Source organism: Roseibium aggregatum (genome assembly GCF_017309185.1).
In the GTDB taxonomy this organism is placed as follows: domain Bacteria; phylum Pseudomonadota; class Alphaproteobacteria; order Rhizobiales; family Stappiaceae; genus Roseibium; species Roseibium aggregatum_B.
This window is the reverse complement of sequence record NZ_JAEKJZ010000006.1, coordinates 1-57471: the sequence shown is the minus strand read 5'-3', so window position 1 is coordinate 57471 and position 57471 is coordinate 1. Positions and strand designations below refer to the sequence as shown.

Annotated in this window: 52 protein-coding genes (1 of these 52 only partly in view); 29 read left to right on the top strand and 23 right to left on the bottom strand. The window is 62.0% G+C overall.

The window, feature by feature from the left end:
• On the top strand, positions 1–312 hold the 3' portion of the coding sequence (locus JF539_RS22150; RefSeq protein WP_207142933.1) for an OmpA family protein. Its footprint begins 270 nt before the window's first position; only the last 312 of its 582 coding nucleotides appear in the window; the start codon falls outside the window, past its left edge; it ends in the stop codon at positions 310–312.
• A 169-nt stretch (positions 313–481) separates the two neighbouring features.
• Positions 482–1270 carry a DODA-type extradiol aromatic ring-opening family dioxygenase gene (locus tag JF539_RS22145; RefSeq protein WP_207142932.1) on the top strand — a complete coding sequence of 263 codons (789 nt, stop codon included), beginning with the start codon at positions 482–484 and terminating at the stop codon, positions 1268–1270.
• Between the two features lie 16 nt (positions 1271–1286).
• Here the strand turns inward: JF539_RS22145 and coaBC are convergent, their stop codons facing one another.
• Both coaBC and JF539_RS22135 read right to left on the bottom strand, forming a co-directional pair.
• Positions 1287–2516, bottom strand: coding sequence for a bifunctional phosphopantothenoylcysteine decarboxylase/phosphopantothenate--cysteine ligase CoaBC (gene coaBC / locus JF539_RS22140; RefSeq protein ID WP_207142931.1), 1230 nt, complete (start codon positions 2514–2516; stop codon positions 1287–1289).
• A 33-nt stretch (positions 2517–2549) separates the two neighbouring features.
• Positions 2550–3758, bottom strand: coding sequence for a penicillin-binding protein activator (locus JF539_RS22135; RefSeq protein ID WP_207142930.1), 1209 nt, complete (start codon positions 3756–3758; stop codon positions 2550–2552).
• Positions 3759–3963: 205 nt separating this feature from the next.
• Here JF539_RS22135 and rsmI point away from each other — a divergent pair, with 205 nt between their 5' ends.
• The 3 genes from rsmI (at position 3964) to gshB (ending at position 6674) form a co-directional block, all read left to right on the top strand.
• On the top strand, positions 3964–4878 hold the full coding sequence (rsmI, locus tag JF539_RS22130) for a 16S rRNA (cytidine(1402)-2'-O)-methyltransferase (protein ID WP_209017506.1): 915 nt from the start codon (positions 3964–3966) through the stop codon (positions 4876–4878).
• A complete protein-coding gene (locus JF539_RS22125) occupies positions 4878–5270 on the top strand; it encodes a YraN family protein (protein WP_207142928.1) in 393 nt (130 codons plus the stop codon). The genes rsmI and JF539_RS22125 overlap by 1 nt, the downstream gene beginning before the upstream one ends.
• 453 nt (positions 5271–5723) lie before the next feature.
• Entirely contained in the window at positions 5724–6674 is a 951-nt protein-coding gene (gene gshB, locus JF539_RS22120; protein WP_207142927.1) for a glutathione synthase, read from the top strand.
• 25 nt (positions 6675–6699) lie between these two features.
• On the opposite strand, the gene JF539_RS22115 is transcribed toward gshB, so the two are convergent.
• Together JF539_RS22115 and hppD are read right to left on the bottom strand one after the other, a co-directional pair.
• Positions 6700–7119 (bottom strand): hypothetical protein, encoded by a 420-nt coding sequence (locus JF539_RS22115; RefSeq protein ID WP_207142926.1) that lies wholly within the window; start codon positions 7117–7119, stop codon positions 6700–6702.
• Positions 7120–7587: 468 nt separating this feature from the next.
• Positions 7588–8700, bottom strand: a complete 1113-nt coding sequence (gene hppD / locus JF539_RS22110; RefSeq protein ID WP_207142925.1) for a 4-hydroxyphenylpyruvate dioxygenase — start codon at positions 8698–8700, stop codon at positions 7588–7590.
• A gap of 124 nt (positions 8701–8824) precedes the next feature.
• Between hppD and JF539_RS22105 the strand changes: the two genes are divergently transcribed.
• Positions 8825–9295: an Lrp/AsnC family transcriptional regulator gene (locus JF539_RS22105; protein WP_207142924.1), complete on the top strand. Its 471-nt coding sequence runs from the start codon at positions 8825–8827 to the stop codon at positions 9293–9295.
• 30 nt (positions 9296–9325) lie between these two features.
• Here the strand turns inward: JF539_RS22105 and JF539_RS22100 are convergent, their stop codons facing one another.
• Positions 9326–9886, bottom strand: coding sequence for a hypothetical protein (locus JF539_RS22100; protein ID WP_207142923.1), 561 nt, complete (start codon positions 9884–9886; stop codon positions 9326–9328).
• 146 nt (positions 9887–10032) lie between these two features.
• Here JF539_RS22100 and JF539_RS22095 point away from each other — a divergent pair, with 146 nt between their 5' ends.
• Positions 10033–10752: a tellurite resistance TerB family protein gene (locus tag JF539_RS22095; RefSeq protein WP_207142922.1), complete on the top strand. Its 720-nt coding sequence runs from the start codon at positions 10033–10035 to the stop codon at positions 10750–10752.
• A 449-nt stretch (positions 10753–11201) separates the two neighbouring features.
• Here the strand turns inward: JF539_RS22095 and JF539_RS22090 are convergent, their stop codons facing one another.
• Positions 11202–12311: a citrate synthase/methylcitrate synthase gene (locus JF539_RS22090; protein WP_236042616.1), complete on the bottom strand. Its 1110-nt coding sequence runs from the start codon at positions 12309–12311 to the stop codon at positions 11202–11204.
• A 78-nt stretch (positions 12312–12389) separates the two neighbouring features.
• On the opposite strand from JF539_RS22090, the gene JF539_RS22085 reads away from it, so the two are divergent.
• From JF539_RS22085 to JF539_RS22075, 3 genes are all read left to right on the top strand, one after another.
• Positions 12390–13559, top strand: coding sequence for a citrate/2-methylcitrate synthase (locus tag JF539_RS22085; protein WP_207142920.1), 1170 nt, complete (start codon positions 12390–12392; stop codon positions 13557–13559).
• Positions 13560–13769: 210 nt separating this feature from the next.
• Entirely contained in the window at positions 13770–14864 is a 1095-nt protein-coding gene (rsgA, locus tag JF539_RS22080) for a ribosome small subunit-dependent GTPase A (protein WP_207142919.1), read from the top strand.
• Between the two features lie 136 nt (positions 14865–15000).
• Positions 15001–15894: an AEC family transporter gene (locus JF539_RS22075; protein ID WP_209017505.1), complete on the top strand. Its 894-nt coding sequence runs from the start codon at positions 15001–15003 to the stop codon at positions 15892–15894.
• 264 nt (positions 15895–16158) lie between these two features.
• Here the strand turns inward: JF539_RS22075 and JF539_RS22070 are convergent, their stop codons facing one another.
• The 5 genes from JF539_RS22070 to JF539_RS22050 all read right to left on the bottom strand — a co-directional run bounded on the left by JF539_RS22070 (position 16159) and on the right by JF539_RS22050 (position 20083).
• Positions 16159–16623 (bottom strand): GNAT family N-acetyltransferase, encoded by a 465-nt coding sequence (locus JF539_RS22070; protein ID WP_207142918.1) that lies wholly within the window; start codon positions 16621–16623, stop codon positions 16159–16161.
• 5 nt (positions 16624–16628) lie between these two features.
• Positions 16629–17471: an isocitrate lyase/PEP mutase family protein gene (locus JF539_RS22065; protein ID WP_207142917.1), complete on the bottom strand. Its 843-nt coding sequence runs from the start codon at positions 17469–17471 to the stop codon at positions 16629–16631.
• 395 nt (positions 17472–17866) lie between these two features.
• Positions 17867–18328, bottom strand: coding sequence for a DUF1203 domain-containing protein (locus tag JF539_RS22060; RefSeq protein WP_207142916.1), 462 nt, complete (start codon positions 18326–18328; stop codon positions 17867–17869).
• 75 nt (positions 18329–18403) lie between these two features.
• Entirely contained in the window at positions 18404–19597 is a 1194-nt protein-coding gene (locus tag JF539_RS22055; RefSeq protein ID WP_207142915.1) for a hypothetical protein, read from the bottom strand.
• Between the two features lie 69 nt (positions 19598–19666).
• The gene (locus tag JF539_RS22050) at positions 19667–20083 is read right to left on the bottom strand and encodes a GNAT family N-acetyltransferase (RefSeq protein WP_207142914.1); all 417 of its coding nucleotides are present in this window, start codon (positions 20081–20083) and stop codon (positions 19667–19669) included.
• Positions 20084–20419: 336 nt separating this feature from the next.
• On the opposite strand from JF539_RS22050, the gene JF539_RS22045 reads away from it, so the two are divergent.
• The 11 genes from JF539_RS22045 (at position 20420) to JF539_RS21995 (ending at position 33617) form a co-directional block, all read left to right on the top strand.
• Positions 20420–22033: a GMC family oxidoreductase gene (locus tag JF539_RS22045; protein WP_207142913.1), complete on the top strand. Its 1614-nt coding sequence runs from the start codon at positions 20420–20422 to the stop codon at positions 22031–22033.
• Positions 22034–22380: 347 nt separating this feature from the next.
• Positions 22381–23163 carry a molybdate ABC transporter substrate-binding protein gene (gene modA / locus JF539_RS22040; RefSeq protein WP_207142912.1) on the top strand — a complete coding sequence of 261 codons (783 nt, stop codon included), beginning with the start codon at positions 22381–22383 and terminating at the stop codon, positions 23161–23163.
• A gap of 25 nt (positions 23164–23188) precedes the next feature.
• The gene (modB, locus tag JF539_RS22035; protein WP_207142911.1) at positions 23189–23896 is read left to right on the top strand and encodes a molybdate ABC transporter permease subunit; all 708 of its coding nucleotides are present in this window, start codon (positions 23189–23191) and stop codon (positions 23894–23896) included.
• Positions 23883–24998 (top strand): molybdenum ABC transporter ATP-binding protein, encoded by a 1116-nt coding sequence (gene modC / locus JF539_RS22030; RefSeq protein ID WP_209017504.1) that lies wholly within the window; start codon positions 23883–23885, stop codon positions 24996–24998. The genes modB and modC overlap by 14 nt, the downstream gene beginning before the upstream one ends.
• A gap of 51 nt (positions 24999–25049) precedes the next feature.
• Positions 25050–26837, top strand: a complete 1788-nt coding sequence (locus tag JF539_RS22025) for a sensor histidine kinase (protein ID WP_207142909.1) — start codon at positions 25050–25052, stop codon at positions 26835–26837.
• 11 nt (positions 26838–26848) lie between these two features.
• Positions 26849–28183, top strand: a complete 1335-nt coding sequence (locus JF539_RS22020; protein ID WP_207142908.1) for a sigma-54-dependent transcriptional regulator — start codon at positions 26849–26851, stop codon at positions 28181–28183.
• Between the two features lie 275 nt (positions 28184–28458).
• Positions 28459–28890 (top strand): carboxymuconolactone decarboxylase family protein, encoded by a 432-nt coding sequence (locus JF539_RS22015; RefSeq protein ID WP_207142907.1) that lies wholly within the window; start codon positions 28459–28461, stop codon positions 28888–28890.
• A 12-nt stretch (positions 28891–28902) separates the two neighbouring features.
• The gene (gene sigJ, locus JF539_RS22010; RefSeq protein WP_207142906.1) at positions 28903–29838 is read left to right on the top strand and encodes an RNA polymerase sigma factor SigJ; all 936 of its coding nucleotides are present in this window, start codon (positions 28903–28905) and stop codon (positions 29836–29838) included.
• A 343-nt stretch (positions 29839–30181) separates the two neighbouring features.
• A complete protein-coding gene (locus tag JF539_RS22005) occupies positions 30182–31189 on the top strand; it encodes a DctP family TRAP transporter solute-binding subunit (protein ID WP_207142905.1) in 1008 nt (335 codons plus the stop codon).
• 187 nt (positions 31190–31376) lie between these two features.
• Entirely contained in the window at positions 31377–32009 is a 633-nt protein-coding gene (locus tag JF539_RS22000) for a TRAP transporter small permease (RefSeq protein WP_207142904.1), read from the top strand.
• Between the two features lie 6 nt (positions 32010–32015).
• Complete coding sequence (locus JF539_RS21995) at positions 32016–33617, top strand: TRAP transporter large permease (RefSeq protein WP_207142903.1); 1602 nt, start codon at positions 32016–32018, stop codon at positions 33615–33617.
• A 126-nt stretch (positions 33618–33743) separates the two neighbouring features.
• Here the strand turns inward: JF539_RS21995 and JF539_RS21990 are convergent, their stop codons facing one another.
• The 9 genes from JF539_RS21990 to JF539_RS21950 all read right to left on the bottom strand — a co-directional run bounded on the left by JF539_RS21990 (position 33744) and on the right by JF539_RS21950 (position 46661).
• Positions 33744–34025, bottom strand: a complete 282-nt coding sequence (locus tag JF539_RS21990; protein ID WP_207142902.1) for an SCP2 sterol-binding domain-containing protein — start codon at positions 34023–34025, stop codon at positions 33744–33746.
• 84 nt (positions 34026–34109) lie between these two features.
• Positions 34110–35909 carry an IlvD/Edd family dehydratase gene (locus JF539_RS21985; RefSeq protein ID WP_207142901.1) on the bottom strand — a complete coding sequence of 600 codons (1800 nt, stop codon included), beginning with the start codon at positions 35907–35909 and terminating at the stop codon, positions 34110–34112.
• Positions 35910–36024: 115 nt separating this feature from the next.
• Positions 36025–37590: an HAD family hydrolase gene (locus JF539_RS21980; protein ID WP_209017503.1), complete on the bottom strand. Its 1566-nt coding sequence runs from the start codon at positions 37588–37590 to the stop codon at positions 36025–36027.
• 658 nt (positions 37591–38248) lie between these two features.
• A complete protein-coding gene (locus JF539_RS21975) occupies positions 38249–39970 on the bottom strand; it encodes a dipeptide ABC transporter ATP-binding protein (protein ID WP_207142900.1) in 1722 nt (573 codons plus the stop codon).
• Between the two features lie 7 nt (positions 39971–39977).
• On the bottom strand, positions 39978–40955 hold the full coding sequence (locus tag JF539_RS21970; protein ID WP_207142899.1) for an ABC transporter permease: 978 nt from the start codon (positions 40953–40955) through the stop codon (positions 39978–39980).
• A 15-nt stretch (positions 40956–40970) separates the two neighbouring features.
• Entirely contained in the window at positions 40971–41945 is a 975-nt protein-coding gene (locus JF539_RS21965; protein WP_207142898.1) for an ABC transporter permease, read from the bottom strand.
• Between the two features lie 81 nt (positions 41946–42026).
• Positions 42027–43607 carry an ABC transporter substrate-binding protein gene (locus JF539_RS21960; RefSeq protein WP_207142897.1) on the bottom strand — a complete coding sequence of 527 codons (1581 nt, stop codon included), beginning with the start codon at positions 43605–43607 and terminating at the stop codon, positions 42027–42029.
• 124 nt (positions 43608–43731) lie between these two features.
• Positions 43732–44904 (bottom strand): acetylornithine deacetylase, encoded by a 1173-nt coding sequence (gene argE, locus JF539_RS21955; protein WP_328809291.1) that lies wholly within the window; start codon positions 44902–44904, stop codon positions 43732–43734.
• Between the two features lie 38 nt (positions 44905–44942).
• Positions 44943–46661: an adenylate/guanylate cyclase domain-containing protein gene (locus tag JF539_RS21950; RefSeq protein ID WP_209017501.1), complete on the bottom strand. Its 1719-nt coding sequence runs from the start codon at positions 46659–46661 to the stop codon at positions 44943–44945.
• A gap of 364 nt (positions 46662–47025) precedes the next feature.
• Here JF539_RS21950 and JF539_RS21945 point away from each other — a divergent pair, with 364 nt between their 5' ends.
• Positions 47026–47385 (top strand): ArsC family reductase, encoded by a 360-nt coding sequence (locus tag JF539_RS21945; RefSeq protein WP_207142895.1) that lies wholly within the window; start codon positions 47026–47028, stop codon positions 47383–47385.
• 36 nt (positions 47386–47421) lie between these two features.
• On the opposite strand, the gene JF539_RS21940 is transcribed toward JF539_RS21945, so the two are convergent.
• A complete protein-coding gene (locus tag JF539_RS21940; RefSeq protein WP_207142894.1) occupies positions 47422–47838 on the bottom strand; it encodes a YcbK family protein in 417 nt (138 codons plus the stop codon).
• A gap of 378 nt (positions 47839–48216) precedes the next feature.
• Here JF539_RS21940 and purU point away from each other — a divergent pair, with 378 nt between their 5' ends.
• Positions 48217–49074 carry a formyltetrahydrofolate deformylase gene (gene purU / locus JF539_RS21935; protein ID WP_207142893.1) on the top strand — a complete coding sequence of 286 codons (858 nt, stop codon included), beginning with the start codon at positions 48217–48219 and terminating at the stop codon, positions 49072–49074.
• A gap of 37 nt (positions 49075–49111) precedes the next feature.
• Here the strand turns inward: purU and JF539_RS21930 are convergent, their stop codons facing one another.
• Both JF539_RS21930 and JF539_RS21925 read right to left on the bottom strand, forming a co-directional pair.
• Positions 49112–50041 carry a LysR family transcriptional regulator gene (locus JF539_RS21930; protein ID WP_207142892.1) on the bottom strand — a complete coding sequence of 310 codons (930 nt, stop codon included), beginning with the start codon at positions 50039–50041 and terminating at the stop codon, positions 49112–49114.
• 389 nt (positions 50042–50430) lie between these two features.
• Complete coding sequence (locus JF539_RS21925) at positions 50431–51027, bottom strand: LysE family translocator (RefSeq protein WP_207142891.1); 597 nt, start codon at positions 51025–51027, stop codon at positions 50431–50433.
• A 97-nt stretch (positions 51028–51124) separates the two neighbouring features.
• Here JF539_RS21925 and JF539_RS21920 point away from each other — a divergent pair, with 97 nt between their 5' ends.
• The 6 genes from JF539_RS21920 (at position 51125) to JF539_RS21895 (ending at position 57252) form a co-directional block, all read left to right on the top strand.
• The gene (locus tag JF539_RS21920; protein WP_209017500.1) at positions 51125–52534 is read left to right on the top strand and encodes a PLP-dependent aminotransferase family protein; all 1410 of its coding nucleotides are present in this window, start codon (positions 51125–51127) and stop codon (positions 52532–52534) included.
• A gap of 98 nt (positions 52535–52632) precedes the next feature.
• Positions 52633–53409: an energy-coupling factor ABC transporter ATP-binding protein gene (locus JF539_RS21915; protein ID WP_207142890.1), complete on the top strand. Its 777-nt coding sequence runs from the start codon at positions 52633–52635 to the stop codon at positions 53407–53409.
• Positions 53406–54080, top strand: a complete 675-nt coding sequence (locus tag JF539_RS21910; protein ID WP_207142889.1) for an energy-coupling factor transporter transmembrane component T family protein — start codon at positions 53406–53408, stop codon at positions 54078–54080. Before JF539_RS21915 ends, JF539_RS21910 begins: the two co-directional genes overlap by 4 nt.
• Positions 54077–54622: a biotin transporter BioY gene (locus JF539_RS21905; protein ID WP_207142888.1), complete on the top strand. Its 546-nt coding sequence runs from the start codon at positions 54077–54079 to the stop codon at positions 54620–54622. Before JF539_RS21910 ends, JF539_RS21905 begins: the two co-directional genes overlap by 4 nt.
• A gap of 24 nt (positions 54623–54646) precedes the next feature.
• Positions 54647–56098 (top strand): AMP-binding protein, encoded by a 1452-nt coding sequence (locus JF539_RS21900; RefSeq protein ID WP_207142887.1) that lies wholly within the window; start codon positions 54647–54649, stop codon positions 56096–56098.
• Entirely contained in the window at positions 56095–57252 is a 1158-nt protein-coding gene (locus tag JF539_RS21895) for a thiolase family protein (RefSeq protein ID WP_207142886.1), read from the top strand. Before JF539_RS21900 ends, JF539_RS21895 begins: the two co-directional genes overlap by 4 nt.
• Positions 57253–57471 lie beyond the last annotated feature (219 nt).

Below are 57471 nucleotides of genomic sequence, written 5' to 3'. Positions count from 1 at the left end.
GATTCCGCGCGTATCCGGCCGGAATCCTACGAGACAGTCGGACTGATCGCGGACGCGCTGCACACACCCTATCTGCAGGGACAGACGTTCTTCATCGTCGGCCACACGGACGCGAAAGGTGCCCGCGACTATAATCTGGAGCTGTCCCGCAAGCGGGCGCAGGCGGTTCGCGAGGCGCTGGTGACCACATTCCGGGTGCCGGGCGAGTACCTCTTCGCGGTCGGTCTCGGCGAGGAGCAGTTGCGCGATCCCGCCAATCCGGATGCGGCCGTGAACCGCCGGGTTCAGCTGATCAATCTGGGTTACAAGTAAAATCGGTGACGTCTGCCGCCCCCGGACAGTTGTCAGGCTCCGGGGGCGGAACACGACTTGGTGATTGTTTGACGAGACCGAACAGCCCTTCTTAAAGAATTGGGCTAATGATCCGGCGCCGTGCGATTATCTTCAAGGTCACACATTCAAGATCAATGGAGTGACCCCCATGCCGGAAGTTCGGTCCAGCATTTCCCCTGTCTTTTTGGCCCATGGCGCACCGACCCTTGCGCTCGAGGATACCGCCGCCAGCCGCTTCCTGAAAAGCTTCGCCGCCGGTCAGCCAAAGCCGGAGGCCATCCTGGTCCTGTCCGCGCACTGGGAAACGGACGGGCTCAAGCTCTCCGCACCCGGTCCGCTGCGCACCTATCATGATTTTTACGGTTTTCCGAAACCGCTCTATGAGATCTCCTATCCGGCCAGGGCGGAAGAAAAAAGGGTCGACGAGACCGCGCGGCTTCTTGAGGAAAACGGCTACGATGTCGAGCTGGACAGCGAATGGGGCCTCGATCACGGCGCCTGGGTGCCCTTGTCCCTGGCCTTCCCGAGTGCCGACATTCCGGTCACCGCGCTGTCCCTGCCGAACGGCAGCACGCCGTCGTCCCTGTATGCGCTCGGAAAAGCCTTGTCACCGCTCAAGGAAAAAGGCGTGCTCATCGTTGGCTCCGGCAGCACGACGCACAATCTGCGCGCGATCAGGCCACAGGGGACGGCACCGGAAGACTGGGCTGTCCGGTTCGACAATTGGGTCGACCGGGGCCTGCAGACCGGTACGTCCGACTACTTCAGGGATCTGAACGACGCTCCGGATTTCCGGCTCAACCATCCGACGGAGGAACACCTTCTGCCGCTGTTCTTCGCCTTCGGTGCCGGCGGTCCGGACGCGCACCCCGAGCTTCTCCACCGCAGCTATGAATACGGCTCTCTCAGCATGAGCTATTTCCGCTTCGCGGCGTGAGGACGGCTTGGCCTGTCTATGAGGACCTGGCCAACGCTTCCGCCGCCCGCGCGATGATCCTGCGCGCCACATCCGTCTTGCCCATTTCAGGCCAGTCCTCGACGCCGTCCCGGGTCACCAGCCGGACGGTGTTGGCGTCGCCGCCCATGATACCGGTCTCCGGGCTGACATCGTTGGCGACGATCCAATCGGCGTTTTTTCGCTCCAGCTTGGATCGGGCGTTGTCTATGAGGTTCTGCGTCTCGGCGGCGAAGCCGATCAGCAGGCCGGGACGCAGGCTGTCGTGATGGCCGACGGTGGCCAGAATATCCGGGTTCTCGGCCAGCTCCAGCGCCGGTGGTTTGCCGCTGCCGTCCTTCTTGATTTTCTGAGCGCCCTGCGCGGCCACGCGCCAGTCGGCGACGGCGGCGGCCATGATGGCGATATCCGCCGGAAGGTTGGCCTCGACGGCTATCAGCATATCGGCGGCGGAGTCCACGCGGACCACATCGATATTGGCAGGGTCCGGCAATTCCACCGGCCCGGACACCAGGGTCACCCGGGCCCCGGCCTCGTAGGCGGCGCGCGCCAGGGCATAGCCCTGCTTGCCGGAGGAGCGGTTGGCGATGTAGCGGACCGGATCGATGGGCTCGTGGGTCGGGCCCGCGGTGATGAGTACATGTCTGCCGGCAAGCGGCAATACGCTGGCCTTGATGGCCTCGTCGCGCAGGACCGATTCCGCGGCCGCGACGATGTCCAGGGTCTCGCTCATCCGGCCGATGCCCGCCTCGCCTCTTTCGGCCATCTCGCCGGACGCGGGCCCGCAAAAATGCACGCCGCGGTCCTTCAGCACCTCGAGATTGCGCTGCGTGGCCGGGTTCAGCCACATCTTCGGGTTCATGGCGGGGGCGGCCAGAACCGGCTTGTCGGTCGCCAGCAGAACGGCGGTGGCCAGATCGTCGGCGATGCCATGGGACATTTTCGCCATCAGGTTCGCGGTGGCGGGCGCAATCAGGATCAGGTCGTGGTCCCGGGCCAGACGGATGTGGCCGACATCGTGTTCCGCCTCCCGGTCGAAGAGATCGGTGAAGACCTTCTCCGCCGACAGCGCGCCGACGGCAAGCGGCGTGACGAATTCCCGCGCACCGGCGGTCATCACCGGAATGACCCGGGCGCCGCGTTCCTTCAGCCGCCGGATCAGATCGAGCGACTTGTAGGCGGCGATCCCGCCGGAGACGATCAGCACGATCTCTTTGCCGCTCAACATGTCACGCAAAACTCCAAAAGCAGGCAGGCTGTCCTAGAACCCGGTTCGGAAATCCCGGGGGGCAGGTGAGATCACCTGGGCGCCCTTGCCGGTCACCTGATAGACCGCGATGCCCCGCTGGTTGAGGCCATTGGATTGGAAACGGAACAGGCCGTCAATGCCGATGAAGCCGTCCCGGTTGGTCAGGACGGACTGTTTGAAGCGCTCCGGCCCGGCGGACCGGATCAGGCCGGCGGCAAGCGTTACGCCGTCATAGACGAGACTGGCGTTGCGCGGAGGCGTGGAGCCGTAGGTGGTCCGGTAGCGCTGTGCGAAGGCCTGAAAGCCCTTGTCTTCCGGTCCCGGGAACCACGATCCGGCAAGAACCTGGTTGTTCTTGACCTGGGGCGAGTCCCATTGGCCGGAGCCGAGCAGTTTGACATTGCCGAGATTGGCGCTCTGGCTGACCAGCGTTTGCACCACGACCGCCGGAACGTTGCCGCCTTCGGGAACGAACAGCGCGTCGACACTCGTCAGAACCGATTTGAGCGCGGCCGTTTTGGCGACCAGGTCGGACGTATCTGAGCCGTTTGCCTTGTAGCGCTGGATCGACGCGATCCGGCCCGAGCCGCGGCCGACTTCCTGGCGGAACGCCGTTTCCACGACGGAACCGTAGGGGCCTTCGGGGATCAGGGCGGCGTAGGAGCTCTTCTGCTGGCTGTTGGCATAGCCGATGACACGCTTGACGTTGGTTTCCGGGAGGAAGCTCAAGAGATAGACGCCACGGGTGGCGACCGAGGTATCGGTCGAAAAGGCGATGACGGGAACGCCCGTGGCCCGTGCCGCCGTTGCCGCGCCCTTGACCGCCGGTGCGAAGACCGGACCGAGGATCAGTTCCGCGCCTTCGGAAATCGCGGCCTGTGCCGCCGCGCGGCCGCCTTCCGCCGTGCCGCCCGTGTCCTTCACCAGAAGCTGAACATCCGCGTTCGGAAAATTCTGCAGGGCGAGCGCGGCCGAATTCTTGAAGACCGTGCCGATGCCGCTGTTGCCGGTGAGCGGCAGCAGGAGACCGACACGCACGCCACCGGTGCCGATAACCTCGCCGCTGACCTGCGGCAGGGCTTCAGGCTGGACCTGATCTCCGGGAAGCGAGCCGAGCGTCGAGCCCATGCAACCGGCAAGAAACAGCGTGCCGGCGCCGGCAAGCACCGATCTCAATAAACTCCGTCTGCGCTTTTGAACGAATTTGCCCTGCTGTTCCATTGCCGTATTTCTATCTAGAGTCTTTGAGAAAGACTTACGTATTCGCCGGGGACATGTAAAGTTCAAGCGGCCTTTCAAAGGCGCTCTGGTCCGATCAATAGTGGATTTGCCTTGCAAGGGGCGTGATCTGCGGGTAGCGCAGGGCAAAGTGTATTGCCAGGCAAGCGGATTCGCCGGGTTTTGGACCGGTTTGGAAGGGATGTCCATGAGCACCGACTCACCGCCTGAACAGGCGGACAAAAACCGTTTCAGCATTTCCGAACATGCCTTTTCCGCCCCCAATCTGGAGCCTGCCCTTTACATCGTCTCGACGCCGATCGGCAATCTCGGCGACATCACGGTCCGTGCGCTCGAAACCCTGGCGGCGTGCGCCGTCATCGCTTGCGAGGACACCAGGGTCACCGCGACGCTGACCCAGAAATTCGGGCTCAAGGCGCCGCTGATGGCCTATCACGAGCACAACGCGGACAAGCAGAGACCGAAGATCCTGGCGGAACTGGCCGAGGGCCGTGCCGTGGCGCTCGTCTCCGACGCGGGCACGCCGCTGGTTTCAGATCCCGGCTACCGGCTTGTCCGCGATGTCGTGGCCGAAGGCTTCAAGGTCATCCCGATCCCCGGCGCCTCCGCGCCGCTCGCCGGACTGGTCGCCTCCGGCCTGCCGAGCGACACCATTCTATTCGCCGGCTTTCTGCCGCAAAAGGCGGGACCCAAAACCCGGCGCCTGGAGGAGCTGGCGAAGGTTCCGGCGACGCTGATCTTCTTCGAGTCGCCCCACCGCACCGGCGCGACGCTGCGGCTGATGGCTGGTGCGCTGGGCGCGGACCGGGAGGCGGTGGTCGCGCGGGAACTGACCAAGCGGTTCGAGACCTTCGAGCGCGGGTCTCTCGAAACTCTGGCGGACGCGTTCGAGGACCGGGCCGTGAAGGGCGAAATCGTCATTCTGGTGGGGCCTCCCGAAGACGCTCCGGAAGCGGAGGCCGCCGATCTCGACAGGCTTCTTGAGGAAGCGCTGGCCGACATGCCCGTGAGCGCTGCGGCCAAAAAAGTCTCCAAAGCCACCGGACTTGACCGCAACGAGGTCTACAGGCGCGCGCTCGAACTGAAGGGCGCGGCAGACTGATGGGGCGCTCCCGCCGCGGCCCGGTCACGACGAGGGAACGCCGCCGGGCGCATGCGCTTGGTCTCTCCGCCGAAACCTGGGCGGCCTGGTATCTGAGGCTGACAGGCTGGCGCATTCTAAAGCATCGGTACAAGACAAAGGCGGGCGAGATCGACCTGATCGCGAAGCGGCGCAAGACGGTGGCCTTTGTCGAGGTCAAGGCCCGCAGGACGCGGGCAGCCGCGCTGGAGGCGGTGACGCCGGCAAGCCGCAAACGCATTTCGCGCGCCGCCCGGATCTTCGTCGCCGAACACCCGAAGGCCGGTTTCTACACCTTGCGTTTCGACGTCGTCGTCATCCGCCCCTGGGCACTGCCTGAGCGGATCGTCAATGCGTTTGAGGCGTGGGAGTAGGCTTTGGGTGCGTTACGACCGATCTGAGTGTCGTTGGAACGTCCTTCTGCATGTCCGGTTCGGATATCTCTTGGTTCCTTGAGCGTTGCAGCTTGCACCCGTCTCCCCCCTTGCGGGGGAGATGTTAGCTTTAGCTGACAGAGGGGGGACGAGGCTCTCGAATTCATTCAGCGTCTCGTGTTGCAGCACCGCTGTACCCCCCTCTGTCCGTTTCACGGACATCTCCCCCGCAAGGGGGGAGACGGCGCAAACAGCAAGTCCTCTTTGTGTCCGACACCACCGACCCTGTTCCCGGTGAGTTACGCCGAGGAGCACTGAATGGGCTTCACCCGACCGAGACCAAAGTCGGGGCTTGGTGAGCTGCCTCTGGACAAAGCGGTACCCAAACCGCATATCTGGACCAACCGATCTGAAATCCCAAAACGCGTATCGCGTCCCGCCGGGAGTTGCCTCATGGCCCTGAAAGTCGCGGTCCAGATGGACCATATCTCCACCATCAACATCGCCGGCGACAGTGCTTTCGCGCTCATGCTGGAGGCGCAGGCCAGGGGGCATGAACTCTATCACTACACGCCCGAGCGTCTTGCCATGCGCGGCGATGATGTCTACTGCGCGCTGGAGCCGGTGGAGGTGCACGACGAACAGGGCAATCACTTCAGTTTCGGCGAGAAGAAGCGCTTCGACATGCGCGACTTCGACGTGGTGCTGATGCGCCAGGACCCGCCCTTCGACCTCTCCTATATCGCCGCGACCCACATCCTGCAGAAGATCCACCCTGAGACGCTGGTGGTGAACGATCCGGTGGAGGTCCGCAACGCGCCGGAAAAACTCTTCGTCACGGAGTTCGCGGATCTGATGCCGCCGACGCTGGTGACCAAGGACCGGGCGGAAATCGATCTTTTCCGCGAGGAATACGGCGATATCGTCATGAAGCCGCTCTTCGGCCACGGCGGCGCGGCGGTGTTCCGCATAACCCGCGACGACCTGAACTACGGCTCGCTCTACGACTTCTTCAACGTGACCTTCCGCGAGCCCTGGGTAATCCAGCAGTTCCTGCCCAACGTGAAACACGGCGACAAGCGCATTCTGCTGGTGGACGGCGAGTTCGCGGGCGCGGTCAACCGCGTGCCGGCGGCCGGCGACCTGCGCTCCAACATGGTGCGCGGCGGGGCGCCGACCGAAAGCGACCTGACGGACAAGGAACGCGAGATCTGCGCCCGTCTCGGGCCGTCCCTGAAGGAAAAGGGACTGATCCTGGTGGGGATCGACGTCATCGACGGCTGGCTCACGGAAATCAACGTTACCGCGCCGACCGGTATCCGCGCGATCCGGAAGCTCGGCGGCCCGGATGTCGCGGCGAAGGTCTGGGATGTGCTGGAAGCGAAGGCCTGTTCGCGAGGCTGATCGCCAATCAGCCCCCGGGCTCTCCCTAGTCGAGAACAGAGACGTCCAGACCGTGTTTTTGCCAGAGGAGAACGAGGTCTTCCTTGGTCTCTCTTACCCGAATGCGGTTAGAATTGGGACCGGGCCCGAAAAGAAGGACCGAATTCGTCTCCTCGTGATCCACGATCGCGGACCGGGCGTCCCGGTCCGTCACCCTTTCGGCGTTAACGAAGAGGGGTGTCCCTGTCGGGGCGGTCAGGCGGACCAATGTGGTTTCTCCGCCGATCAGGTTTATGAGATCGTTGACGGAAACTGCCGGATAAAGACGATAGCCGGATCCGAGCACCATGGCCTGAACCTCGGGGGATTCGTCCCGTTCGAAATCGAGCGGCTCGCGAACCACCAGGACGCTGGCCGGTTTAATCTTCTCTTTGCCGCCCCCGGGCATTTTGAGCGTTATGGTCAAGGGCAATACTCCCTGAGCAGCAGATCAGCAAAATACAACCATATGTATAGGGGGGCGTATCGAGGCCTGTCCAGCATTTGGCCAAAAAAAACCTCCGCGTCAGACGCGGAGGAAACAAGTTTGTGCTTAGACAATGCAACAGAGGGCCTACTCGGCAGCCTCTACTGACAAAACCCCTCTGGGTCAGGCTTCTTCCAGAAAGAATCGAAAAACTGCTCGATTATTTTCGATAAAGTTTCCTTGTGAAATAAATTAATGATAAAAATCAACGAGTTAATTAAAAAATTTTACCGTAAACTTTTTTCGCCCGAAACGGATCGGCATGAAACCACTGCTTTCCTCTCGCCAAAAATAGCACCTCCGTAGAAGTGACACTGGCAGGAATCCTGCCTTCGCGTGACGGTATTCTCCTTGAGGCGGTTCCGCCGGACTGTTTCACCGGCGGAACCTGGTGCATTGCCGCCGGGGTTATTCGGCGGCTTCCGTTTTGAGCGCGCCGCGCCGGATCTGGTCTTCCTCGATCGACTCGAACAGCGCGCGGAAATTGCCTTCGCCGAACCCCTCGTCGCCTTTTCGCTGAATGAACTCGAAGAAGATCGGGCCTATGACGGTCTTGGAGAAGATCTGCAGAAGAATCTTTGTCATGCCGCCGTCGATGACGCCTTCTCCGTCGATCAAGATGCCGTGGCGCTTCATCCGCTCCAGCGGCTCGTCGTGGCCTTTGACGCGCTCGTGGGACATCTCGTAATAGGTGTCCGGCGGGCCGGGCATGAACTTCAGCTCGTTCGCGGCCAGCTTGTCGGTGCTGTCGTAGATATTGTCTGTGCCGACCGCGATGTGCTGAATGCCTTCACCCCGGTATTTTTTCAGATATTCCTCGATCTGGCTTGTATCGTCCTTGGATTCGTTCAAGGGGATGCGAATCTTGCCGCAGGGGCTGGTGATCGCCCGGCTGACCAGGCCGGTGATGCGGCCGTCGATATCGAAGAAATGGATCTGCCGGAAGTTGAACAGATCGCGGTAGAAATCCCACCACTTGTCCATGTTGCCGCGATAGACATTGTGGGTGAGGTGATCGAGATAATAGAAGCCGACGCCTTCTGGCTTCGGGTCCGGCGCGTCGAGCCAGTCGAAGTCCGCTGAATAGGCGGAGCCTTTTTCGCCGTAAGTGTCGATGAAATAAAGCAGAGACCCACCGATGCCGACAATGGCCGGAACGTCCAGGACTTTTCCGCCCCCCTCGTAAGGTTGCGCACCTTTGGCGACCGCGTGATTGAACGCCTCCTGCGCGTCGACCACCCGCCACGCCATTGCGGGAGCGCAAGGGCCGTGTTCTTCGACGAAGCGCATGCCGTGGCTGCCGGGTTCAGCATTCAGAACGTAAGTGATGTCGCCCTGGCGGTAGAGCGTGATGGCCTTGGTCTTGTGGCGGGCGACCGGTGCGTAGCCCATCTTGCGGAACAAGGCGTCCAGCTTTTCCGGCTCCGGATGCGCGAACTCGACGAACTCGAAACCGTCCGTGCCTGCCGGGTTGTCTTCGGTAATCCGCGCGGGCGGGGCGTCATGCGGGAATGGTCCCATGGCTGGTCCTCCTTTGGAAAATGGGTCTGTTCAAAATGCCGGGAAACGCGCGCAGGGTGTGTGCAAAGCACGGGTTATTGCGTAAGATCGTGCATGAAAAACGCATCAGAAAGGAAATTGACACATGTCTGTTGCGCTGGACGGCTTTGACGTGAAGCTGCTTGCGATCTTGCAGGAAAACGCCGCCCTGACCAATGCGGAGCTCGGCGGGAAGATCGGACTGTCCGCCAGCCAGGTCTCCCGCCGGCGGCAGAAACTGGAGGAGGCCGGAGTGATCCGCCGTTATCGGGCGGCGCTCGATCCGGAAGCGCTGGGCCTTGCGGTGACGGCTTTCGTCGGCGTGACGCTCGGCGCGCACAGCAAGGAAAACGCCCGCCGGTTCCGTGACATGGTCACGGCCATGCCGGAAGTGCAGGAAGCGCACACGCTGACCGGGGATCTCGACTACATGCTGAAGATCGTCGTGCCGGACCTGAAAACCCTGAGCCGGGTCATCAATGACGACCTGCTGCCCCAGGAGGCCGTCCATCACGTGCGTTCGTCGATTGCGATGGATACGCTGAAGGACGACAATCTGCTGCCGCTGGCCCGTTAGGACGCAAAGGACGCTTCAGGCGCCGCCTTCTCAAAGCCCCAGCCAGTGGGCCAGTTCGGACCAGAAGTCCTTGCGCAGGCCCGGAAGTCCGGGCGCCGGAGTGCCGAAGGGGTCGGTCAGACAGGCATCGGAGAAGCCCTGTTGCGCGGAAAGAAGGCAGTTTTCCGGCTCGCAGACGATCGTGTCCGACAAGTAAAGCCGTTTACCGGCATGGATCTTGAGAACCAGTTTCGGATGCCGCGCATTGGGGCCGGTCGTGAAGACATAGGTCGGATATTCGAGGCCCCTGGGCTGGCCGCGATCCTGGACGGCATGAATATAGACGGATGTCCGTGGATCGCCGCTCTTCGGATCTGGTGTTGCTGCCGGCGAGCAGCCCTTCACGTTGAAGGCGTAGAACTTCGCGGTGGTGGTCTCTCCGGACGAAGCGAGCGCGTCGGCGTAGGCTTTGCGGAGATCCTCGTCGCTCAGATAGGCGTAGGTGTCGGAAGAATCGTTCAGGGAGAGGGCGTGCCCCGGCGTGCAGAAAACCATCCAGAGCGACGCAAGTCCCGTCCGGACACGGCGCTGAAATTTAGTCCTGCGCGTCAAAACTGCCTCGTTTTGGTTGATTTTATCAAAAAACCGCATCCCGGTAATGTCACCGAGTGTAACGGAAACTTGCGCGGCTTTTCGAAACATACCATCTGATAGACCGACCGATACCGCCCGATCCGGGCCATTTTAGGGAGCAGACCATGTTTGACGCGAAATCCTTGCTGGATCAGTTTGTCGGAAGCCAGCCGGGCGGCCGGCAATCCGGATCGGGCGATCTCTTGTCCCAGGGCAAGGATTTCCTGTCCTCGCAAGGCGGCGGCCTGGCGCTCGGCAGCCTCGCGGGCCTGATGCTCGGGACGAAGTCCGGACGGAAAATCGGCAAGAAGGCCGTAACCTACGGCGGACTCGCCCTGGTCGCCGGGCTGGCCTACAAGGCCTATCAGGGCCACAAGGCCAACCAGCAGAACGCGCCGCGCCCGCACTACCCGCAGGACGATCCGATCCCGCTCGAAGGGCCGCGCGGCACCGCTTTCGACCCGGCCGAGCAGCCGGGCGGTGAAAACGGAGCGGCGACGATCCTTTTGACAGCGATGATCCAGGCGGCCAAGGCCGACGGCCATATCGACGCGCAGGAGCAGGATCGGATCTTTGCCAAGATCGACGAAGCCGGTCTCGACAGTGAGGCCAAGGCCTTCCTGATGGACGAACTGCGCGCGCCGCTCGATCTGGACAAGGTGGTCTCCAGCGCCACCTGCCCGGAGAGTGCTGCTGAGATCTATGCCGCCTCCCGGCTTGCCATCGAACCGGACCGCCCCGCGGAAAGAGCCTACCTGCAAATGCTCGCGGCGCGCCTGGAACTGGAAGAGGGCCTGGTCGAGGAAATCGAACTCGCCGTGCGCGAGGCCCAGCTGGCGGAGTAGGCCAACGGACTGCCGTAAGCGGTGGAACTGGTTCAGTTAGGCGAGTCCACTCCCTCTCTGGACGAAGTGAAGCGCAGATCCGGGGTCTTTTCTTTCACGTGGAGAGTTGGTCCCGGTTCAAGGCCAATAGGTAAACCATCTAGATTTCGGACCTATGTCAGGCGTGAATTCAAGATGGTTTGTGGTCCAAATTTGAGGGTTTGCAATTTTCTTCGGTGTCATCCCGGCCGAGCGAAGCGAGAGCCGGGACCCACTCGCCTATCCTTTTTGGGCGAGGCTTTTTGTTGACCTGATGCGCTCTGCAAATGAGTGGGCCCCGGCTCTGCGCTTCGCTTGGCCGGGGTGACCTTGGAGGGGAATGAGGTGCCTGCAGCCTCGTGCGTCATGGGCATAAGTAAGCGTTTATAGGCTCAAGGGCAGGACCTCTGATCAATCAAAAATCAGCGGCACTAAAACCCCGCCCCCGGTCCCACATACCGCGACGCCGGCCGGATCAGTTTGCCGGTCTGCTGCTGTTCCAGAACGTGAGCGCACCAGCCCGGCGTTCGGCCGACCGCAAAGAGAGGCGTGAACAGGCTGCGGTCGATGCCGATCGCGTCGAGCAGTACGGCCGTGAAAAACTCCACATTCGTGTCGAGCGGCCGGTCCGGTTTGGCTTTTTTCAATGCGGCCAGCGCCGCCTGTTCGATATTTTCCGCCAGCCGGACTTTCGGACTGCTGTCGCCGAGGTGCCTCAGGCCGGCTTTCAGCACGTCGGCGCGTGGATCCCGCGTCCGATAGATGCGATGTCCGAAGCCCATCAGGCGTTCCTTGCGCGCAAGAGCGCCGGAAATCCAGTCCTCCGTGTTTTCCGGGGAACCGATGGCATCGATCATGTCGAGCACCGGACCGGGCGCGCCGCCATGCAGTGGTCCGCTCAACGCGCCCATCGCGCCCAGAACCGCCTGTTTCAACCCGGCCTGAGTCGATCCGATCACGCGGGCGGTGAAGGTCGACGCGTTCAGGCCATGGTCCAGAATGGTCACCAGATACCGGTCGAGCGCGTCCGAATGGTCTTTCGGCGGTCTCTCTCCGCGCAGCATCCGCAGCAGGTCCGAAGCGGTTCCGAGGGTGCTGTCCGGGGCAATCGGGCCAAGCTTGAGCGCGATCCGGCGGGACGCGGCCAGAAACACCGGCAGGGCGCCGCAGATGGCAATGGCCTCCGATCGGGTGCCCATGATGGGCAAGGCGGCAAGGCCGAGTTGCATGCGCTCGTAGACCGACAGCGTTTCGGGCGCGCTTTCCAGAAGCGGAACGATCGAGAATGCCGCAAGGCGCGCCTCGCCGAGGGCCTGCCGCAAAACGGGGCCGGGCATGGTGCCGACGACGTCCTGCCATAGGTGACCGATCGCCGACTCAAAGGACATCTTCCCGGCCAGGTCCTCAATCCGCTTGCCGTTCAGGATCAGGACACCGTTCTGGCCGTCGACATTGCTGAGGCGTGTTGTGGCGGCGACGACACCTTCCAGCCCCGCGGTCGGGTCCGGGGTCATCCGGGTCATGTTCGGCGCTTCGGTCATTTCGATCTCCTTTTTCATGTTTGCGCCTAGGAGAAAGAAAAATTTGCATTGATCAATGTTGATAAATAAAATCAAGTCATGTCGAAGCCGATTTTTCTCTCCGCCCGGGAAGCGGCCGCCGAGCTAGGCGTCCAGCCGGCCACGCTTTACGCTTATGTGAGCCGGGGGCTGATTTCCTCCGTCGCCGGTCCTGGAAAAAAACGCCGCTACGATGCCGCCGATGTCCGGCGTCTGAAAGGCCGCCGCGACGCCGAGGAGCCCGGTGGCGCCCGGCCCCTGACCGGCGACCCGGTCCTGGAAACCGAACTGACCCTGATTTCGGAGGACGGACCTTTCTACCGGGGACGAAGCGCGCAGGTCCTTGCCGAAACCTCGACCCTTGAAACCGTGGCGACCCTTCTGTGGCAATCGGCGGAGGATCCCTTCGAGGCGGAGGCGCCCGAAGCCCCGCCCGCCTTGCCGGAAGGGCTGGGGGCGCTGGACCGGCTGATGATGGCGCTCGCCGCTTGGCCGCTGCAGGACAAGGCCGCCTATACCCAGGCGCCGAAGCTGCTCAACGTCAAGGGCGCGGCGCTTCTGCGTTACGGGGTGGCGGCACTTCTCGACACGAAGCCCGTCACGACGCCGGTTCATAGCCAGGTCGCGGCCGCCTTCGGCGCTCCCGCAAACGCCAAGACCCTGATACGGGCAGCGCTTGTGCTGTGCGCCGATCACGAACTCAACACCAGCGCCTTCGCGGTGCGCTGTGCCGCCTCGACGCGCGCCCCGATCCACGCAGCTCTTCTCTCCGGCCTCGGCGCCTTTACCGGCCCGCGCCATGGCGCGGCGTCGGACCGGGCCACCGCCTGGCTCAACGGGATCGGACCTGACGCCGATATCGAGATAGTCCTGTCGGAGCGGCTCAGTCGGGGCGAGACCCTGCCCGGTTTCGGTCACACGATCTACCGGGAAAGAGACCCGCGCGCCGACCATCTGCTTGCCATGCTCGTGAAAAGCGAACCGAACGATCCCCTGGTTCGGGCGCTCCCCCGGATCGTCGAGGTCGCGCGGGATCTCTACGGCGTTTCGCCCAACATCGACTTTGCCCTGGCCGCGCTGCAAAGAGCCTACGGACTGCCGAAGGACGCCGGAAAGATCCTCTTCTGCGCCGGGCGGATCGCCGGCTGGATTGCCCATGCGCTGGAACAATACGCGGCGCCGGAGCAGATCCGTCCGCGCGCAGCCTATGTCGGCGAACGCCCGGAATAGGTCCTGTTCGGGACCCGACAGCCTGAAAGCAGCCTTGAAACGCCGGCAGGAAGGGATTACCTGAAGCTTGCGCCGGTAGTGGCGCAATTATGGAGATTGGATGTCAGAGCTTGTGTGATCCGGCTCTCTGAAGACCGGAGAGCCGTAAATGCATGAACCGGTGCCCCGCGCGGGCGCCCGATGACGTGTGTTTATTTCACGGGCAATCCAATGACACGTGACTACTCCCGATTTTTTCCTCCAACGCCGAAGGCGGACAATCCTGTCTCGCAGGCGTCAACTCTTCAATCGCTCGGCTGGCAGCCGTTTTTCGCGCAACAGATCGCTTCGGACGAACTGACCGCAACCCCTCCTGTCCGGATCGTCGAGGTGCACCGCAATGCGCTGCACGTAATCGGCGACGGCCTGGACGAAACGATCCCGCCGCGCGCGGATGCCACGGTGGGGGACTGGCTGCTGCTTGACCGCGGCCACCTGGCTTTGAGCCGCATCCTGGAGCGTAAAAGTCTCCTGAAACGGCGCGCGCCCGGCACGGGCCGGCAGGTCCAGCTGATCGCCGCGAACATCGAAACGGTCTTTATCGTTTCCTCCTGCAATCAGGACTTCAAGGTCGCCCGCCTCGAACGCTATATCGCCGTTGCCTTCGAGGCCGAAATCGCTCCGGTCATCCTGCTGACCAAATCGGACCTGGTGTCGGATCCGCGAGACTATGTCGACAGGGCCGCCGCGATTTCGGCCTCCGTTCCCGTCGTGACCCTTGATGCGCGCGGCGACGAACCCCGGACAAGGCTCGCCGACTGGTGCCGGCCGGGACAAACCGTTGCGTTCCTCGGTTCGTCCGGGGTCGGCAAGTCGACCTTGACCAACGCCCTGGCCGGTTCGCAATCCATTGCGACCCAGGCAATCCGGGAAGACGATGCCAAAGGCCGCCACACGACCACACGGCGGCAATTGCATGGGGTTCCCGGCGGCTGCCTCGTTCTGGACACCCCGGGCATGCGCGAGCTGCAACTGACCGATGCGGCCGCCGGGCTTGCGGATCTCTTCGCGGATCTGAACGCACTTGCGGACCGATGCCGTTTCAGCGACTGCCGGCATCGCGACGAACCGGGCTGCGCCGTCCAGGAAGCGGTCCGGTCCGGAGACCTCGACGAAGCGCGACTGCAAAGGTGGCGGAAACTGTTGGCCGAGGAGGCTTTCAACAGCGCCAGCCTTGCGGAGCGCAGATCGAAGGACAAGGCGTTCGGCAAGATGGTCCGGAGCATCGTGAAGCACAAGAACCGGACGAAGTGGGGAGCGGACTAAAAGGCCTCCACCTGGCGCAGGATGCTTTGGCGCGCTGGGTCACCGTTCCGCGACTTGCATGTCGCGGAACGGTGACGTTTAAGTAGTATTTCCGAGGGTTGCAGGTTTGCAGCCGTGGAAAACGGAGGGGTGCCGGGTGACGGAAATCTTTGGGCATGTCGTCAACGTCATGCTGCCGGTTTTGCTGTGCGTCCTCGTCGGCTACGGCTTGGCAACGGTCAATGCTCCTTTTGACCGCAAGCTATTCGGCTCCCTGGTCTCCAATGTGGGTTATCCAACCCTGGTCCTGTCTCACCTTGCGAAGCAACATGTGCAGCTCGAGACATTTTTGACCGTTTTGCTTGCCGCGGCCGCCATGATCGCGGTCTTTGGAGGTCTGGGTTTTGCCGTCCTGAAACTCCTGCGCATTCCGGTCAAGGCCTACCTGTCACCGATGATGCTCTCCAACGTCGGCAATATCGGCCTGCCGGTTGCCACTCTCGCCTTCGGGCCGGAGGGAGCGGCAGTCGCCATCGGCTTTGTCGTGGTCGTTCTGGTGGCGATTTTCACGATCGGGATCGCCCTGCCGATGGGCAAGCCGAACTTCAGGGCCCTGGCGCGCCAACCCGTGATTTACGCGGTAATCGTTGCCCTGGGGCTCATGGCCGGCGGTGTGAAACTTCCCGGTCCTCTGGAACAGAGTCTTGAGATCCTGGCAGGGCTGGCGATTCCGGTCATGCTTCTCACGCTCGGGCACAGCCTCGCGACGCTCAAATTCACCGGCCTGACTCGGGCGGTGGCCCTGTCCATCGTCCATGTCGGTCTGTCCGCCATCGCTGCCATTTTCCTGACCCGCGTGCTTGCACTCGACACGAAGATCGAGGCGGTCATCGTGCTGCTCTGCTTCATGCCGCCATCGGTTGCCACCTATCTGGCGGTTTCACAGCACCAGCCGGAGGAAGCGCCGGGCGTTGCCGGTTTCATCTTCGTCTCCACGCTCCTGACGTTGGTCACGCTGCCACTCGTATTGACCTACTGGGCAGTACCCTAGAGCCTTTCACGGCTAGATTGAAGCATTCTGTTTGTCGTCCGGCGAGTCGAGCTGCGCGGAGGGACGTGAAGCCCATAGCGGGCTATGGGCAAGCGGCGCGACAAAGCAGGCGGCCGCCGGACGCGAACCCGAAGGGCCGGGCCGATTTGGCCCAATGCCGTCGGGCTTTGCCTCGACCGTGCAGCCAGCACGGCCTTCGTCAAAGCCCTTGGCCTTGAACCAAATCTGCTCCGGCAGAATGCTTCAATCTAACCGTGAAAGGCTCTAAAGCGTCTTCCGCATGTGCACGATGCGTTTGTCGCCGCGCTGTTCCCGGTGGGTCTCCTCGAAGCCCTGGCGTCCGTACCAGTCCCGGTTCGAGGTCATCAGGATGTTGGTGTAAAGGCGGATCTCCGGCAGCCCGGCGTCCCTGGTTCGCCGGATTGACCAGCCGAGCAGCTTTCGGCCGAAACCCCTGCCCTGGCTTTGAGGATCGACCGCGATGCTTTCGATCAGCAGATGGTCGTCGAGGTGGACAAGAACAAGACTTGCTGCGATCCGGCCCTCCGTCCGTATCACCCAGACGTCGTGGTCCCGGATCAGGGCACCGTAATCGGCGGTCATGGGAAGCGGAACGGCATTCAGGACCGGAATGTAATGCGCATAGGCCCGGCGCGCGAGATCCGTCAGCTTCCCCGCGTCGTCCGGACCGGCCGGCTCGAGTTTCTCGGCATCAGACGCGCTGTCCACGTCTTCTAGAACTTCGACTTCATGAAAGTGTCGAAATCCACCACCGGCTCCGGGCTGTCGATCACATCGAAACAACCGAATGTGCCGCTGTCCTTGATATGTTCGGCGGCCGCCGTGAAAGCATAATAGGCCTGTCGGGCCAGACCGGACCCGATCGACAGCCGCGTTACCCCCATCTCGCTGAGCTCCTTGCGGGTAATGTGAAAGTTCTTGCGTCCCGCAAGGATGTTCAAGGGCGCATCGACGGCGGCAAGGACAGCCGCAATCTCTTCCCTGGTCTTGAGGTCCGGCGCATAAACGCAGTCGGCGCCGGCCTTGGCGAAGGCGTTGAGGCGTTTGATTGTTTCCTCCAGTTCCGCCTTCGACTGGGTCGGGCCTTCGCTGCGCGCCGTCAGGATGAAATCGGGCGCCAGCCTGTTTTTGACGTCGACCGCTGCCTTGATACGCTCAACGGCGAGGTCGAGTTCATAGTAGGGGCGCGCCGGGTTCGTCGTGTAGTCTTCGATGGAACATCCGGCCAGACCGGTTTCGATTGCGCCCTTGACGGTCTCGGCGACCTCTTCCGGGCTGTCGCCGAAACCGTTTTCAAGGTCGCCGTTCACCGGAACGCTGGTGACAGAGATGATATCCGCGGCGTGAGCCAGGGCTGCATCCCGGCTGATCAGCCCTTCCGCGTCCTTCACGCCTTGCGTCCAGGCATAACCGGCGCTGGAGGTGGCAATCGCATCGAAGCGGAGCCCGTCCAGAATGCGTGCGGTGCCGATGTCGAAGGGATTGGGCATGAGAAAGGCCTTGCCCTTCTCGTGAAGTGCCTTGAAGGCGGCGCGGCGGCTTGCGGCGGTGGGCATGAGCAGTCCCTCCCATGGGCGGACAAGGCGCGTGTTGCATCCTTGCGGTGATCGAACGAGGCCAGTCTCCTGTCCGGGACTAGGCCCGGAGAAGCCGGATCAGGTTTCAGTTTAGCGAAAAAACCGCGACCGGCATCGGGAAAAGTCCGGACGTTGGCCGATGCGATGGAAGACCCCGACCGAGGCTGCGGCTTCGGGGTAAACGGCCGAAGCGGGCCGATGGCCCGGTCTCGTCGCGTGGTATGTTAATGCGTTGATGTTTTTAGGAAAATCTAAAAAAATCCAGCGGGAGGGAAAGGCCAATGCCGCTTTCGGGGCCGAACAGGCTGGGCGGCCGCCCTGCCGGAGGCATGCGCGCCTGCGGCTTTATGGCACGCCCGGAGGCATGAGTCGGGTCAGGCCGGCCTTGTCACCCGCGCCGCATAGCAGCCTCGGCGGGCGTAATGGAGGTGAATATAATCGACGTCCGGATTTCCGAAAAACCGTGAGACAAGGCCGGCGACCTGCATTCCGTCGACGACATCCGCGTCGACCATCTCATGGCGCGCATTGAAGGCGCGGACCGACAGCAGGCGGGAGGAAAGCGCCGCCGGGACTTCGCCCGGCTCCGGATGACTTTCCTGCGCCCGCTCCCGGACAAAGATCGCATGGCGGGAGCGATAGGGTGTTTCGCACGGCAGATGTTCGAAATTCAGAAGAAAGACACGTTCGCCTTCGGGCGCATCGGCGAGCGAGACCCGGCAGGGATATTTGCCGTCGGAAACATGCACCTGAATATTGCGCGCCGCGAGCTCTGTGTCCGAAAGGCCGTTCAAGTAGGAAAATTCGCCGGCCGGCAGCGGATGGATCTGAAACATGCTTCGGTCTCCTCGATGGTTCGGGGAAGACCTTAGGAGCACGCAAGCGTGGAGACGACCCGATTTGCGAGCCGGTTAGCCGGCAGAGACCTTCCGGCTGTCCGGACCGCTCACCTGCTGCCGGTGCCAGCTCACCAGCAGGATCATGCCCATGATGACGAGATATGGCAGGTAGAACCGCGTTTCGTAATGCGGGAACACGACGTATTTCGCGCAGATGGAGGCAAAGACGGCGTAAAGCAGAACTTTCGCGCGCGCGTTCATCCCCGCCGGCCGGATGCATCTGGCGAAGAACAGAACTTCGGCGAACAGGACGGCAAGCCATGTCTGGCTCATCAGGGAGCGGACGGTCGAGCGCATCAGGATCTTGAGATAGCTGGCGACCGAGAACGGCGGATCGAAACCTTCCAGGGTCGGTACGTATTCCACATGCGTGAACCACAGATGGATCCACCAGCCGGGATGATGAGCGCCGCGAGTCAGCCAGACATAGAGCGCCAGACAGGCGGCGAAACAGGCGCTTAGCGTCCAGCGTCCAGGTCCGTAGATGGCAGCGAAGACGAAGAAGACACCGATGAACGCGAGATGGTCGGGACGCACGAGAAAGGCTGCGATCAGGCTGAGGGCCGCGGGGATGTCCCATCGCTCCAGATAGAACCAGGCCGTCAGAACCAGGAAGACCGTCGCGTAAAGATCCGGCGACAGGAGCTGCGCCGCGTCGCCGAAGGCCGACACGGTCAGCAGCGCGACAACCACGGGTCCGTACATCAGCGTGCCTGTCCGTCCGAGCCAGACAAGCAGAACGCCGCCGACGGCGACCGCGGAGGCAAGCGAGATCAGCCGCAGGGCCTTGACCGGGTCCATGAAGGCGGTCAGCACCCGGGCGGTTTCGAAGTAAAGCAGCTTGAGCCGGTAGAAGCCCAGCATGGTCATGAAGGCGTCCGGGTCGTCCGCCTGGCGGATACGGTAAGGGCGGTCCCGGGTGAGCGTCAGATACTCGCCGTCGGAGACATTGTCCTTCACGATCGAATAGGCCTGCTGGTGCAGGTCTTTCGCGCTTTCTGCTTCCGGTTCAAGGATTGCCGCCGTATAGGCGAACATGTCCCAGTTCGACTGCGGAAAGAAGTGGACCACGGCCGCCGTCATGGCAATGAAAACACACAGGACCGCGGCGCCGATCCAGCCGCGCAACGGCCGATAGGCCCGGCATGCGGTCCGGTACAGGACAAGGAACGTGCCTTCGAGACTGCGCTGAGCGAGATTGGACACCTGATGGACCCCCGAATTGGTCTCCCTGTGTCGCATGTACCCGTAAGAATTACGTAAACGGCTCAGGCGTCAGGCGTCTTTAGCCGCGCGCCGAGACATGCCGAGCGAAGCCGGCGCGGTCTCGCGAAAGCCGTATTGCTCGTAGAGCCGGTTGGCCGGAATGTCGGCGATCAGGCTGACATAGGTCGAGGCCGGTAGGTTCTCCTCGATGAATTCGGTCAGCGCCGCCATGATGCGTTTGCCGAGGCCCTGGCCCTGATAATCGGGGAGAACGGCGATATCCGTCACCTGGACGAACAGTCCGCCGTCGCCGATCAGCCGCCCCATTCCGATAACGCTGCCGTTGTCCGTCAGCAGGACCGAGTAAAGGCTGTTCTTCAGTCCGATCTCGGCGGCCTCCCGCTCGTACCCGCTAAGACCGCTTGCGACACGCAGATGCAGATAGGTGTCGGTATCCGGAACTTGGGAAATCAGTTCGATGGCCATGGAGGGTCCTGATCAAGTCGGTGGGCGTTTCCGCCGTGTGTGAAGTAGCCGATACCTCCACCTCGTACCATTCCTCGAGGGCAAGGCAATAGCGTCCTGCCGAAACGGTGGCCACGAGCTCCAGTTTACCTCTCCCGTTTGGAGAGGGAACTTGGCCGCGCCAAATGCGATCGCCCTGCTGCAGGACAGTGGAGAAGGGTTAGAGGTATCTGCAGAAACCGCTTTCAGGATAATCGAGCCTCGCCAATAGCGGACAGAACACCTACCCCTCCCGGCTGACTTGACCCGGGACGTTTCCCGTGCGTCCATCCGGAAAAATCAGTTTCGGGAGGTAGCATGCGCGATCTGGGTGCATGGGATTATGTCATTGTCGGTGCGGGAACGGCCGGCTGCGTTCTGGCAAACCGCCTGTCGGAAGACCCGGATGTCCGGGTGCTGCTCCTGGAGGCGGGCAAGAGAGACAATTATCTCTGGGTCCACATTCCGGTGGGCTATCTCTATTGCATCGGCAACCCCAGGGTCGACTGGGGCTTCAAGACCGCCCCGGATGACGGACTGAACGGACGGTCGCTGGTGTACCCGCGCGGCAAGGTTCTGGGCGGCTGTTCCTCCATCAACGGCATGATCTACATGCGCGGCCAGGCGCGTGACTATAACCACTGGCGCCAACTAGGCCTGACCGGCTGGGGCTGGGACGATGTGCTGCCCTACTTCAAAAAGTCCGAGGATCACTACGCCTGGGACAATGAGCTGCACGCGCAAGGCGGCAATTTGCGGGTTGAAAAGCAGCGCATCAACTGGGAGCTTCTCAACGCTTTCCGGGACGCGTGCGAGCAGCTCGGCATCCCGAAAACCGAGGATTTCAACGGCGGCGACAACCTCGGCTCCGCCTATTTCCAGGTCACCCAGAAATCCGGCTTTCGCTGGAACGGCGTCAAGGCGTTCCTGAAGCCGGCCCAGGGCAGGCCCAACCTGCAGGTCCTGACGGAGGCCCATGTCAGCCGGATCGTATTCGAGGACGGCCGGGCGGGAAGCCTTGAACTCGATGTCGCCGGCGAGGCTTCGAAGGTGACGATCGATGGCGAACTGCTTCTGTCCTCCGGTGCGATCGGGTCGCCGCAGCTCCTGGAGCTTTCCGGCATCGGCAACCCGGAAATCCTGAAGAAGGCGGGCATCGAACCCTTCCGCGAAATGCGCAATGTCGGCGAGAACCTTCAGGATCACCTGCAGTTGCGCCCGGTCTTCAAGGTCAAGAACGCGGCAACGATGAACATGATGGCGAGCACCTGGACCGGCAAGGCGAAAATCGGTCTGGAGTATCTTTTGAAACGCTCCGGTCCGATGGCCATGGCGCCGAGCCAGCTCGGGGTCTTCGCCAAGACGGACCCGTCGTTCGAGACCGCCAACGTTCAGTATCACGTTCAGCCGCTGTCCCTGCCGAAGTTCGGCGAGCCGCTGCATCCCTTCCCGGCCATGACGGCAAGCGTCTGCAACCTGCGCCCCGAAAGCCGGGGCCATGTCCACATCACCAGTCCGAACAAGAGCGATCAGCCGGAAATCCTGCCGAAATATCTTTCCGCCGAGGCCGATAAGCGCGTGGCGGCGGACGCCATCCGCCTGACACGCCGGATCATGGCGGCCCCCGCCATGAAGCCCTATCAGCCGGAGGAGTTCCTGCCGGGGCCGGACTATACCAGCGAGGAAGAGCTGGTGACGGCGGCGGGCAATATCGGCACCACCATCTTCCATCCGGTCAGCACCTGCCGCATGGGCGTCGACGAGGCCTCCGTGGTCGACGGCCGCCTGCGTCTGCGCGGCTTCGACAATATCCGGGTCGTGGACGCCTCGGTGATGCCGACGATTTCCTCCGGTAACACCAACGCGCCGACTGTCATGATCGCCGAAAAAGGAGCGGACATGATCAAGGAGGACAGGAAGGCGCTGGCGTAGCAAGCGGGGAAGTCTTGAGGTTCTGAGATGTTGGTAAAAATCCTTTATTCTCAAAGTTCGAACATGAGTCGATCCGCTTAGACTTGTCATCCCGGTTTGGCGCGAAGCGTCAAGACCGGGACCCAGTACTCCCTGCGGTCAGGAAGAGTAAACACCGTAGAAGGCAACCGTTTACTGGATCCCGGTCTTGGCTTGCGCCAAACCGGGATGACACTCGGGTAGGGGAAATCTCCTTGGCTCAAGCCATGCATGACCCCGAAAGGTATTCTTTCTTTACCTCGTTTCTGCGCGCATTAAACGACGCAAACGTGTTGCAACGGCACTGCGGACCCCTTAGCAAGAAAGCAATGTTTTCAAACGGGTTTGTCTTCGTGCAGCGTCTCCTGGTTTCCCTGGTCCTCTTCGCCGCGATGCTGCTGCCGGTGCCCGCCGCCGAGCCGCTGACTGTATTCGCCGCCGCCAGCATGCGGGACGCGATGGAACGGATCGGAACGTCCTTTGAAAAGGAGACCGGAACGCCGGTGGTCTTTTCCTTCGCCGGAACCGGGACCATCGCCCGCCAGGTGGAGGCAGGCGCTCCGGCGGATGTGTTCGTGTCGGCCGATACCGCCTGGATGGAGTATGTGACCGAGCGGGACGCGGTTCGGCCCGAAACCATCCGTGTGATTGCCGGAAATGGTCTCGTCCTGGTCGGACCGAAGGGCAGCCCGGAGCTGGAGCTTTCCAGGGTGGCGATTGCCGCCCGCCTTTCTGGCCAGCGCCTGGCCATGGCGGATCCGGAAACCGTGCCCGCCGGGCGCTACGGCAAGGCGGCCCTGGAACATCTGCAGCTGTGGCGCTCCGTTGAGGGCAATCTGGCGCTGATGGAAAATGTCCGCGTGGCGCTGGCGACCGTGGCGCGTGGCGATACACCGCTTGGCTTGGTCTATGCCACCGATGCGGCCATCGAGCCTGAGGTAACGGTGGTGGCGCGGTTTCCGAAGGAAAGTTACCCCGAAATTGCCTATCCGGCGGCCGTCACGACGGTTTCCGGCAACCCGCAGGCAGAAGCGTTTGTCGCCTTTTTGAACGGTCTCGAAGCAAAGGAAATCTTGCGTTCTTTCGGTTTTGTGACCGATAACGGAGAGTAACTCAGTCCTTTCAAACCGAGCGCCCGTGGATTTTCTTTCTCTTCAGCCGGCAGAACTGCAAGCCCTGACTTTGACCCTGAGGGTCGCCGGGGCGGCATTGCTGGTCGCCTTGCCGCTGGCGGTGGTCGTTGCCTATCTGCTGGCACGGTTCCGGTTTCCGGGGCATGGGGTCCTGAATGCGCTGGTGCATATGCCGTTGGTCATGCCGCCGGTGGTGACCGGCTATCTGCTGCTTCTGGCCTTCGGCCGGAAGGGCCCCATTGGGGCTTTCTTGAACGATGTCTTCGGCATCAGCTTCGCGTTCAACTGGACGGGCGCGGCCCTTGCCGCCGGGGTGATGGCGTTTCCGCTCCTGGTCCGTCCCATCCGCCTCTCCTTCGAGGCGGTGGACACGAAGCTCGAGGAAGCCGCAAAGTCTCTGGGCGCGCACCGGGTCGTCGCCTTCCTGACCGTGTCGCTGCCATTGGCCCTGCCAGGCATTCTCGGCGGCGCGATTCTGGGCTTCGCCAAGGCGATGGGCGAATTCGGCGCGACCATCACCTTTGTTTCGAACATTCCGGGCGAAACCCGCACCCTGGCCCTTGCGCTTTATACCGCCACCCAAAGTCCGAGCGGCGACATCGCGGCCTTCCGCCTGACCCTGATCGCCGTGGTGGTGGCCTTTGCCGCTCTGATCGCCTCGGAGCTGTTTGCCCGCCATCTGCGCCGGCGGCTCGGAGATGGCGATGCTTGAGGTCGACATCGTTGGGCGCATCGGACCGCTCGATCTCGAGGCCCGGTTTGAAAGCGGCGGCGGCGTGACGGCCCTCTTCGGCCAGTCGGGTGCGGGCAAGACGACGCTTACCAACATGATCGCCGGTCTGATCAAGCCGCTTGACGGTCATATCGCCGTCAACGGCATCACGTTGTTCGACGGGCGCGAGGGGGTCGACCTTCCGGTTCAGGCAAGGCGCATTGGCCATGTCTTTCAGGACGCACGCCTGTTTCCGCATCTGAGCGTCAGCGCCAACCTCACCTATGCGCGCTGGGCCGGCCGGAGAAAACCCGACCGCGATTTCGACGAGGTCGTCGAACTGCTCGGCCTGGGCGGGCTGCTCGGCCGCAAGCCGGCCAACCTGTCGGGCGGCGAAAAACAGCGGGTGGCCATCGGCCGGGCGCTTCTGTCGGATCCAAGGCTTCTGATCATGGACGAACCGCTCGCCAATCTCGACCAGGCCCGGCGCAACGATATCCTGCCCTACCTGGACCGGCTGTGCGTGGAGGCCGGCATTCCGATCCTTTATGTCAGTCACTCGATCGAGGAAGTCGCGCGCCTCTCCAACACGCTTGTCATCCTCTCGAACGGAAAGACGCCGGCGTTCGGGCCGGTCGCGGACATGCTGGCGCGCACGGATCTCGGCCGGGCGACCGGCCGTCACGAGGCGGGCGCGCTTGTCGAGGGCAAGGTCACGTATCTCGATGAGGAGTGGGGCCTGACCCATGTGGACATCGGTGGCCCGATCTTGCAGATCCCGGACATGGCGGCGGAGATCGGCGACGCGGTCAGGCTGCGCATCCGGGCCCGCGATGTCGCGCTGGCGACCGCGCCGCCCGTGGGCCTCTCCATCCGCAACGCCTTTGCCGCAACGGTCACCAGCATATCCGAGGAAACCGGGCCCTATGCCGAGATCCTGTGCCGGGTCGCGGATCAGACGATCCGCGCCCGCATCACCCGCGCGTCGGTCGCCGATCTTGGGCTGGCGCCCGGCAAACCGGTCACGGTCCTGATCAAGAGCGTCGCCATCGACCGGCGGCAGCGCGCCCCGGCCCCGCCGGTCACGGATCTGAATACCTAGGGTTTGAAGGTCCAAACTTCACGGATGCACACGCATGTTTATACTGGCGACATGAGAAACAGGGAAAAGCGCAAGACTTGGAGGGCCTTCAAGATCGGCATCGCTGCCGCGATGGCGCTGGCCACGGTTGCGATTCTGGCTCTGACCGGTCTTGCCAGCCTGCGGATCACCCTCGCCGAGCAGCAGACGCGCGCGGAGGCCAATCTGGCTGTGCAGACGGCGGTTCTGGAACGGCTTCTCGACAAGTTCCGCCTGCTCCCGCCGCTGCTGGCCAGGGGCTCGGATTCCATTGATCTCTTGAACGGGGAAGGAGGCGCGCCCGTGCACCCGGGGATCGCCGCGATCGCCGCCGGCATGTCCGGTGCGGAAGAGATCTGGCTGATGGATATGTCCGGCCGTGTCGTCGTCTCCAGCCAGGAAACGGTTCCCTCCGGCGGCATAGGCGGCGCGGAGAAGATACCGCAAGCCTTCGACCAGGCCCGTCATGGGCAACTCGGGCGGGAACTGATCCTGGGAACTCCGGAAACCGCCGCCAACTATGTCTTCGCCTCGCCCTTGCGCAGAGACGGCGTGGCCAGGGGCGTGCTTGCGGTGCGTGTCAGTCTGGAGGATGTCGAACAGGCCTGGGCGTTGAGCAAGGAGCCGATCGTTGCGCTCGACCGGGCGGGGCGCATAGTCGTGACCAACGTCTCGCACTGGAGAGGAAGATATCTTTCCGAGGTCGGCAACGGGCCGCGCTTTGGCGAACTCTCTCCGATCGGGCGGCTGAAGCTCCTGCTGACAGCCGACGGCGTCGCGGACAATCGCATGCAACTGACGCAAAACCTCCCCGTTCTCGGATGGGAGGTCAGAACGCTCATCGACACCGCGGATGCCCGCCAGAGGTCCGGCTTTGCCATGCTGGTCGCGCTTCTGGTCTGTGTGATCGCCGCCGGGGGGATCTGGTTCCTGATCCTGCGCCGGGAAGAGTTCGACCGGCAGGAGCGGCGCAATCGGGCGGAAGCCTTGCGCCTGGAACGCAGGGTGCGCAGCCGTACGGCGGAACTGCGCAAGGCGAATGTTCTGCTGGAGCAGGAGGTCCGGGAGCGCGAACAGGCCGAGGCGAACCTGCGCCTCACCCAGGCCGAACTGGTGCAGGCCGCCAAGCTGGCGACCCTGGGGCGCATGTCGGCGGCCCTGAGCCACGAATACAACCAGCCGCTGGCCGCCATCAGGAGCGATGCGGAGATCGCGGGCATGCTGATCGAACGGGGCCGGGCGGTCGAGGCGCAGGCCAATCTGACGAGGATCGGCGGGATGGTGGCCCGCATGGCGGAAATCGCCAAGACGCTGAAAGGCTTCACCCGCAAGTCCGGCACGGATATCAAGCCTGTCTCCCTGCGTCAGGTGATCGACGAGGCGCTGCTGTTGCTTCAGCCGCAGATCAAGCAAAGCGGGATCGGCCTGAATCTCGATCTGCCGGAGGAAGACATCATCGTGAAGGGCGGACATATCCGGCTTGAGCAGGTGGTGATCAACCTCCTGTCCAACGCGCTTGACGCGGTTGCCGCACAACCTGCACCGGACGTGCGGCTGAGCCTTTGCCGCGAGAACCGTGAAGCCGTGCTGCGTGTAAGCGACAACGGTCCGGGGATCGCGGAAGACGCCATGCCGCAGATCTTCGATCCGTTTTTCACCACCAAGAAAGTCGGTGCGGGGTTGGGGCTCGGCCTCTCGATTGCCTATAAGATCGTCCATGACTTTTCAGGAACGCTGAAAGCCGCCAATCGGGAGGACGGCGGCGCGGAATTCACCATGCGGCTGCCGGTGGCGGAGAACCGTCTGCAGGCTGCGGAATAGGAACGAGATTTATGGATCAGGCGACTGTTCTTCTGGTCGACGACGAGGCGGATTTGCGCCAATCGCTGAGCCAGGGGCTGGAACTGTCCGGTCAGGACGTTTTTGCCACCGGCCAACCCGAGGAGGCGCTGGAGCGGATCAACCGGGCCTTCTACGGTGTCCTGATTACCGACATTAAAATGCCCGGTACCGACGGGTTCGGGGTCATGAGGCGGGCTTTCGAAATCGATCCCGCCCTTCCTGTTGTCCTGATCACAGGCCATGGCGACGTGCCGCTTGCCGTGGAGGCCATGCGGTCCGGCGCATACGACTTCATCGAGAAACCCTTCTCCGTGTCCGGTCTCGCCTCCGTGGTGGAGCGCGCGCTCGACAAACGCCGTCTCGTTCTGGAAAACCGCAAGCTCCGCGAGGAACTGGCGGACCGTACCGGGCTTGAAAGCCGTCTGGTCGGGCGCACTCCGGTCATGGACCTCCTGCGCCGCAACGTCATGGCGCTGGCGGCGACCGATGCGGACGTCCTGATCCTGGGAGAAACCGGCTCCGGCAAGGAGGTCGTCGCCCGGGCGCTCCACGACGAAGGCCCGCGCAAGGAAAAGCCCTTCGTCGCGCTCAATTGCGGCGCGCTGCCCGCCGAAATCATCGAATCCGAACTCTTTGGCCACGAGAAGGGCGCTTTCACGGGGGCAAGCGGCCAGCGGATCGGCAAACTGGAACATGCCCATGGCGGCACTGTCTTTCTCGACGAGATCGAATCCATGCCGCTCGAACTGCAGGTCAAGCTGCTGCGGGTCATCGAAACGAGAACCATCGAGCGGCTCGGTTCCAACAAGCCGATCGAACTGGATGTGCGCTTCATCGCGGCGACCAAGGAAGACCTGGAAGCCGCGGGCAAGGAGGGACGTTTCCGGCTGGATCTCTTTTACAGGCTCAACGTGGTCAATGTGTCGATTCCCCCGCTCAGGGAACGGCTGGAGGATATCCCTCCGCTGTTCCGTCATCTGGCGGTCGAGGCAAGAGCGCGCTACCGACGGGAGATACCCGATATCAGCGAAGTCTATCTGGCGGGCCTGATGGCGCGAGACTGGCCCGGCAATGTGCGCGAATTGCGCAATGTCGCCGACCGGTTCGTCCTGGGGCTGGAGCAACCGGCGGATCCGCAGATCTCGGCGGACGCGACGCTTTTCGAACAGATGGCGGCTTACGAGAAGGTGCTCATTTCCGCCGAACTCAACCGCAATGGCGGCGCTATCAAGCCGACCTACGAAAACCTCGGCCTGTCCCGCAAGGCGCTTTACGAAAAGATGCGCAAATACGGTCTGGGCAGGGAAGAGGCGGTTTCAGGGTAGAGATTCTTTTGAATAAGGACCTGGGCTGCATTTTACTGCATTTTGTTTGTCGTCCCGGTCTTGACGCTTCAGCGTCAGGACCGGGTACGCCATATCGCATGTGTCGGAAAACATAATTTTTTCAAAGATTATCGAATCCCGGCCTGCGCAGGGATGACAAAGAGGCGTTGGGTCTTTCGGCGGCGCCGGAGAAATTTTTTGCTCTCGCGTCACAACCGGACCAGGCCGGTCGTCAATCAGGTGTCACTCCCTTTAACCTTACATGGAAGACACCGATGACAGCTTCTACCTCTATCAATTATCAGTCCTTCATTCCCTCCGTGCTGCAGCGTTTCATCGCGGCAAGCGGGGAAATCGGACAGACGGACCTGGCGCCGAAACTGCGTCATCTGGTCGATCTCAGGGCGTCACAGATCAACCAGTGCGCATTCTGCGTGAAGATGCACACCAAGGAAGCCCTGGAGGCGGGCGAAACCCAGGAACGGCTGCAGCGTCTCACGGTCTGGCGCCACGTCGACGATTTCACACCGGCGGAAAAGGCGGCCTTTGCCTGGACCGAAGCCTTGACCGTGCTCGACGAGAAAGCCGACTATGACGCCTTGAGGAAAGACCTGCGGGCGCATTTCAGCGAGAGTGAAATCAGTGCTTTGACATCGGCGGTCGCGATGATCAATCTCTGGAACCGTATGCAGGTCTCCAACCACTGAAGGCTTCCCGCGATGTCCGAAACAGCGCAGAGCGAAGTGTTTGAAGCTATCCGGCCGAGGCTGCTCGGCCTCGCCTACCGCATGCTCGGGTCCATGGCGGACGCGGAGGATGCGGTTCAGGACACCTTTCTCAAGTGGCAGGGGGCCGAGCAAGCCTCGATCGTCAGTCCGGAGGCCTATCTTACGACGCTCTGCACCAACCGCTGTCTGGACTATCTGAAGGCCGCGCACAGAAAACGGGTCGACTATGTCGGTCCGTGGATCCCCGAACCGCTGCAGATCGGAACGCAAGACGATCCCGAACGCGATCTGGAGCGGGCACAGTCACTGACGACGGCGTTTCTCTTGCTCCTGGAACGCCTGTCGCCGAAGGAGCGGGCGGCTTATCTCCTGCGGGAAGTCTTCGGGAAGTCTTATCCGGATGTCGCGGCAACCCTGGGACTGAGCGAGACGGCCTGCCGTCAGCTCGTTTCCAGGGCGGGCCGACACGTCAAGGATCCGGCCGCGCGGTTCGTGCCGCCGCCCGAGCACCAGGAGCGCATGTTGTCCGCCTTTCTGGCGGCCCTCGAATCCGGCTCCCCTGACAGGCTCAGCGTTCTCTTGGCCGACGGCGTGCAGTTCCAGACCGATGGCGGCGGCAAGGCAACGGCGCTTCGCCGGGTTCTGAGAGGTCCCGAAGCGGTCGGAAAATATGTCGCGCGCATATTGAGCCGGCTGTGGACCGGTGCGCGGCTTGAGCATCTGGATATCAACGGCCTGCGCGGGATCGCTGTTTACGACGGGCCGCGGCTCGTGACCGCGATGACACTCGGCTATTCCGAAGACGGCAGGATCGACAGGATCTACAACATCCGGAACCCGGACAAGCTGCGCCGGCTCTCGCGGCCCTTGCGTCATGATCCGGCGAACGGAGCCCTCTGGAACGAGGTGTGTGATCCCGGGATTTGATGGCGCAGCCTTTTCCCGAAAGCAAGGATGCGCCATCGGGCGGCTTTCAAACGGGAACGCCACAACGGCAGAGGTGCCCCGGACAAATGGGGCGAACTTGTCGCTTGGCGCCCTGAAATGTGTCGATTTCGACCCATCGTGTTTCCGTGGTGTGTTGGAATCGACACATGATCATGGGCGCACTCCGGACTATGGAGCGTCTTCAGTCTTTGTTAACCTCTCAAAACCGGCGTTTTGAAGAAGGTGGCGGAAATTGGCACGAAGTTTGCCAATATCGTGCCGACCAGCCCTTGCGCTGTCCGGCCGACCGGCCGCCAATCTAGAATGTCTGGGAGGACATCCAATGAAAAAGTTGTTCATCGCCGCTGCCGCCGCAGCTTCCGTTTCCATGTCGTCCGCCGCGATTGCCGCCGACGCGTGCGGGGACGGCGAGGTCGTCATCAAGTTCAGCCACGTCGTTGCTGCTCAAGGCCACCCGAAAGGCGAAATGGCGTCCGCTCTCGCGGAGCGCATCAACACCGAAATGGACGGCAAGGCCTGCATGCAGGTTTTCCCGTCCTCGCAGCTGTTCGACGACAACAAGGTGATGGAAGCTCTGCTTCTCGGCGATGTTCAGCTCGCCGCGCCGTCGCTGTCCAAGTTCGAATCCTACACCCTGAAGTACCGTGTGTTCGACCTGCCGTTCCTGTTTTCAAACATGGACGCGGTGACCAAGTTCACCAAGGGTGAAAAGGGTCAGGAATTGCTCGGTGCGATGTCCGACTACGGCTTTGTCGGCCTCGGCTACGTCTTCAACGGCCTGAAGCAGTTCTCCGCCAACAAGCCGCTTCTGGTTCCTTCCGACGCCAAGGGCCTGAAGTTCCGCGTTCAGACTTCCGACGTGGCGGTCGCCATGATCGAAGCCATGGGCGCCAACGCTCAGAAACTGGCCTTCAAGGAAGTCTACGGCGCGCTGCAGACAGGTGTTGTCGACGGTCAGGAAAACACCTGGTCCAACATCTACACCCAGAAGTTCTTTGAAGTGCAGGACGGTACCACCGAAACCAACCACCAGCTTCTGACCTACCTCGCGGTAACTTCCCAGGAATGGCTGGACAGCCTGGATGCGGATGTGCGCGACCAGTTCCTCAAGATCTTCACGGAAGTCTCTGACGAGTACAACGACCGTTCGACCGCGATCAACGAGGAAAACAAGAAGAAGATCATGGAAAACGGCGGTGAAGTGCGCCAGCTGACCGCCGAGCAGCGCGACGAGTGGGTCAACACCATGAAGCCGGTCTGGGACAAGTTCCGCGAGGACATCGGCCAGGACGTCATCGACGCTGCGGTCGCTTCCAACCAGGCAAGTTGAACCTGAAACCGCAAGAGGCCGCAGGGCGGCCTCTTTTCGCCGACACTTCCGCAGGCTCCTGGCCTGCGGAAGCCGCGGTTTCCGGCGCTCTTCCGAGCGCCGCAGAACCCGATTGCACGATTCAACCAACAAGCCGCGGTCAAGCGGCTAGCCCGGAGCCGAAGAGCTCCAGACTGGGGAGGCTTCCATGTCCCGTGTCGGACGCTTCGTCGATTCCTTGGAAGAAAACATCATCGCCTTCATTCTGGCCCTGATGACCATCGTCACTTTCTCGCAGGTGGTGGCGCGCTATGGCTTCAACTCCGGCTGGGGTGCCGCGCTGGAATTCACCCGTGTCCTGTTTGCCTGGCTGATTCTGTTCGGAATGAGCTATGGCATCAAGATCGGTGCCCATCTCGGTGTCGATGCGGTCATCAACCTGTTTCCGCGACCGATTTTCCGTCTGTGCGCCCTGCTCGGCGCCGCGCTCACCGTGCTCTATGCGCTGCTTCTGTTCGACGCGACCTGGTTCGGCGGGCTGCTGGCGCTGGAAAACAAGGGATCGACCGGTGGGGCCTATGCCTATGTCGCCAAGTTCTACAAGCTGCCCATCGGCATGGAAGACCTGAAATGGCCGGGCTTCATCCAGGACTGGTTCGGAGTAAGGGAACGCGTTCCGCGCTGGATTCCCTATATCATCCTTCCTGTCGGTCTCCTGCTGCTGGCCTTCCGCGCCGCCCAGGCCTTCGTGCTGATCCTTCTCGGCAAGAAAGAAGCCATTATCGCCGCCCACGAGGCGGAGGAACTGGTGGCTGAAAACAAAGACGTGCTGAAGGACTAAGGCCCGATGGAAACCGCATTTCTCTTCCTGTTCGTTTTCGGCTTTCTGTTCCTCGGAGTTCCGATCGCCGTTTCCCTGGGCCTGTCGGCCGTTCTTTACATCGCGCTCTTCAGCCACGATTCCATGAGTTCCGTGGCCGTTCAGCTGTTCAATGCCTCGCAGAACTTCACGCTGCTTGCCATTCCGTTCTTCATCCTGGCGTCTTCCTTCATGTCGACCGGAGGCGTCGCCAAGCGCATCATCCGGTTCTCCATCGCCACCGTCGGATCGATCCGCGGCGGACTGGCGATCGCCGGGGTGTTCGCCTGCATGCTGTTCGCGGCGCTGTCCGGTTCATCTCCGGCAACCGTGGTCGCCATCGGCACCATCGCCATCGCGGGCATGCGCCAGGCGGGCTACACCAAGGACTTTGCCGCCGGCGTGATCGCCAATGCGGGCACGCTTGGAATCCTCATCCCGCCGTCCATCGTGATGGTGGTCTACGCGGCGGCGACGAACGTCTCCGTCGGCCGCATGTTCCTCGCCGGCGTCATTCCGGGCATCATCGCCGGCCTGATGCTCATGATCGCCATCTACGTCATGGCGCGGGTTAAAAATCTTCCCGCTCAGCCCTGGCCGGGATTCCGGGAAATCTGGGGTGCGCTTTCGGAAGCCGCGGTCGGCCTTTTCCTCATGGTGATCATCCTGGGCGGCATCTACGGCGGTATCTTCACGCCGACCGAAGCCGCGGCCGTTGCCGCTGTCTATGCCTGCCTGATCGCTCTCTTCGTCTACCGTGACATGGGGCCGCTGGCCGGTATCGGCTGGGTGGACGACAGGGACGGCCCTCTGGCGCTGACCGGGTTCAAGACGATCACCTACGCCCTGGTTGCGATGTTCGTCTGGTCCGGTCTTGCCTATGCCTTTACCGATCGAGCGGGCTTTTTCGGCGTTGACAGCGCGATCGTCCTGATCGCCGCCCTTATTGGTTATCCGATGCTGCGCGGCGGGCTGAGCCCGGCGGAGCTCCCGGCCGCCTACGCGGTCGGCGGCAAGGTCTGGGGCCGCAATCTCGGGCTGATCGGCTGGAAGTTCTTCCCTGCCATGTTCCACAAGGACACCAAGAAGGTTCTGACGGATTCGGCGAAGACAACGATCATGCTGATGTTCATCATCGTCAACGCATTGCTCTTTGCCCACACCTTGACGGCCGAACAGATCCCGCAGGTCATCACCGACTGGATGGTTGAGGCCGGTTTCAACTGGTTTACCTTCCTGCTCGCGGTCAACATCCTGCTCCTGATCGGCGGCCAGTTCATGGAACCCTCGGGTCTGCTTCTGATCGTGGCTCCGGTGGTGTTTCCGATCGGACTGGAACTCGGGGTCGACCCGATCCATCTCGGCATCCTGATGGTCGTCAACATGGAGATCGGCATGATCACGCCGCCCATCGGACTGAACCTGTTCGTGACCTCTGGGATAACGGGCATGAGCCTCCTTCAGGTTGTCAAGGCGGCGCTTCCGTTCGTCCTGATCCTGCTCCTGTTCCTGGTGCTGGTCACTTACGTTCCCGCGATCTCGACCTTTTTACCCTATGCTCTGATGGGGCCGGAGATCATCACGCAGTAAGCGCGTGGACCTTTGAAACGACAAAACGGCGGTCCCTCGAGGCCGCCGTTTTTAATCCCGGATACAAGGCGAAAAAAAACCGGTCTCCGAAGAGACCGGCGGAAAGGTTCTGCCAATAGCGCCGGCTCAGACGACACTGCCAAGCTTCATGGCGACGCTCATGTCGCCTTCCACCTGCATCTTGCCGCCCATGAAGGCGCCGGTCGGATCGAGGTCGCCGGACAGAAGGTCGCCCAGATCGCTGGCGGACATCTTGATCGTGCAGTCGGCCTCGGCATCCTCATTGGTGACATCCGAGCCCTGTACGAAGATCACGCCGTCCTCTCCCAGATCGAATTTCACGCTTTCATCGATGCCGCCGCCGGCCACCTTTTCGCGTACGCTTGCCGTAAGCTGGTCCAATGACATTTTTTTCTCCCATTTAGATCAGGCGTCTGCCGTTGTCTTCTTGAAGCATGCCGTTTACGTAATCGTCAAGAAGGAATTTGCGCCTCAGTGATTGTCGCGCGGCAACCCTTTTGTGTGGGCGACATCCTGGTACTTGACCGCCGGTTCCAGCACCATGCCCTCGTCGAACTGGCCGACCATCGTGCGCTGGATCTCCTGCCAGGGGGTCTGACTTTCGGCGACCTTGAACCCGCCGGCAGCCTCCAGAACCGCCCGGCGGTGCGCGAGCTCGTCTTCGGAAATCAGGATATCGGCGGTGCCCGTGTTCAGGTCGATGCGGACGCGGTCACCGGTTTTCAGAAGTGCCAGGCCGCCCATGGCTGCGGCTTCCGGTGAGGCGTTCAGGATCGAAGGCGATCCGGAGGTGCCGGACTGGCGACCGTCGCCGATGCAGGGAAGAGCGGTGATGCCGCGTTTGATCAGCTCTGCCGGCGGCTGCATGTTGACCACTTCCGCGCCGCCGGGATAGCCGATCGGCCCGGTGCCGCGGATGAACAGGATGCAACTCTCGTCGATCTGGAGGCCGGGTTCGTCGATCCGGTGGTGGTAGTCTTCCGGTCCTTCGAACACGATGGCGCGCCCTTCGAAGGCCTCCGGGTCGTCCGGGTTGGAGAGATAGCGGTCGCGGAATTCCTTCGAGATCACGCTGGTCTTCATGATGGCGCTGTCGAAGAGATTTCCTTTCAGGTTCAGGAACCCGGCCTTTTCCATCATCGGGCTTTCGAAGGGTTTGATGACATCCGGCAGGTCGGTTTCAACGCCCGCGCAGTTGTTTCCGATGCTTTGGCCGTTGGCGGTGACCGCGTCCGGATGGGGCAGTTTTCCATGGCGCATCAGTTCGGCGACCACCGCCGGCACGCCGCCGGCATGAAAATAGTCCTCGCCGAGATAGTCCCCGGCGGGCTGCAGATTGACCAGAAGTGGTACGTCGTGACCGATGGCCTGCCAGTCGTCGTTGCTCAGGTCGACACCGAGGTGTCGGGCAATGCCGTTCAGGTGGATCGGCGCGTTGGTCGACCCGCCGATGGCGGAATTGACGACGATGGTGTTCTCGAAAGCCTCGCGCGTCATGATGTCGGAGGGTTTGAGGTCCTCGCGCACCATGTCGACGATCCGCTTGCCGGTTTCATAGGAAATCGCGCCGCGTTCCCGGTAGGGGGCGGGAATGGCGGCGGCCCCCGGAAGCTGCATGCCGAGCGCCTCGGCGAGTGAATTCATGGTCGTGGCGGTACCCATGGTGTTGCAATAGCCGACGGACGGTGCGGAAGACGCGACCAGGTCCATGAAGCCCTTGTAGTCGATCTCGCCTGCCGCCAGCATCTGGCGGGCCTTCCAGACGATGGTGCCGGAGCCGGTGCGCTCGCCCTTGTACCAGCCGTTCAGCATCGGCCCGACGGAGAGCGCAATGGCGGGAATATTCACGGTCGCCGCCGCCATCAGGCAGGCGGGCGTGGTCTTGTCGCAGCCGATCGTCAGCACGACGCCGTCGATCGGATAGCCGTAAAGCAGTTCGACGAGACCGAGATAGGCGAGGTTCCGGTCGAGCGTCGCGGTCGGCCGCTTGCCGGTTTCCTGGATCGGATGGACGGGAAACTCGAAGGCGATGCCGCCTGCGTCGCGGATTCCTTCGCGCACGCGCTTGGCAAGCTCCAGATGGTGCCGGTTACAGGGGGAAAGATCCGAGCCGGTCTGGGCGATGCCGATGATCGGCTTGCCCGACTGCAGTTCCTCGCGGGTGATGCCGAAATTGAGATAGCGTTCGATATAGAGCGCGGTCATACCCGGGTTGTCCGGATTGTCGAACCAGGCGGTGGACCGCAGTTTTGGTTTTTTGGTATCGCTCATCGCGCCTCATCCCTCATTTCAGGCCCTTGCTTGGACCGTAGTGAGTTCCGATAAACACCAGCTCCCTGGCGGTGTAAAGGCGGCCGTCTTCAGGCTTTGGCCGCCCCGCGCCGGGTCACGCGGCCCCGCGTGTCCGTTTGAGGGTGTCCGCGACGGAAAAACGGGCAAACGTCCAAAGGATCGCCAGGCAGAGGGCAAAGAGGATAGGCGCGGCGGCGAGCGGCAGAAGGGCGCAAGCCCCCAGAAGCCCTGCGAAGGCCCAGAGCCCGGTCAGGATCCGGCGGGCATGAACGGCGAGCAGATTGCGGCGCGTGGCGAGTGCTTTCAAGGCCGGAAAAGCGCCGATGTCGTCCGTGTCGCTGACGGCGATCGGAGCGGTCTTCATCAGCTCTTCCGGTCCATCGGCCGGCCCGCTGTCCCGCAGCTCCAGCGAAGTTCGGTCCGGAGACAGGGTAAGGACGAGAGAAGATTGATCCCCGAAGGCCCTGCGGCACCCTTCCAGGGCGGTTTCTCCAGGCTTTGGATCGTCGAAGACTTCCAGCCCGAGCATGTTGGCGAGCGCCTCACGGGTCTTGGGATTCTCGCCCGTGTAAAGCCAGGGCACCAGCCCTTCGCATCTTAGCGCCATTCCGGCGACACCGGCGTCCTGCCTGAGCGTTCCTTCGAGGCCGAGCACGCCGACGACCCGGCCGCCGACAGCGACGCGCAGCACGGTCTTGCCGTCGGCCTCAAGGGAGCGGGCTATGGCGTCCGCCGTAAAGCTGTCGATCTTTAGCTGGCGGAGCAGATCCGTTGTGCCGATGACCACCGTCTGGCCGCCGAGCAAGGCGACGACGCCAAGGCCGGGGGTGGGTTCGAAACGGTCCGGCATCTTAAGGTCGACATGCCACTGGGTGGCCAATTGCCTGAGTGCGACGGCGACCGGGTGCCCGGATTGCGCCTCCGCCGAGGCGGCCACGGCGAGCAGGGTTCTGGGCTCGTTGTTGAAGGCCATCACGTTGGTGACCATCAGGTCGGGACCGGACATTACCGCGGCCCGGTCGATCACGATGTCCCGGGCCCGGGCGATCTTGGAAAATGCGCCATGGCTGAGGTCGCGGGCACCGGACGCCAGCGCCGCCTTGTGGAACACGCTGTCGGCGAAGGCGTTGATGCCGTCGATCAGGGACGGCCACGACAGCAGGAGGGCGGCCGTGAGGGCGCCCGCCTGTTGGCGCGGATCGACGAATTGCCAAACGAGGGCGGTCACGGTGGCGAAGGCGAGCGACAGGCAGGCTTCCCTGAACCCGTTGTAGTCGCCGCGCGGGGGCAGAAGGCCGACGCCGAGTGCCCTGAGGGACATCAGGATCGCGGCGCCCAGAGCCGGCAAATCGGCCGACGCCGAATCGGTGTCTGAAAGCCTGAAAAGGGTCGTTGCCACGAGAAGAACGCAGGCTGCCCCGGCGGTGAACAAGGTTAACGGGCGTCCCGGAGAGGCATTGAGTGACGAAGACAGGCCCAAAAGAGCAAAAATCGCGGAAAACATGCTGAAAATGAGGGCGTTGTATTTTCCGAACACGAAAACCGGCAGACCCGGCCCGGTGGTGTTGTTGGCCATGGCGACGGCCGCCAGAAGTAAAAACAAGGCCGCCAACCCCACACAGGCGAACCAAAGAGTTGAAACAATTGTATTTTTCTGCATGGCCGCAGGCTTTCTTCAATCGAAATGTCTGAATGTTTCCGAGCTGCAATGAATTCATGACGGCAGGGCTTGCGGCCGGAAGACGATTTAAAAATGCGGGAGCGGAAGCAGGCAGGCAATGCCGTAGAGTCAATCGAATCGGCGGGTTGCCGTTTCGGCGAGCAGATCCTCGAGAAAAATGCCGATGATTTGTGCAACGCACCGCTTGTGTCGGCGGCGACTTTGAGTAAAGTTACGCTACGAGGTTTTTTAGAGCCTGCCGTATTTAAAGGCTCACGGGCAGATGGTCTTATGACCATTATATATTTGGGGCGTATTTTTTAAGAGGAGGGCTGCGAAGCCCTCCTTTTTTATTTTCAATAGTCTGAGCCGATTGCGACTGCCGCGAAGCAAATCGACATCCGCGAAGCTGTTCCACAAGGTAATTGAGGTCAGCCGGTCAGGGTTGCTTCGATCCGCCGGGCGGGTCGCGAGCCGGAGCGGCAAATTTTGCCTGGTCCGGAATCGATTGTGGTTATCGGATGGCGAAAAGCCGGGAGTTGGGACGTCGGCAAGAGTCAAGAGGACGACTCGGACGAATCTGAAAAAAGACTCATCTTCAATGACTTGGCGAAAGCGGACCGGACCTGGGGCGTGCCGGATCTGGTTGCGGTCGGTATCAAGCGGTTTCCAGGTTCGCGCGGGACAGGAGATCCATTGACGGCATCAGGCGCAGGAGTTCGCGCGTATAGTCGTGCTGGGGCGCCTCGAAGAGAGTGTCGCATTCAGCCACTTCGCAGAGCTCGCCGTGGCGCATGACACCGACGCGGTTGCACATTTGCCGGATGACGGCGAGGTCGTGACTGATGAACAGCATGGTCAGTCCGAGCTCCTCCTGCAGGTCTTTCAGGAGATTGAGGATCTGGGCCTGAATCGAAACGTCGAGCGCGGAAGTCGGCTCGTCGCAGATGAGGAACCTCGGCCGGGTCGCGAGAGCTCTTGCGATGGAGATGCGCTGCCGCTGTCCGCCGGAGAACTCGTGCGGAAACTTCCTGCCCGCCGCCGCGCCGAGACCGACGTGATCCAGCAGGTCGTCGACGATCTGACGGACCTGCCTGTTGTCCGAGGCCAGCCGGTGAAACCTGATCGGTTCCGCAACAATGTCGCTGACCCGCATCCGCGCGTTGAGCGAGGAATAGGGATCCTGAAAGATCATCTGCATCTGGCGGCGCATCGACAGCACGTCGGCGCGGTTCCGCAGCGAGGTCAGTTCGGTGGATCCGAACAGGATCGAGCCGCCGCTCGGCTGATAAAGGCCGGTGATCAGGCGCGCTATCGTCGATTTTCCGGACCCGCTTTCACCGACCAGGCCGAAGGTCTCGCCTTCCTCAATGTTGAAACTGACGTTTTTGACGGCCTGAAAGTATTTCCGACGGGAAGGAAAGATCGAGCCGCGGGTCTCGAAGCGCATGCTCAGATCGTCGATCCGGACAAGCGGTCCGACGACGTTTTCGTAGTTCTGGGTCTTGCCGAGCCAATGGGTGGCGATGTCGAGTTGGTTCTGGGGGGTACCGGCTTCTTCGATATAGTTGACGGCCGGAAACCGCTCGACCTTGATGTCCGGGCGGGGAACGGCTGAAATCAGGCTCTTCGTATAGGGATGGCCCGGCGCGCCTAGAACCTGCCCGGTCTCGCCATATTCCACCAGCCTGCCGCGATACATGACCGCGACGTGATCGGTGATTTCTGCGATCACGCCCATGTCGTGGGTGATCACCAGCATGGCCACGCCGCGCTCCTCGCAGAGCCTCTTCATCAACTCCAGGATCTGTGCCTGAATGGACACATCAAGCGCGGTGGTCGGTTCGTCGGCGATGACCAGCTCCGGTTCGGCGCAAAGGGCGAGCGCGATGACCACGCGCTGGCGCATGCCTCCGGAGAACTGATGCGGATACTGTTTGATCCGCTCGCGCGGATCGGGAATGCCCACCGAAGCGATCAGGTCCACGGCGCGCTCGCGGGCCTCTTTCCGGGAGAGCGGCAGATGGGTCCTGATGGTTTCCACCAGCTGGGACTCGACGGTTTGCAGCGGATCGAGGGACGTCAGCGGATCCTGGAAGATCATGCCGATCCGGCGCCCGCGCAACCGCCGTTTCTCCCGGTCCTTGAGATTGTCGATGCGCTTGCCGTGCAGAAAGACCTCGCCGTGCGAAATCTGCCCGGGTTCCTGAAGCAGGCCGATGACCGCATTTCCGACGGTCGACTTTCCAGCGCCGGATTCGCCGACAACACCAAGGATCTTGCCGGCCTCCACGTTCAAGGTGACATCGTCGACCGCAACGAAAACGGACCTGCGGCTTGGAAATTCGACCGTCAGGTCCTTGATTTCAAGAACGCTCATACCGGCCTCACCGCAGCTTCGGGTTCAGGGCGTCCCGCAACCAGTCGCCCAGAAGATTGACGTTCAAGACGAGCAGCGCCAGCGCCAGCCCCGGAAAGATGGCGATCCACCACTCGCCGGAATAGAGAAAATCGTTGCCGACCGCGATCAGCGTGCCGAGCGACGGCTGCGTGGGCGGCATGCCGACGCCCAGAAAGGAAAGGGTTGCTTCCGTGACGATCGCCAGAGCCAGGTTGATGGTGGCGATCACAAGCACCGGGCCCATGACATTCGGCAGGATATGCCGGGCCATGATGATGACGGAGGGAATGCCGATCACGCGTGCGGCCTGCACATATTCCTTGTTCTTTTCCACCATGGTCGAGCCGCGCACCGTGCGCGCGTATTGGACCCAGAAAGACAGGGCGAGCGACGCGATCAGGATGTAAAAGGCGTAGACCTTCCGATCGAGCCCGCCAAAGATGCCATTGGCGATGCCGTCGATCAGAAGCGCGATCAAAATGGCCGGAAACGTCAGTTGCACATCGGCGATGCGCATGATGAGCGCATCGGTCCGTCCGCCCACATATCCGGCGATGAGCCCGAGCGTGATGCCGATCGCGGCGGCGGCGAAGACCGAACAGAAGCCGACAATCAGGGAAATCCGCATGCCGTAGAAAATACCGGACAGGAGGTCGCGGCCCTGGTCGTCCGTTCCAAGCAGGAAGCGCGGATCCGCGTATTCCATCCAGACCGGCGGCACGCGGGCGTCGAGAATGGAAATGGAGGCCAGGTCAAACGGATTGTGAGGGGCGACCCAGGGCGCGAGCAAGGCGAGCGCGAACAGGACCAGGGTCACGAAGGCGGCCACCACGGTGATCTTCGAACGCAGGAAGGAGTGGAAGATGTCGCTGTCCGCCAGCCGGGCCAGGCGGCCGGGTGCAGGCTGCGCGTCCGTCCTGTCCTGAACGGCGGATTTGGCTTCTTCGTTGGAGACGTAAGGCATCGGGTCTTGTCTCCCTTATGGCCGTCCGACGCGCAGACGCGGGTCGATGAAGAAATAGAGGATGTCGACGATGAAATTGATCGCAACGAACAGGAAGGCGGTCAGAATCAGATAGGCGGACATGATCGGGATATCGACGTTCTGGACAGCCTGAAGGAACATCAGGCCCATGCCGGGCCATTGGAACACGGTTTCGGTAATGGTCGCGAACGCGATGATCGAGCCGAGTTGCAGGCCGGTGATCGTGACGACCGGCACCAGCGTGTTTTTCAGGGCATGACGGAAATGCACCAGTCTGTTCGGCAGCCCGCGGGCCCGGGCGAACTTGATGTAGTCCGTACGGATGACCTCCAGCATTTCCGCACGGATCAGGCGCATGATCAGGGTCATCTGGTAGAGGCCGAGAGTGATGGAAGGCAGGATCAGCGCCTTCAGGCCGGAGACGGTCAGGAACCCGGTCGTCCACCAGGAGCCGATCTGAACCGTCTCGCCCCGGCCGAAACTCGGCAGCCACTGAAGGGTCACGGAAAACAGGAAGATCAACAGAATGCCGATGAAGAAGGTCGGCAGGGAAATGCCGACCAGCGACACAGACAGGAACAGCTTCGACAGGGGCGAATGCCTGTTGAGACCCGCATAGATCCCCATGGGAACGCCGATCAGGAGCGCGAACAGAGCGGAGACGAAGCTGAGCTCCAGGGTCGCGGGAATGCGCTTCGCGAACAGCTCCGAAACCGGCTGCCGGAACTGATAGGAGGTGCCGAAATCGAACCGGGCGGCCTTGGCGGCGAACCGGAGAAACTGGATGGGGACCGGATCGTTCAGCCCCAAGCGCTCGCGAAGAGCCTCACGCTCCTCGATCGAGGTTTCGATGCCGACCATCTGATTGATCGGATCGCCGACAAAGCGGAACATGGTGAAGGCCAAAAGCGCCACCACGAGCATCACAATCAGGGCCTGAAGCAACCGCCGCGCTGCAAAACCAATCATTTCGGCTCTTCGATTCCGGCTTGCATGTCTTTGAACAGACGCTCCCGGCAAGGCCGGGAGCGGTGGTTATCCGCGTCCGGCTCAGTTCTTGGTAACGAACCGGAACTTGAACTGGTTATCGGGACGCTGGACCAGTTTGACCTCGTCCGAAACACCCCACGCAAGGCTTTGTTGATGCAGGGGAATGTAATAGGCGTTGTCGTGGCTGATCTTGTAGGTTTCCCCGATCATGCTGTCACGTTTGTCCTTGTCGATTTCAACCAGAATCTGCTGTGTCAGGCTGTCCAGTTCTTCGTCGCAGAAGCCGCCGATGTTGAACGGCGACCCCTTGCCCGCCTCGTCCCGGCAATTCATCAGGTTGGACAGGACGTTCCAGCTGTCCAGCGAACTCGGGGTCCAGCCGAGCATGTAGAAGGACGTGTCGTACCCGCCGGACGCCAGGATCTTGGCGAAATACTTCGCCTTCGGCTGGGCGTTCAGGTCGACCTTGACGCCGACTTTGGCCAGCATGGCGGCAACCGCCTGGCAGATGGCCTCGTCATTCACGTACCGGTCGTTCGGGCAATCCATGCCAACGGAAAAACCATCCGGATAGCCTGCTTCGGCAAGCAGGGCTTTCGCCGCCTCCGGGTCGTAGGAGTAGCGCGTGAAGGCGTCCGCGCCGGAGAACAGTGCCGGGGCGATCATGATCGCGCTCGGCGTGGAGAGGCCGCGCATGACCTTGGACTTGATCGCTTCGATATCGATGGCCTGATAGAGCGCCTTGCGGACCTTCGCGTCCTTGAACGGATTCTTGCCTTTCACGTCCGAATAAAGAAGTTCATCCCGCATCTGGTCCATGCCGAGAAAGACGGTACGCAGCTCCGGTCCCGTGAGGGCGGTGGTGCCCGGGTTGCTCTCGATGCGCCTGATGTCCTGAACCGGTATCGGGTAAACCATATCCAGTTCGCCGGACAAGAGTGCGGCGACACGGGTGGCGTCCGAGGAGATCGGAGTGAATTCGACGGTGTCCAGATTATGTTTCGGGGTATCCCACCAGCCGTCGAACTTTTCGTAAACCGTTTTCACGCCGGGCTCATGACTGACGATCTTGAACGGCCCGGTGCCGTTGGCATGCAGGCCGGCGTAGTTCGGCGTGGTGTCGGACGCGGAGGTAACCTTGATCGCATCGTGCTCGGTCGTCCACTCCTTGTCCATGATGTAGAAGGTATCCCACTCGGAGTGCAGGATCGGATTCGGGCTGGAAAGAACGAAATCGACCGTGTGATCGTCCACGATCTCGACCGTGACGTCCGGACCGATCCTAGTGGTCAGATCGGACCCCTCGGAACGGACCCGATCGACGGAAAAGGCGACATCCTCGGCCGTGAAATCGCCACCATCATGGAACTTGACGCCCTTGCGCAGGTGGAAACGCCAGCGCTTGGGGTCGATGATTTCCCATCGTTCCGCAAGAGCGGGTTCGATTTCGAGATTTTCGTTTCTTCGCGTCAGACCTTCATAAGTGTTTCCCAAAGAGGAGAGCGTAAAGGTTTCATTGAGGCCGTAGGGATCCAGGGCGTTTAAAGTTCCCTGGAAAGAATATTTAAGTGTTTCAGCCTGAGCGGCCGTCCCCATTCCCGCGGCCAGTAGCATTGCGGCAAAAATTTTTGGCGTCTTCATTTTTCCCTCTTTGTGGCTGTCGGATTGTTATCCGATTAGCTGCCTGCATTGTCTTGTCTGCGCGTACAACTTGCTAAAACGAACTATGACACCGTATACGCTTGCGTTCAAACCCGGTGCGTGTTCAAGAAGGCGTCTCCTTCCGGCATGTTTCGGCCAATCCGTCGAGGAAGGCCGCGCATTTGTCCAGTTGTTTCAATTCGATATACTCGTCGGCCTGATGCGCCTGGTCTATGGAGCCGGGCCCGCAGATGACCGTCGAAAGGCCATGGTTTTGAAAAATTCCGGCCTCCGAGGCGAAAACGACGACCGTGCGGCTGTTGTCGCCGGTCAACTGCCGGACGGTCCGTTCCGCGAGCCCGTCGTCTTCCTCCCGAAGGCCGGGCACATTCGCCAGTTCCTCGACCTCGATGCCGCAACTTTCTGAGATCGTGCGCATGCCGGGAAGAACCTCGGTTTCGATAAACGACCTGTAGGCGCCGATCCATGTCTCGGCGTTGTCGCCGGGCAAAAGGCGGATATCCGTGAGGAACTCGCAGTGGCCCGCGGTGATGTTGTGAGCCTGTCCGCCCTGGATCGTGCCGCAGTGGAGCGTCGTGTAAGGGGGGACGAAAGGACAGTCCGGATCGGCGTTTTTCCTGTTGTCCGCGGTCCTGGCATCGAGCCAGCCAATCAGGCGGGCGGCCGCTGAAATCGCGGATACGCCCCGGTGCAGCTGGCTGGAGTGAACGGGGTGGCCCTCGATACGGGTTTTCAGGACCGCGATTCCCTTGTGGCCGGTCACGACCTTCATGTCGCTTGGCTCGCCGACAACGACCATCCCCGGTCTGGGCCCTTTTGCCAGCATGTCCTCAATCAGGGGCGGCGCGCCGAAGCAGCCGATCTCCTCGTCGTAGGAAAGCGCGATGTGGATCGGGAGCTTGAGATCGGCGGCGAGAAAATGCGGCACCTTTGCGAGAACCGTCGCCGCGAAACCCTTCATGTCGGCCGCTCCCCTCCCGTGGAGGCGGCCGTCCCGGACCCATGCCGAAAAAGGGTCCCGGGACCAGGTTTGCCCTTCGACCGGAACCACGTCCGTATGGGCGGAAAGAACGATGCCTCCATCGACCGCGGGACCGATCATCGCATGCAGAGCGGCCTTGTTGCCGGTGCTGTCCGGGACGCGCACGGATGCAACGCCCAATCCGGCCAGATAGTCTTCAACGAACGAGATGAGTTCGAGATTGCTTTGGCTTGAAACCGTATTGAAGGAGATCAGTTTCTCCAGCATGGCCTGCGGCGAATTCGAAAGGCTCACGCCAACTCCCAGTTTCGCGTTGTTTCGCCGAAGAGGCATCAGCCGGCCGGCACGACAATTGTATCTAACCGTTTTAAGGGGAAGACTTGCAAGGGAATTTCCTTGCCCCGGAGTGTTATTTCAGCAGTCTCAGCGTTCGGAATGCTGGCTTCCGCTGCGTCGACGACGTCTTTCGAAACCACTGCGAAACTCTGATGCTCCTTGTTGGCGGCCTCGAGTCGGCTGGCCGTATTGACCACATCGCCGAGAGCGGTCAGGCCGCCGTTCGTGGCGGCGGTTCCTGCGGAACCGATTCGGCCGAGGATGGCCGGACCGAGATGCAGGCCTATCCCGAGGCGAATCGGATCGTGGAACTGCGGCCCTTTCTCGGAGTCGAGCATATGCATGACGGCTTCGAGCCGTTTGCACGCCCTCAGTGCTTGCCGGGCGCCGGTCTTTGCATCCGATTCCATACCGAACAAGGCCATGATGCCGTCGCCGATGAACTTGTCGACATAACCGCCTTCGGCATGGATGGCCGCGGCCGCCTGATCGAGATAGCTGTTGAGGAGATGCACGACGTCGTAGGCAAGCTGGGATTCCGTGATTTTCGTGAAATTGCGCAGATCCACGAACATCACCGCAATGTCCTGTTCGACCCCCCAGTAGTAGGCGTCCTGCAAATGCGCGCTCGTTTCCGGCCCCGCCTTCACCGAGACCAATGGCTGGATTTTCATGCTCACTTGTGGCCTTGCCTGGCAGGCCAGCCTGACACCCCGCACGGCGCCGATGCGGGAAAGCACCGCCGCTTCGGCGGAGTTCGGCGCCTCGAGCGTCTCTTCCCCCTCCAGGACCTTGACCCGGCATGTCGAGCATCGCGCGCGGCCGCCGCAGACCGAGGCTATCGGCACGTCGTTCATCCGGCTGATTTCAAGAAGTGTCGCACCTGGTTGCGCCTTGACGGAAAGACCGCCCGGATAGGTGATGGTGAGCCGACGGGCGCGCAGGTTGGCGAGGTAGCGGAACAGAATGGCCAGCAGGCTGGCGGCGATCAGGCCGAAGACCACCGCCTGCAGCTGATCGACAAGATCATGTATCCAGTCCCATTGGTCCCGAGTGACCTTGACCTTGACGTTTTCCGTCAGAGCCAACCGGCGCGCGCCTTCGACAAAGCCCCACAGAGCCAGGGACGGCAGCGCGACCGCGAAAGCGAGGGCGGCAACCTTCAGGCGCATGTAAAAGGGATAAAGCCTGAGCCAGAAATGCAGGCCGATCATGGCATGCGTCCAGACCACCAGCAGCAGCACGGACTGCATGAAGGCCTCGTCGGGCCAAAGGATCGTCAGCATCTGGTGATAGCTGGGATTGAAACCGAATTCCTTCGCGAGCCCGACGGTCGTGCCGATATGGGGTATCAGAGACCAGGGAATATACAGCCCGAGAACGAGCTGGATAAACTCCCACGCCGGCATTTTCAGCGTGGTCCTCCGGGCTGTGCGCCACAAGGCCAGGGTCATATGGGTGAGGATCGCGCCAAGAAGCAGCGCTTCGCCCAGTGGATTGCGCCAGACCCAGTAATGCCAGAGCGAGGCTTCGTCCATGGCGTTGACCGAGATGATGCCGAGCGCGTGGTTCAAAAAATGGCTGAGGCAATAGACGAAGAGAATCAGCCCGCTCCAAAGCCGCAGACGTTGCCGCAGGTTGCCGGTTCCCGGAGCGAATTGCCTTCCTGGCGCAGAGCGTGCCGGAGTGGAAGACAAGGAGTGGGATCCTGGCATGGGCTTGGCTTTCCCTCGGTTCATTGACAAGACGAAATCCTGGGTTCCGGCGTTTGGCAGACCCGGATGCCCGCATCCCGGCACGCGGACCGTGTTCGAAACTATCCGTAATCTCTATTTCTAACAGGTCTTTTAACGCCTGAAACCCGGCGAACATTCCATATCCCTCGGGTCCCGACGGTGGAAACGCGACAGCCGGCATCGGCCACGCCTTGCAATCCGGGCCGTCAAACGCGACTGTCCCGGCACATTGGAAACAAAACCTGCTGGTCACCGATTTGAATTTGAAGTTCGTCCCGGGCATGCCGCGAATTGAGACGATCTTCCAAGTCGGGCGACGAGCACAGCGGACAGGAAAAAGCGGATGAAAGTTTACGGCATCAAGAACTGCGACACCGTGAAAAAGGCACGGAAGTTTCTGGAAGAGGCGGACGTTCCTTACACGTTTCACGACTACAAGAAGGACGGTGTCGACAAGGACAAGCTGGCCATCTTCGTCAAGGAATTCGGCTGGGACACCGTGCTGAACAAGCGCGGCACCACCTGGCGGCGCCTCGACGAGGACACCCAGGCCTCCGTCGTCGATGCCGCCAGCGCGCTGGAGGTGATGATCGAACACCCCTCCACGATCAAGCGGCCAATCGTCGAAGGCGCGGTGAAGAACTTCATCGGTTTCGATCCCGTCTCCTGGGAAATGGCGCTGGAGCTGGGCGAGTTGAAGTAAGCGGTCCGCATCTTCAGAAACCGTCCGGAGGCGGTGTCACCAGCTCCGGCGCGGGCCCGTGTCGATATGGTAGTGGCCGGAGGCGTAGTGCTTGTAGCCGCCGACCTCGGGCTGGGCCTTCAGGAAGGCGATAACGGAGGAAGGGTTGCCGCGAACGGAGAAATCGACGGCCTGGCAGTTCAGATGATAGGAGTTCTTCGCGCCGCCCTTCCACCAGTTTTCCAGCCACCAGCGTTTGGTAGAACTGACGGTCACCTTGCCGTATCGGGCGGCAACGCGGTTGAGCACCTTTTTCAGCTTGCGCGGCACGCACCATTCGGTGTCGTCATAGTCGATGGAGCTGTGCGATGCGGTCATCCACCCCATGCCGGTGACGCCCGCCACGGTGCCGCACCCGGCAAGCGACAGGATGAAACCGGTAAGGAAAACCCAGGCAACGAAACGTTGACGCATCACTTGAGGTCCTGAAATCTGTTCGCGGTGTCGTCCCCCATGACCCGGAAACTACGGGCAATTTTATTAAAATTGTCATGAAAAACGTGGTTAACGCTCCGCGGGAATGAATAGCGCCCGGGATGAGCCGCTGTCGGAAATGCATACGGGCGTGCCGCAAATGCATGTACAAATCTCCGGCGAAACTGTTGGAAGATACCGCCCAAGGGAAGGGCACGCGCCAAGCCGGTGGAACCGGCCAGGGACTGCGGCCTCTTGGAGCATCGCTGGCAGAACGCGCCGTCAAGGCTGTTCAGTCCGCAAAGGAAACGATAGACGGACGATCAGCCGGTGCCGAGCGGACATCCGTCTGTCCCGTGAACTGGAGAAGTGAAGACCATGCCGGAAGCCCAATATGTTCTGACGCTGTCATGTGCGGACAGACCTGGAATTGTCGCCGCAGTGACAACGGAACTGGCTGATTTCGGCGCCAATATCGCCGAGAGCGATCAGTTCTGGGACCGGGTCACCAACCAGTTCTTCCTGCGCATCGCCATTCTGGCGCCGGAAGGCGTCACCTTGGAAAGCGTCCAGAAGGCACTCGATCCGGTGATTGCCCGCTTCGACATGAAGGCGAAGCTCGTCGACACCTCGAAACGGCCGAAGGTGATCGTGATGGTCTCGAAGTTCGACCATGCGATGCTGCATCTTCTTTACCAGATCCGGGTGGGCTGGATGGATGCGGAAGTGGTCGCCATCGTCTCCAACCATCTGGACAGCCAACGGACGGCGGAACATGAAAGCATCCCCTATTATCACTGGCCGGTGACCAAGGAAAACAAGGCGGAACAGGAGGAAAAGCTCCTCAAGCTGGTCAAGGAAACCGGGGCTGACCTCGTGGTGCTTGCCCGCTACATGCAGGTCCTGTCCGACAACCTGTCCAAGCGTCTTTTCGGCAAGGTCATCAACATTCACCACTCCTTCCTGCCGAGCTTCAAGGGCGCGAAACCCTATCACCAGGCCCATGCGCGCGGTGTGAAGATGATCGGCGCGACCGGCCATTACGTGACCCCGGATCTCGACGAGGGCCCGATCATCGAACAGGATGCGGAGCGGGTGACACACGCGCTTTCGGCCGACGATTTCGTCGCCCGCGGCCGGGACATCGAATCCCGCGTCCTGGCCCGGGCGGTGAAGTATCACCTGGAGAACCGGGTCATGATCGTCGGCAACAAGACGATCGTGTTCACCCCCTGACGGGGCATTCCCAGTCAGGTCGACCTCGGACCGGCTGTCAGGCGGCGGTCTCCGGGGCCGGTGCGGGAACGGGCATGCCGTCGCGCTTCAACTCCGCGAACACCCAGTCGCGGAACAGCCGGACCTTCCGGTTGTTGCGCTTCGTGGGCGGATAACTCAAGTACCAGCTTTCCTCTTCGATTCTGGCTGTCAGATCAAACGGCTGCTGCAACTGGCCGGTTTCCAGGGCGGTCTTGCAGAAGTAGGGCGTCAGAATGGCGACGCCCTGCCCGGCGATGGCGCGATTGGCTTCAAGCGCCTGCGAGCCCATGCGCGAATTGGGCCGGCCGCTGAGGTCCACATCGCCGAACCCGGCGGCCCGGAACCAAATCCCCCACCAGGGATCCTGGGGATCGACCATCGGCAGGCGCAGGATGTCTTCCGGCGACGTGACGCCACCGATGCTTGCGGCGAGCGCCGGGCTGAGCATGGGGGAGAAGTCCGCCTTGACGATTTCGTTCGAGATCCAGTCCTTGGGCGGTCGCTTGCAGGCCGAGACGACGATATCCGCGCTGTCGAACTCCGGGGAGGCTCCCGGCCCGTAGGGCAGGATACGCACGGCGATGTCCGGGTTCTGCATCTGGAAATGCACCAGCCGGTTCGCCAGCCAGTTGACTGCGAAGGTCGTGTTGCTCGAAACCACCAGTTGACCGGCGTTTTTCTCGCCCACTTCCTCGAAAGCCGTGCGCAAGGTCGCGAAGGCCTCGATCACCCTGCCCGAGAGCTGTCTGCCATTTTCCGTCAGTTCGATCCGGCGCGTCTTGCGAATGAACACCGCGTAGCCAAGCCGGTCTTCCAGGAGCCTGATCTGATAGCTGATGGCCGCCTGTGTCATGCCGAGTTCCTCACCCGCCTTGGTGAAACTCAAATGACGGCTGGCTGCCTCAAACGCACGAATCGCGGACAAGGGCGGCAGGCTGACTGGCATGCATAAAATTCCCTTATGTGTCATGCGCGAGGTTTCGTTGGTCACGCAAATGGAACGGACGGATATTGGCGCCATCGTAACAGGAGTTGAAGGCGATGTCCCGATCCGAACTGTGTGCAAGCCAAACCCGCTCCGGCCTTGCGCAAGCCGTTTTTGCAATAAGGCAGCTTATGCTGAAAACGCTCCGCAGGCCAACGGGGCATAAGCGCAAACGTCTAGCTCCGGGCGACCTGTCCCCGCACCTGATGAGAGATGTCGGCCTGACCGACGCCGCTTGGTCTTCGGGGTCTCTGGAAGAGAAATGGCGGCTCGAAATGAAACTGCAGGCCAAATGAGCATGCGGTATACCGAGGGTGTTCGACCGTCGCGCAGGCGTCTCGCGCATTGCGCTAAAGGGCCAGCGCCCACAGAGTTGCCCCCAGCATGGCAACCGCCATCGAAACGGTGATGGCGCGCATGGCCGGGCCTTCTCCGATGACCGCGAGAATGGAGACCCCGGCGAGCGCCCAAAGGGAATGAAACACCAGTCCGCCGATGGTGAAGCCTGAGACCAGGATCAGGGCGTTTTCGTGCAGGGTGAGCGTGTTGCCGGCCAGAAAGGTGGAAAACGCCACCAGGTTCATCGCCCAGGTCTTCGGGCTGAGCGGATGGATCAGAAGCCCCTCCCAGAAACTCGGCAGGGCGACCTCACCTTTCGGCCGGACGCTCAGGCAAATAATCCGCCAGGCGAGATAGGCCATATAGGCCATGCTCAGCGCCTTGAAGACGGAAACGACGGGTCCGCCGGCGGCCATGACATGACCGAGACCGTAGGCGACGCCCAGTTTCAGGGGGATCGAGCCGATCTGGGAGGCGACGATCACGGGAAACGCCGTGCGATAGCCCGCGGTCGCGCCGATGGCCAGAAAGGTCAGATTGCCGGGACCCGGGGTGCCGGTCATGACGATCACAAACACCGCGAAGGCGAGGAAGGTGGCGGTATCCATCGAGTGTCTCCAGGGCAAAATCGATACAATCGATACAAAAAAGAGGAGGCAATCTGTGTCTTGAGATATTGTCTCCGTCAATGATAACATTGTTCTCATGACAATGTGGGTCCCGAACATCGAAGCGGCCGAAGGGCCGATCTATCTGGCGATCGCCGACGCGCTGGAAGCCGATATCGGCGGAGGCAGGCTCTCTCAGGGGGACCGGCTGCCGCCGCAACGCGAGCTGGCCTATCGGCTCGGCGTCACGCTCGGCACGGTCACGCGCGCCTATGGCGAGGCGGAACGGCGCCGCCTGGTCAAGGGTGAAACCGGGCGCGGCACCTATGTCGCCTCCAAAACCCAGAAGGTCTCGCCCCTGGCGCCGGCCGAGGACGAACCGGAAACCTGCGATCTGGCGCGGAATTTCGCCTATCCGCATCTCAATCCGAGCCTTGCCGAAGGGCTCGTGCGCATGGCGGGAACACCCGGGATCGACCGGTTGAACGGGTTCGTGCCGTCGGAAGGGCTGAAAGCGCACAGGGAAACCGGGGTGCTGGTCTTCAAGGACTATGGACTGGACGCAGACCCCGCCCGCATCGCGGTCACCTGCGGAGCCCAGCATGGCATTCAGGTGACCTGCCAGGCGTTGTTCCGTCCCGGCGACGCGATTGCGGTCGACGGCTTCACCTACCCGTCGATCTTCAGTTCGCTGGCCGGCATCGGTCTGAAGGCGGCCCCGGTTCCGTCCCTGCGCGGTTCCGACGGCGGTTTCGCGGCGATGGATCCGGAAGCGCTGGCAAGAGCAGCCCGAAGCCATGGCCTCAAGGGCGTCTTCTTGATGCCGAACATGCACAATCCGACCACGCACACCATGTCGGAGGAGGAACGGCAGGACCTGGTCCGGGTGGCGCGGGACCACGACCTGAAAATCGTCGAGGACGATCCCTACACGCCGTTTCTGACCGAGACCCTGCCTGCCTTCGGCGCACTCGCGCCCGAGCGCACCGCCTCGATCGCCAGCATTTCCAAGGTCTGTTCGCCGGGAAGCCGGATCGGTTTCGTCCATGTGCCCGGCCCGTTCGGCGACACGATCCGCAACAAGATCGGCGAAAGCACCTGGATGGCCTCGCCGATCACTGCCGAACTGATCGCCGGCTGGGTGCGCGAGGGGCATTTGTTCAAGGCGCTGCGGATGAAACGCAAGGCCAACCGGGAGCGCTTCAAGATGGCTGAAAGCCTGTTGTCTCCCTATCGGCTCCAAAGCGGGCCGAACAAGGTGTTCGGCTGGTTGGGCCTACCCGAGGGGGCCGATCCGGACGCGGTTCAGGCGGCGCTTGCCCAGCAGAAGGTCTCCGTTCTGTCCTCACGCTACTTCCAGGCACGGGACCGCGCGCCGGCACCCTATCTCAGGATTACGTTCGGATCGGAGGACTCCGACGAACGGTTCCGCGAGGCTTTGGCCAGGGTGAAATCGACCATCGACCAATTCGCCAAGTTGCCGGGCCTGGTCCGCCCGGTAGGATGACCAGCCTTTGACACTGACCTGTTTCCGGCCGATAAGCGGCGCGAAAAAACTGGCGGCGGTATCCTGTCCGGAATGTCCTGTCGCCGCGGCGAGGTAATATGGCTTTCTGGCCGAAAAAAAAGACTGTACGCGCCTCAAGCGTCTGCGATCCGCAGGCGAGCCCCTATGCCGTCTTCGAGGGCGTGGGCCTCACCGTCGGCCGGAAGCGCATTCTTGAAGATCTGACCTTGTCGCTCGCCGAAGACCGCGTCGGGGTGATCGGCCTGAACGGCTCCGGCAAAAGCAGTTTTGTGCGTCTACTGAACGGCTTGCGCAGCCCGGATACGGGCAGCCTCTCCCTGTTCGGCGCGCCGTCGCGGGAGGCGGAACCCGAATTGCCGCGCCATGTCGGCTTCGTCTTCCAGAACCCGGATCACCAGGCGATTTTTCCGACCGTGGAGGAGGAAATCGCCTTCGGCCTGACCCAGCTCGGCGCGGACAAGGCCGAAAGCCGGAGCCGCGCCCGGGCATTTCTGGCGGAACACGGTTTCGAGGCTCTGGCCGGTGCGCCGATCGCGGAGCTTTCGGAAGGGCAGAAGCAGTTTGTCTGCATTCTGGCCGTGCTGGTGATGGAGCCACGCCTCCTGGTGCTGGATGAGCCCATGACCAGCCTCGACGCATTTTCCATGCGGCGGCTGCGGCGCAAGCTCCTCGCCTTGCCGCAAAAGATCGTCATGATCTCTCATGACCTTGATCATTTCAGGGGATTTGACCGGGTTCTGTGGCTTGAGGAAGGCCGTCTGCGCATGGACGGCAGACCGGAAGAAGTGCTTGCAGCCTATCAAGGCGACGTCGACGTCCGGCTTGCGGAAGACATGGAGGCCGCCGCGATATGATCCCGGTCTATCTGCCGCTCGACAGCTGGGCGCACCGGGTTCCGGCGGGCTTCAAACTGGTGATCCTGGCTCTGAGCAGCGTACTGCTGTTTCAGGTGGTGTCTGTCTGGGTCGCTGCCGGAGCTTTTCTGACGGTCTTGCTGGCCTATGCGTCCTTGGGGCGCGCCGGACTGGAACAGCTCAGGCTTCTGAAGGCCTTGAAGCTCTTTGCCGCCGTCCTCCTGATCGTCAACTGGTATAACGGGGCGGTCATGGACGGTGTCTTCGCGGTCCTGCGCCTTCTGACGATGGTGCTTGCCGCGAACTTTGTCTCGGTGACGACACGCATGGACGACATGCTCGCCGCCATCGGCCCGGTTTTCGTGCCGTTCCGCTGGATAGGCCTGTCCGAGCGCAAACCCGCGCTGGGCGTGACGCTGGTTCTGCGGTTCGTCCCCTGTCTGCTGCAGGTCTTCGGTGCGTTGCGGGAAGCCTATCGGGCGCGGACCGGAAAGAGCTCCTCCTGGCGGCTGATCGGCCCGCTCGGAATCCAGTCCCTGCGCATGTCCGACCATGTCGCGGAGGCCCTTGCCGCCCGTGGCGGCGCGGAAGGGTTGGCCCGCTTTACTGCCTTGGCGGGCGCAACCGGTCGCTCCGAACGGGTATCAAAAAGAAGGAATGATGGAATATGACTGACAGGTCTCTCGTTCAAATTGCCTTTTACGCCGCCCTGATCGCGGTGCTCGGACTGGTTCCGAAATTCGACCTGGGCCCGGTTCCGGTCACGGCGCAATCGCTCGGCGTGATGCTGGCCGGTGTCATGCTCGGCCCTGTGCGCGGCGCTCTGGCCGTCCTGCTCTTTCTTCTGGTTCTTGCGTTGGGGGCGCCTGTCCTGTCCGGCGGGCGGGGCGGTTTCGCGTGGTTCTATTCCGCGTCGGGCGGGTTCCTGATCGGCTTCCCCGTAGCAGCCTTTGCGGCAGGATTTGTTATGCGGATAACCGGCCGGCTGAACATTCTCGTTTCGTCCGCCCTTGCGGCTGCGATTGGCGGCGTTCTGGTGCTTTATGCCTTCGGAATTCCCGGAATGGCGCTTCTGGGCAACATGACCTTTGGCCAGGCTTTCTCCTTCGCCCTGATTTTCGTTCCGGGCGATCTGATCAAGGTCGCCCTGACGGCGGTGATCGCCCAGACCATCGCCCGGGGCCTGCCGAGCGCTCTGGTTTCCAGAAGCTGAGCCTGCCACCGGAACGAGACGGCCATGACCTTCATCGGGGACGGACTTGAGACTTTCGCGGACAGGTTCCCGGACAGAGCCGCCTTGAAATGCGGCGCGGTTTCGGTGTCCTGGCCGGAGCTTCTCGGGAAAGTCTCCGCCGCCGAAGAGATCCTTCGCAGCAGCACCGGAAAGGGTGCTCGGATCGCGCTTCGCCTGAAGGATCCCGTTCCGCTGCTCGTCTGGTTTCTTGCCTGCGCCCGGACGGCCCGCGTCGCGATGGTGCTGGATCCGGACTGGCCGGATCCCCAGGCCGAAGCGGTCCTGGCGGAAACGGCGCCGGATCTTGAAATAACCGCCGCATCCCCGGTGCGCCTGGTTCCGGAGGAGAGGAAGGCGCGGCCGCCGCGTTGCCGGCCGGACCGGGAGCGGCCGGGAGCAGACGACCTCTTTTACGCCGGGTTCACATCCGGGACGACGGGGACACCGAAAGGCTATGTGCGCAGTCACGGATCCTGGTTGCACAGTTTTTCACTGAGCGACAAGGAGTTCGCGGCACCGGACGCCGACTGTGTCGTCTTGCCAGGCAGGCTCACCCATTCGCTGCATCTCTACGGTGCTGTCTACGGATTGTGCCGGGGGCTGACGGTGGCCATCGCACCGCGCTTCGATCCGCGTCGCGTGCTTTCGGACCTGGACAGCGCGGAGACAGGCTCGATCCTCTTCGCGACGCCGACCCAGCTCCATTTTCTCGCCGAGGCGGCAAGGCGTGGCGGGGGCGGACAGAAAGTGCGGCAGGTGCTGGCCAGCGGGGCCAAATGGCAGGCTGGCGACCGCAAACGCCTGTCAATGGTTTTTCCGCAAGCCCGGCTGTTCGAGTTTTACGGCGCTTCGGAAACGAGCTTCATCGCGGTGTCCGGACCCGAAGACCCGGTCCCGCCTGGGTCTGTCGGACGGGCGGCATCCGGTGTCGAACTCGTCATCGGTGCTCCGGGCGCTCCGAATGCGCCGGGAGTGCCCGGACCGATCTGGGTGAAAAGCGGCCTTCTCTTCGCCGGATACCTGTGCGGGGAAGCTCCTGACACGAGATGGAACGGGGCCTGGCTGACGTTCGGCGACCGGGGCTATCTGGACCCGGACGGCTTCCTGTTTCTAACAGGCCGGGAAAGCAGAATGATCGTGACCTCGGGGCTCAATATCTATCCGGAAGAAGTCGAGGCGGTCCTGTTGGATGTTCCGGAAGTGGCCGTGGCGGTCGCCGGCGGACTGCCGGATGCGGTGCGTGGCCAGAGGCTTGAAGCGGTGGTCCAGCTTGCCGGTCCCCTGCCGGATGCGGAAGCAGCGCTGCTGCGCCATTGCCGCGAGAAACTTCCGGCGGGCAAGGTTCCCCGTAAGATCCACGTGAAAGAGCACCTGCCTTTGTCGCCCGGCGGCAAGCCGGATATCAGGACCATAATGGAGGCCTTGCGCGGTGACGCAGGCGAGTCGCTTTCGTGACGGCTTCGCGTCAGGCGGTTGTCGTCGCCGCGCGGCGTACGCCGGTTGCGCCGCGCGGCGGGGGGCTCGCGTCCTTGCAGGCCGATGAACTGGCGGCACCGGTCTTGGCCCGGTTGCTTCAGGATGCGGCAGTGGACCCCGCTCGGGTGGACCATGTCGTTCTGGGCAACGCGCTCTATGGCGGCGGCAACCCGGCACGGCGCGCCGCCTTGCGGGCCGGCATGCCGGAAACCGTGCCCGCGCTTACGCTCGACACCCAATGCTGTTCCGGTCTGGACGCCGTTTTGCTGGCCGCACACATGATCAGGGCCGGCGCGGCGGAGTGTGTTCTTGCGGGCGGGACCGAGAGCTTCAGCCGGTCTCCGATCCGAATGCACCGGCCTGAGGATGGCGTGTCGGAGCCTGTAGCCTATCTGAGGCCCTCCTTTGCACCGCCTCCGTACAACGATCCGGATCTGGCCGAGGCCGCCGCAAGACTTGCGGAGGACAACAAGATATCGCGCGAAAGCCAGGCAGCCTTTGCCGTGACTTCTCACGCAAAGGCGATGGCGGCGGCCGGCGACCTGGCCGCGAACCTGATTGTGACAGCTTCGCCGTGTCCGCGCCGGGATAGTTTTACCCGTCCTCTCATGCTGAAGACCGCACTGAGAGCGCCTTTGTTGGCGGGAGGTCCGGAAACAGGCCTGAGCGCGGCGACCATCGCCTGCGAAGCCGACGGCGCGGCGGCGGTTCTCATGATGTCCGCCGCCTGTGCCGAAGCTCACGGTGTCTCCGGTCTGACGCTTCTGGATGGACTAAGTTCGGGCGGAGAGACGGGAAATCCCGCGCTAGCCCCGATTGAGGGTGCACGGTCCATTCTGAAACGCCATGGCCTGGACGCCGGCGATCTCGCTTGCGTTGAACTCATGGAGGCCTATGCGGTTCAAGCCATGGCGTCGGCTGCCGCGCTTGAGGTGCCGCCTGAAAGTCTCAATCCTCTGGGAGGGGCGCTTGCCCGCGGCCACCCGATCGGGGCTTCGGGCACGGTTTTGGTGGTGCAGCTTTTTGAGCAGATGGTCCGTCGCCGGGAACCGGGCAGGACTGCCCAATCGCTTGGCATGGCGCTCATTGCGGCAGCTGGTGGCCTGGGGTGCAGTTTGCTTTTTGCCGACTGACATCTGCAGAGATGGATAACTTCTAAGTCATTGAATTTGCGTAAGTAAGCATGACTTACCTAACTTTTTTCCGGTTTTTTGCATTTTTTTGAATTTGCCCGTTGACGGTATGAATTAGTGTGCGTATAACGCGGCTCATCGACGGCGGCGATGTCGCTGGCGGCAGGGTTTTGCGACCTTAATTCCTGACAATTGGTCTGAGATGGCCGGATCTTTGTG

Coding starts and splice junctions, on each gene's coding strand:
- JF539_RS22145 (WP_207142932.1), top strand. CDS start 482: ATGCCGGAAGTTCGGTCCAGCATTTCCCCTGTCTTTTTGGCCCATGGC.
- coaBC (WP_207142931.1), bottom strand. CDS start 2,516: ATGTTGAGCGGCAAAGAGATCGTGCTGATCGTCTCCGGCGGGATCGCC.
- JF539_RS22135 (WP_207142930.1), bottom strand. CDS start 3,758: ATGGAACAGCAGGGCAAATTCGTTCAAAAGCGCAGACGGAGTTTATTG.
- rsmI (WP_209017506.1), top strand. CDS start 3,964: ATGAGCACCGACTCACCGCCTGAACAGGCGGACAAAAACCGTTTCAGC.
- JF539_RS22125 (WP_207142928.1), top strand. CDS start 4,878: ATGGGGCGCTCCCGCCGCGGCCCGGTCACGACGAGGGAACGCCGCCGG.
- gshB (WP_207142927.1), top strand. CDS start 5,724: ATGGCCCTGAAAGTCGCGGTCCAGATGGACCATATCTCCACCATCAAC.
- hppD (WP_207142925.1), bottom strand. CDS start 8,700: ATGGGACCATTCCCGCATGACGCCCCGCCCGCGCGGATTACCGAAGAC.
- JF539_RS22105 (WP_207142924.1), top strand. CDS start 8,825: ATGTCTGTTGCGCTGGACGGCTTTGACGTGAAGCTGCTTGCGATCTTG.
- JF539_RS22095 (WP_207142922.1), top strand. CDS start 10,033: ATGTTTGACGCGAAATCCTTGCTGGATCAGTTTGTCGGAAGCCAGCCG.
- JF539_RS22090 (WP_236042616.1), bottom strand. CDS start 12,311: ATGACCGAAGCGCCGAACATGACCCGGATGACCCCGGACCCGACCGCG.
- JF539_RS22085 (WP_207142920.1), top strand. CDS start 12,390: ATGTCGAAGCCGATTTTTCTCTCCGCCCGGGAAGCGGCCGCCGAGCTA.
- rsgA (WP_207142919.1), top strand. CDS start 13,770: ATGACACGTGACTACTCCCGATTTTTTCCTCCAACGCCGAAGGCGGAC.
- JF539_RS22065 (WP_207142917.1), bottom strand. CDS start 17,471: ATGCCCACCGCCGCAAGCCGCCGCGCCGCCTTCAAGGCACTTCACGAG.
- JF539_RS22060 (WP_207142916.1), bottom strand. CDS start 18,328: ATGTTTCAGATCCATCCGCTGCCGGCCGGCGAATTTTCCTACTTGAAC.
- JF539_RS22050 (WP_207142914.1), bottom strand. CDS start 20,083: ATGGCCATCGAACTGATTTCCCAAGTTCCGGATACCGACACCTATCTG.
- JF539_RS22045 (WP_207142913.1), top strand. CDS start 20,420: ATGCGCGATCTGGGTGCATGGGATTATGTCATTGTCGGTGCGGGAACG.
- modA (WP_207142912.1), top strand. CDS start 22,381: ATGTTTTCAAACGGGTTTGTCTTCGTGCAGCGTCTCCTGGTTTCCCTG.
- modC (WP_209017504.1), top strand. CDS start 23,883: ATGGCGATGCTTGAGGTCGACATCGTTGGGCGCATCGGACCGCTCGAT.
- JF539_RS22025 (WP_207142909.1), top strand. CDS start 25,050: ATGAGAAACAGGGAAAAGCGCAAGACTTGGAGGGCCTTCAAGATCGGC.
- JF539_RS22020 (WP_207142908.1), top strand. CDS start 26,849: ATGGATCAGGCGACTGTTCTTCTGGTCGACGACGAGGCGGATTTGCGC.
- JF539_RS22015 (WP_207142907.1), top strand. CDS start 28,459: ATGACAGCTTCTACCTCTATCAATTATCAGTCCTTCATTCCCTCCGTG.
- sigJ (WP_207142906.1), top strand. CDS start 28,903: ATGTCCGAAACAGCGCAGAGCGAAGTGTTTGAAGCTATCCGGCCGAGG.
- JF539_RS22005 (WP_207142905.1), top strand. CDS start 30,182: ATGAAAAAGTTGTTCATCGCCGCTGCCGCCGCAGCTTCCGTTTCCATG.
- JF539_RS22000 (WP_207142904.1), top strand. CDS start 31,377: ATGTCCCGTGTCGGACGCTTCGTCGATTCCTTGGAAGAAAACATCATC.
- JF539_RS21995 (WP_207142903.1), top strand. CDS start 32,016: ATGGAAACCGCATTTCTCTTCCTGTTCGTTTTCGGCTTTCTGTTCCTC.
- JF539_RS21990 (WP_207142902.1), bottom strand. CDS start 34,025: ATGTCATTGGACCAGCTTACGGCAAGCGTACGCGAAAAGGTGGCCGGC.
- JF539_RS21985 (WP_207142901.1), bottom strand. CDS start 35,909: ATGAGCGATACCAAAAAACCAAAACTGCGGTCCACCGCCTGGTTCGAC.
- JF539_RS21980 (WP_209017503.1), bottom strand. CDS start 37,590: ATGCAGAAAAATACAATTGTTTCAACTCTTTGGTTCGCCTGTGTGGGG.
- JF539_RS21975 (WP_207142900.1), bottom strand. CDS start 39,970: ATGAGCGTTCTTGAAATCAAGGACCTGACGGTCGAATTTCCAAGCCGC.
- JF539_RS21970 (WP_207142899.1), bottom strand. CDS start 40,955: ATGCCTTACGTCTCCAACGAAGAAGCCAAATCCGCCGTTCAGGACAGG.
- JF539_RS21965 (WP_207142898.1), bottom strand. CDS start 41,945: ATGATTGGTTTTGCAGCGCGGCGGTTGCTTCAGGCCCTGATTGTGATG.
- JF539_RS21960 (WP_207142897.1), bottom strand. CDS start 43,607: ATGAAGACGCCAAAAATTTTTGCCGCAATGCTACTGGCCGCGGGAATG.
- JF539_RS21950 (WP_209017501.1), bottom strand. CDS start 46,661: ATGCCAGGATCCCACTCCTTGTCTTCCACTCCGGCACGCTCTGCGCCA.
- JF539_RS21945 (WP_207142895.1), top strand. CDS start 47,026: ATGAAAGTTTACGGCATCAAGAACTGCGACACCGTGAAAAAGGCACGG.
- JF539_RS21940 (WP_207142894.1), bottom strand. CDS start 47,838: ATGCGTCAACGTTTCGTTGCCTGGGTTTTCCTTACCGGTTTCATCCTG.
- purU (WP_207142893.1), top strand. CDS start 48,217: ATGCCGGAAGCCCAATATGTTCTGACGCTGTCATGTGCGGACAGACCT.
- JF539_RS21930 (WP_207142892.1), bottom strand. CDS start 50,041: ATGCCAGTCAGCCTGCCGCCCTTGTCCGCGATTCGTGCGTTTGAGGCA.
- JF539_RS21925 (WP_207142891.1), bottom strand. CDS start 51,027: ATGGATACCGCCACCTTCCTCGCCTTCGCGGTGTTTGTGATCGTCATG.
- JF539_RS21920 (WP_209017500.1), top strand. CDS start 51,125: ATGACAATGTGGGTCCCGAACATCGAAGCGGCCGAAGGGCCGATCTAT.
- JF539_RS21915 (WP_207142890.1), top strand. CDS start 52,633: ATGGCTTTCTGGCCGAAAAAAAAGACTGTACGCGCCTCAAGCGTCTGC.
- JF539_RS21910 (WP_207142889.1), top strand. CDS start 53,406: ATGATCCCGGTCTATCTGCCGCTCGACAGCTGGGCGCACCGGGTTCCG.
- JF539_RS21905 (WP_207142888.1), top strand. CDS start 54,077: ATGACTGACAGGTCTCTCGTTCAAATTGCCTTTTACGCCGCCCTGATC.
- JF539_RS21900 (WP_207142887.1), top strand. CDS start 54,647: ATGACCTTCATCGGGGACGGACTTGAGACTTTCGCGGACAGGTTCCCG.